General features: G+C 65.7%; 55 protein-coding genes and 2 pseudogenes (2 of these 57 only partly in view). 27 read left to right on the forward strand and 30 right to left on the reverse strand.

From position 1 onward, the window contains the following. The 4 genes in view from AC1VVK_RS08810 to AC1VVK_RS08825 are tightly spaced (at most 31 nt apart) and all read right to left on the reverse strand, a layout consistent with a single transcriptional unit that may run on beyond the window. A protein-coding gene (locus AC1VVK_RS08810) for a nucleoside deaminase (RefSeq protein ID WP_482902707.1) crosses the window boundary here: on the reverse strand, positions 1-266 show its 5' portion. The gene continues 247 nt to the left of window position 1, outside the view; 266 of the gene's 513 nt are visible here — the first part of the coding sequence; the start codon lies at positions 264-266; the stop codon falls past the left edge of the window. A 31-nt stretch (positions 267-297) separates the two neighbouring features. Further along, positions 298-774, reverse strand: coding sequence for a crossover junction endodeoxyribonuclease RuvC (gene ruvC / locus AC1VVK_RS08815; protein WP_132389875.1), 477 nt, complete (start codon positions 772-774; stop codon positions 298-300). A gap of 4 nt (positions 775-778) precedes the next feature. Beyond that, complete coding sequence (locus AC1VVK_RS08820) at positions 779-1,129, reverse strand: DUF3147 family protein (protein WP_482902708.1); 351 nt, start codon at positions 1,127-1,129, stop codon at positions 779-781. Between the two features lie 14 nt (positions 1,130-1,143). Next, positions 1,144-1,908 (reverse strand): YebC/PmpR family DNA-binding transcriptional regulator, encoded by a 765-nt coding sequence (locus tag AC1VVK_RS08825; RefSeq protein ID WP_132389871.1) that lies wholly within the window; start codon positions 1,906-1,908, stop codon positions 1,144-1,146. 218 nt (positions 1,909-2,126) lie between these two features. Here AC1VVK_RS08825 and AC1VVK_RS08830 point away from each other — a divergent pair, with 218 nt between their 5' ends. Further along, positions 2,127-2,849 carry a CPBP family glutamic-type intramembrane protease gene (locus AC1VVK_RS08830; RefSeq protein ID WP_482902709.1) on the forward strand — a complete coding sequence of 241 codons (723 nt, stop codon included), beginning with the start codon at positions 2,127-2,129 and terminating at the stop codon, positions 2,847-2,849. A 112-nt stretch (positions 2,850-2,961) separates the two neighbouring features. On the opposite strand, the gene AC1VVK_RS08835 is transcribed toward AC1VVK_RS08830, so the two are convergent. Then, positions 2,962-3,198, reverse strand: coding sequence for a DUF2312 domain-containing protein (locus AC1VVK_RS08835; RefSeq protein ID WP_132389867.1), 237 nt, complete (start codon positions 3,196-3,198; stop codon positions 2,962-2,964). A gap of 328 nt (positions 3,199-3,526) precedes the next feature. On the opposite strand from AC1VVK_RS08835, the gene sugE reads away from it, so the two are divergent. Beyond that, on the forward strand, positions 3,527-3,844 hold the full coding sequence (sugE, locus tag AC1VVK_RS08840) for a quaternary ammonium compound efflux SMR transporter SugE (RefSeq protein WP_132390554.1): 318 nt from the start codon (positions 3,527-3,529) through the stop codon (positions 3,842-3,844). A gap of 43 nt (positions 3,845-3,887) precedes the next feature. Here the strand turns inward: sugE and AC1VVK_RS08845 are convergent, their stop codons facing one another. Further along, positions 3,888-4,199 (reverse strand): DUF1244 domain-containing protein, encoded by a 312-nt coding sequence (locus AC1VVK_RS08845; protein WP_482902710.1) that lies wholly within the window; start codon positions 4,197-4,199, stop codon positions 3,888-3,890. Positions 4,200-4,276: 77 nt separating this feature from the next. On the opposite strand from AC1VVK_RS08845, the gene pyk reads away from it, so the two are divergent. Together pyk and AC1VVK_RS08855 are read left to right on the forward strand one after the other, a co-directional pair. Beyond that, entirely contained in the window at positions 4,277-5,761 is a 1,485-nt protein-coding gene (pyk, locus tag AC1VVK_RS08850; RefSeq protein ID WP_132389863.1) for a pyruvate kinase, read from the forward strand. Positions 5,762-5,770: 9 nt separating this feature from the next. Continuing rightward, the gene (locus AC1VVK_RS08855) at positions 5,771-6,400 is read left to right on the forward strand and encodes a LysE family translocator (protein ID WP_482902711.1); all 630 of its coding nucleotides are present in this window, start codon (positions 5,771-5,773) and stop codon (positions 6,398-6,400) included. A 153-nt stretch (positions 6,401-6,553) separates the two neighbouring features. Here AC1VVK_RS08855 and AC1VVK_RS08860 read toward each other — a convergent pair whose 3' ends face one another. Further along, on the reverse strand, positions 6,554-7,216 hold the full coding sequence (locus AC1VVK_RS08860; protein WP_482902712.1) for a YggS family pyridoxal phosphate-dependent enzyme: 663 nt from the start codon (positions 7,214-7,216) through the stop codon (positions 6,554-6,556). Here AC1VVK_RS08860 and AC1VVK_RS08865 point away from each other — a divergent pair. After that, the gene (locus AC1VVK_RS08865; RefSeq protein WP_482902713.1) at positions 7,215-7,787 is read left to right on the forward strand and encodes a thiamine phosphate synthase; all 573 of its coding nucleotides are present in this window, start codon (positions 7,215-7,217) and stop codon (positions 7,785-7,787) included. The genes AC1VVK_RS08860 and AC1VVK_RS08865 overlap by 2 nt on opposite strands. Before the next feature lie 121 nt (positions 7,788-7,908). Next, the gene (locus AC1VVK_RS08870) at positions 7,909-10,365 is read left to right on the forward strand and encodes a DNA translocase FtsK (protein ID WP_482902714.1); all 2,457 of its coding nucleotides are present in this window, start codon (positions 7,909-7,911) and stop codon (positions 10,363-10,365) included. A 370-nt stretch (positions 10,366-10,735) separates the two neighbouring features. Here AC1VVK_RS08870 and AC1VVK_RS08875 read toward each other — a convergent pair whose 3' ends face one another. Continuing rightward, complete coding sequence (locus AC1VVK_RS08875) at positions 10,736-12,358, reverse strand: M20/M25/M40 family metallo-hydrolase (RefSeq protein ID WP_482902715.1); 1,623 nt, start codon at positions 12,356-12,358, stop codon at positions 10,736-10,738. Between the two features lie 243 nt (positions 12,359-12,601). On the opposite strand from AC1VVK_RS08875, the gene AC1VVK_RS08880 reads away from it, so the two are divergent. Next, positions 12,602-14,356, forward strand: coding sequence for a cation:proton antiporter domain-containing protein (locus AC1VVK_RS08880; RefSeq protein WP_482902716.1), 1,755 nt, complete (start codon positions 12,602-12,604; stop codon positions 14,354-14,356). Between the two features lie 48 nt (positions 14,357-14,404). Here the strand turns inward: AC1VVK_RS08880 and AC1VVK_RS08885 are convergent, their stop codons facing one another. Next, complete coding sequence (locus tag AC1VVK_RS08885; RefSeq protein WP_482902717.1) at positions 14,405-14,860, reverse strand: Lrp/AsnC family transcriptional regulator; 456 nt, start codon at positions 14,858-14,860, stop codon at positions 14,405-14,407. Between the two features lie 135 nt (positions 14,861-14,995). Here AC1VVK_RS08885 and ald point away from each other — a divergent pair, with 135 nt between their 5' ends. Beyond that, positions 14,996-16,111 (forward strand): alanine dehydrogenase, encoded by a 1,116-nt coding sequence (gene ald, locus AC1VVK_RS08890; protein ID WP_132389847.1) that lies wholly within the window; start codon positions 14,996-14,998, stop codon positions 16,109-16,111. Between the two features lie 52 nt (positions 16,112-16,163). Next, positions 16,164-17,915 (forward strand): sensor domain-containing diguanylate cyclase, encoded by a 1,752-nt coding sequence (locus AC1VVK_RS08895; RefSeq protein WP_482902718.1) that lies wholly within the window; start codon positions 16,164-16,166, stop codon positions 17,913-17,915. Here the strand turns inward: AC1VVK_RS08895 and AC1VVK_RS08900 are convergent. Together AC1VVK_RS08900 and AC1VVK_RS08905 are read right to left on the reverse strand one after the other, a co-directional pair. Then, positions 17,902-18,300 carry an acyl-CoA thioesterase gene (locus AC1VVK_RS08900; protein ID WP_482902719.1) on the reverse strand — a complete coding sequence of 133 codons (399 nt, stop codon included), beginning with the start codon at positions 18,298-18,300 and terminating at the stop codon, positions 17,902-17,904. The two genes, AC1VVK_RS08895 and AC1VVK_RS08900, sit on opposite strands and share 14 nt — an antisense overlap. Positions 18,301-18,307: 7 nt before the next feature. Then, entirely contained in the window at positions 18,308-20,404 is a 2,097-nt protein-coding gene (locus tag AC1VVK_RS08905; protein ID WP_482902720.1) for a S9 family peptidase, read from the reverse strand. Between the two features lie 341 nt (positions 20,405-20,745). Here AC1VVK_RS08905 and AC1VVK_RS08910 point away from each other — a divergent pair, with 341 nt between their 5' ends. From AC1VVK_RS08910 to AC1VVK_RS08935, 6 genes are all read left to right on the forward strand, one after another. Continuing rightward, entirely contained in the window at positions 20,746-22,578 is a 1,833-nt protein-coding gene (locus AC1VVK_RS08910) for an aminopeptidase P family protein (RefSeq protein ID WP_482902721.1), read from the forward strand. Positions 22,579-22,646: 68 nt separating this feature from the next. Then, on the forward strand, positions 22,647-23,063 hold the full coding sequence (locus AC1VVK_RS08915; RefSeq protein ID WP_482902722.1) for a cupin domain-containing protein: 417 nt from the start codon (positions 22,647-22,649) through the stop codon (positions 23,061-23,063). Positions 23,064-23,369: 306 nt separating this feature from the next. Beyond that, positions 23,370-24,044 (forward strand): EF-hand domain-containing protein, encoded by a 675-nt coding sequence (locus AC1VVK_RS08920; protein ID WP_482902723.1) that lies wholly within the window; start codon positions 23,370-23,372, stop codon positions 24,042-24,044. Positions 24,045-24,070: 26 nt separating this feature from the next. Continuing rightward, a complete protein-coding gene (locus AC1VVK_RS08925; RefSeq protein ID WP_132389833.1) occupies positions 24,071-24,805 on the forward strand; it encodes a response regulator in 735 nt (244 codons plus the stop codon). Positions 24,806-24,895: 90 nt separating this feature from the next. Continuing rightward, positions 24,896-26,305, forward strand: a complete 1,410-nt coding sequence (locus AC1VVK_RS08930; RefSeq protein ID WP_482905143.1) for a sensor histidine kinase — start codon at positions 24,896-24,898, stop codon at positions 26,303-26,305. A 97-nt stretch (positions 26,306-26,402) separates the two neighbouring features. Beyond that, positions 26,403-27,578 carry an ATP-binding protein gene (locus AC1VVK_RS08935; protein WP_482902724.1) on the forward strand — a complete coding sequence of 392 codons (1,176 nt, stop codon included), beginning with the start codon at positions 26,403-26,405 and terminating at the stop codon, positions 27,576-27,578. A gap of 15 nt (positions 27,579-27,593) precedes the next feature. Here AC1VVK_RS08935 and AC1VVK_RS08940 read toward each other — a convergent pair whose 3' ends face one another. Both AC1VVK_RS08940 and AC1VVK_RS08945 read right to left on the reverse strand, forming a co-directional pair. Continuing rightward, on the reverse strand, positions 27,594-30,266 hold the full coding sequence (locus tag AC1VVK_RS08940; protein ID WP_482902725.1) for a M1 family metallopeptidase: 2,673 nt from the start codon (positions 30,264-30,266) through the stop codon (positions 27,594-27,596). Between the two features lie 4 nt (positions 30,267-30,270). Beyond that, the gene (locus AC1VVK_RS08945) at positions 30,271-31,869 is read right to left on the reverse strand and encodes a helicase HerA-like domain-containing protein (protein ID WP_482902726.1); all 1,599 of its coding nucleotides are present in this window, start codon (positions 31,867-31,869) and stop codon (positions 30,271-30,273) included. A gap of 182 nt (positions 31,870-32,051) precedes the next feature. On the opposite strand from AC1VVK_RS08945, the gene pabB reads away from it, so the two are divergent. From pabB to arfB, 4 genes are read left to right on the forward strand one after another with little or no spacing between them, the layout of a single operon-like run. Beyond that, complete coding sequence (pabB, locus tag AC1VVK_RS08950; RefSeq protein ID WP_482902727.1) at positions 32,052-33,872, forward strand: aminodeoxychorismate synthase component I; 1,821 nt, start codon at positions 32,052-32,054, stop codon at positions 33,870-33,872. 13 nt (positions 33,873-33,885) lie between these two features. Continuing rightward, positions 33,886-35,055, forward strand: coding sequence for a pyridoxal phosphate-dependent aminotransferase (locus tag AC1VVK_RS08955; protein ID WP_482902728.1), 1,170 nt, complete (start codon positions 33,886-33,888; stop codon positions 35,053-35,055). A gap of 1 nt (position 35,056) precedes the next feature. Then, on the forward strand, positions 35,057-35,710 hold the full coding sequence (locus AC1VVK_RS08960; RefSeq protein WP_482902729.1) for an RluA family pseudouridine synthase: 654 nt from the start codon (positions 35,057-35,059) through the stop codon (positions 35,708-35,710). Then, the gene (gene arfB, locus AC1VVK_RS08965; protein WP_482902730.1) at positions 35,707-36,123 is read left to right on the forward strand and encodes an alternative ribosome rescue aminoacyl-tRNA hydrolase ArfB; all 417 of its coding nucleotides are present in this window, start codon (positions 35,707-35,709) and stop codon (positions 36,121-36,123) included. The genes AC1VVK_RS08960 and arfB overlap by 4 nt, the downstream gene beginning before the upstream one ends. Positions 36,124-36,468: 345 nt before the next feature. Here arfB and AC1VVK_RS08970 read toward each other — a convergent pair whose 3' ends face one another. The 4 genes from AC1VVK_RS08970 to dksA form a co-directional block, all read right to left on the reverse strand. Then, positions 36,469-36,858, reverse strand: coding sequence for a DUF4112 domain-containing protein (locus AC1VVK_RS08970; protein ID WP_482902731.1), 390 nt, complete (start codon positions 36,856-36,858; stop codon positions 36,469-36,471). A gap of 69 nt (positions 36,859-36,927) precedes the next feature. Further along, positions 36,928-38,511, reverse strand: coding sequence for an ABC transporter substrate-binding protein (locus AC1VVK_RS08975; protein WP_482902732.1), 1,584 nt, complete (start codon positions 38,509-38,511; stop codon positions 36,928-36,930). A gap of 121 nt (positions 38,512-38,632) precedes the next feature. Beyond that, positions 38,633-39,001 (reverse strand): PilZ domain-containing protein, encoded by a 369-nt coding sequence (locus AC1VVK_RS08980; protein WP_132389813.1) that lies wholly within the window; start codon positions 38,999-39,001, stop codon positions 38,633-38,635. A 272-nt stretch (positions 39,002-39,273) separates the two neighbouring features. Continuing rightward, the gene (gene dksA / locus AC1VVK_RS08985) at positions 39,274-39,732 is read right to left on the reverse strand and encodes an RNA polymerase-binding protein DksA (RefSeq protein ID WP_132389811.1); all 459 of its coding nucleotides are present in this window, start codon (positions 39,730-39,732) and stop codon (positions 39,274-39,276) included. Positions 39,733-40,061: 329 nt separating this feature from the next. Here dksA and AC1VVK_RS08990 point away from each other — a divergent pair, with 329 nt between their 5' ends. After that, positions 40,062-40,397, forward strand: coding sequence for an SEL1-like repeat protein (locus AC1VVK_RS08990; protein WP_132389809.1), 336 nt, complete (start codon positions 40,062-40,064; stop codon positions 40,395-40,397). A 36-nt stretch (positions 40,398-40,433) separates the two neighbouring features. On the opposite strand, the gene AC1VVK_RS08995 is transcribed toward AC1VVK_RS08990, so the two are convergent. From AC1VVK_RS08995 to AC1VVK_RS09015, 5 genes are read right to left on the reverse strand one after another with little or no spacing between them, the layout of a single operon-like run. Continuing rightward, a complete protein-coding gene (locus AC1VVK_RS08995; RefSeq protein ID WP_482902733.1) occupies positions 40,434-41,570 on the reverse strand; it encodes a GNAT family N-acetyltransferase in 1,137 nt (378 codons plus the stop codon). Beyond that, positions 41,567-42,337, reverse strand: coding sequence for a glycerophosphodiester phosphodiesterase family protein (locus tag AC1VVK_RS09000; protein WP_482902734.1), 771 nt, complete (start codon positions 42,335-42,337; stop codon positions 41,567-41,569). Before AC1VVK_RS09000 ends, AC1VVK_RS08995 begins: the two co-directional genes overlap by 4 nt. Then, complete coding sequence (locus AC1VVK_RS09005; protein WP_132389803.1) at positions 42,318-42,791, reverse strand: RidA family protein; 474 nt, start codon at positions 42,789-42,791, stop codon at positions 42,318-42,320. The genes AC1VVK_RS09000 and AC1VVK_RS09005 overlap by 20 nt, the downstream gene beginning before the upstream one ends. After that, entirely contained in the window at positions 42,788-43,468 is a 681-nt protein-coding gene (locus tag AC1VVK_RS09010) for an HAD family hydrolase (RefSeq protein WP_482902735.1), read from the reverse strand. The genes AC1VVK_RS09005 and AC1VVK_RS09010 overlap by 4 nt, the downstream gene beginning before the upstream one ends. Then, complete coding sequence (locus AC1VVK_RS09015; protein ID WP_132389799.1) at positions 43,465-43,698, reverse strand: DUF3572 family protein; 234 nt, start codon at positions 43,696-43,698, stop codon at positions 43,465-43,467. The genes AC1VVK_RS09010 and AC1VVK_RS09015 overlap by 4 nt, the downstream gene beginning before the upstream one ends. A 121-nt stretch (positions 43,699-43,819) precedes the next feature. On the opposite strand from AC1VVK_RS09015, the gene AC1VVK_RS09020 reads away from it, so the two are divergent. The 3 genes from AC1VVK_RS09020 to spt all read left to right on the forward strand — a co-directional run bounded on the left by AC1VVK_RS09020 (position 43,820) and on the right by spt (position 45,786). Then, complete coding sequence (locus AC1VVK_RS09020; protein WP_132389797.1) at positions 43,820-44,182, forward strand: response regulator; 363 nt, start codon at positions 43,820-43,822, stop codon at positions 44,180-44,182. A 114-nt stretch (positions 44,183-44,296) separates the two neighbouring features. Continuing rightward, a complete protein-coding gene (locus tag AC1VVK_RS09025) occupies positions 44,297-44,536 on the forward strand; it encodes an acyl carrier protein (protein WP_132390550.1) in 240 nt (79 codons plus the stop codon). Positions 44,537-44,547: 11 nt separating this feature from the next. Further along, on the forward strand, positions 44,548-45,786 hold the full coding sequence (gene spt, locus AC1VVK_RS09030) for a serine palmitoyltransferase (RefSeq protein ID WP_482902736.1): 1,239 nt from the start codon (positions 44,548-44,550) through the stop codon (positions 45,784-45,786). A gap of 92 nt (positions 45,787-45,878) precedes the next feature. Here spt and AC1VVK_RS09035 read toward each other — a convergent pair whose 3' ends face one another. From AC1VVK_RS09035 to AC1VVK_RS09045, 3 genes are all read right to left on the reverse strand, one after another. Further along, complete coding sequence (locus AC1VVK_RS09035) at positions 45,879-46,427, reverse strand: NADPH-dependent FMN reductase (RefSeq protein WP_482902737.1); 549 nt, start codon at positions 46,425-46,427, stop codon at positions 45,879-45,881. A 294-nt stretch (positions 46,428-46,721) separates the two neighbouring features. Next, the gene (locus tag AC1VVK_RS09040; RefSeq protein WP_482902738.1) at positions 46,722-47,261 is read right to left on the reverse strand and encodes a nuclear transport factor 2 family protein; all 540 of its coding nucleotides are present in this window, start codon (positions 47,259-47,261) and stop codon (positions 46,722-46,724) included. Between the two features lie 71 nt (positions 47,262-47,332). Further along, complete coding sequence (locus AC1VVK_RS09045) at positions 47,333-47,971, reverse strand: YqaA family protein (RefSeq protein WP_132389787.1); 639 nt, start codon at positions 47,969-47,971, stop codon at positions 47,333-47,335. Between the two features lie 189 nt (positions 47,972-48,160). Here AC1VVK_RS09045 and AC1VVK_RS09050 point away from each other — a divergent pair, with 189 nt between their 5' ends. From AC1VVK_RS09050 to AC1VVK_RS09065, 4 genes and pseudogenes are all read left to right on the forward strand, one after another. Further along, on the forward strand, positions 48,161-48,667 hold the full coding sequence (locus AC1VVK_RS09050) for a hypothetical protein (RefSeq protein WP_482902739.1): 507 nt from the start codon (positions 48,161-48,163) through the stop codon (positions 48,665-48,667). After that, positions 48,660-49,099, forward strand: a pseudogene (locus AC1VVK_RS09055) (terminase large subunit domain-containing protein); the annotation flags it as partial. The gene AC1VVK_RS09050 and the pseudogene AC1VVK_RS09055, both read left to right, overlap by 8 nt. Positions 49,100-49,178: 79 nt before the next feature. Beyond that, positions 49,179-49,490, forward strand: a pseudogene (locus AC1VVK_RS09060) (DUF2793 domain-containing protein); the annotation flags it as partial. Between the two features lie 191 nt (positions 49,491-49,681). After that, the gene (locus AC1VVK_RS09065; RefSeq protein ID WP_132389749.1) at positions 49,682-50,725 is read left to right on the forward strand and encodes an OmpA family protein; all 1,044 of its coding nucleotides are present in this window, start codon (positions 49,682-49,684) and stop codon (positions 50,723-50,725) included. Between the two features lie 163 nt (positions 50,726-50,888). On the opposite strand, the gene queC is transcribed toward AC1VVK_RS09065, so the two are convergent. The 5 genes in view from queC to AC1VVK_RS09090 are tightly spaced (at most 55 nt apart) and all read right to left on the reverse strand, a layout consistent with a single transcriptional unit that may run on beyond the window. Next, a complete protein-coding gene (gene queC / locus AC1VVK_RS09070) occupies positions 50,889-51,587 on the reverse strand; it encodes a 7-cyano-7-deazaguanine synthase QueC (protein WP_482902740.1) in 699 nt (232 codons plus the stop codon). A 39-nt stretch (positions 51,588-51,626) separates the two neighbouring features. Beyond that, positions 51,627-52,082 carry a DUF3617 domain-containing protein gene (locus AC1VVK_RS09075; RefSeq protein WP_482902741.1) on the reverse strand — a complete coding sequence of 152 codons (456 nt, stop codon included), beginning with the start codon at positions 52,080-52,082 and terminating at the stop codon, positions 51,627-51,629. 55 nt (positions 52,083-52,137) lie between these two features. Continuing rightward, complete coding sequence (gene hslO / locus AC1VVK_RS09080; protein WP_482902742.1) at positions 52,138-53,046, reverse strand: Hsp33 family molecular chaperone HslO; 909 nt, start codon at positions 53,044-53,046, stop codon at positions 52,138-52,140. Then, a complete protein-coding gene (gene argF, locus AC1VVK_RS09085) occupies positions 53,043-53,969 on the reverse strand; it encodes an ornithine carbamoyltransferase (protein ID WP_482902743.1) in 927 nt (308 codons plus the stop codon). The genes hslO and argF overlap by 4 nt, the downstream gene beginning before the upstream one ends. Beyond that, on the reverse strand, positions 53,969-55,045 hold the 3' portion of the coding sequence (locus tag AC1VVK_RS09090; RefSeq protein ID WP_482902744.1) for an acetylornithine transaminase. It continues 114 nt past the right edge of the window; 1,077 of the gene's 1,191 nt are visible here — the last part of the coding sequence; its start codon lies off the right edge, out of view; the stop codon is at positions 53,969-53,971. Before AC1VVK_RS09090 ends, argF begins: the two co-directional genes overlap by 1 nt.

The following is a 55,045-nucleotide window of genomic DNA, read 5'->3' on the forward strand; positions in this document are numbered from 1 at the left end:
AGCGTGGAGTAGAGCGTCGCGCCTTCCATCCGCATCCGGCCGAGCGCCTTGCCAGCCGCGCGGAAGGCCTCGATCTCGGCATGGGCGGTGGCGTCGCAGCATTCGGCGGTACGGTTCACACCCGAGGCGACCAGCTTGCCGTCCAGCACCACCAGCGCGGCGATCGGCGTATTGGCGGGGTCGGTGCCCTTGCGGTCCATGGCGAGGGTCAGCGCCTCGCGCATCCAGTTGGCGTCGGTCCGGGTCTTGTCAATCTTGTCCATCATGGGGCAACGGCGCTGCCCGGAGCCGGTTCCGTTACCGGTGGCTGCCGAGCATGTTGGCGTGGGTGATGGCGACGGCCAGCGCGTCCGAGGCGTCCTCGCCCGCCAGCTTCACGCCGGGCAGCAGCACTTTGAGCATATGCTGGATCTGCTTCTTGTCGGCGCCGCCGGTGCCGACCAGCGCCTTCTTGATGACCTTGGTGGAATATTCCGCCACCGGCATCCCCGCCCGCGCGAGGCTGAGCATGGCAACGCCGCGCGCCTGCCCCAGCTTCAGCGTCGACTGCGGGTTCACGTTGACGAAGACTTCCTCCACCGCGCCCGAATCGGGGCGGTGATGGAGGATCACGTCGGTCAGCGCAGCGTCGAGTTCGACCAGCCGTTCGGCCATCGACAGCTTGGTGTCGGTACGGATCTGCCCATTGCCCACGTGGCTGAGGCGGCTGCCGCTCTTGGCCACAATGCCCCAGCCGGTGCAGGTGAGGCCCGGATCGAGGCCGATGATAATCATGATGTCAGACCTTGAGGCCGAGGCGCGGGCCGAAATGCACCATCAGCAGATAGAGCGCGACCGTCAGCGCGCAGCCGGCCAGCAGCGCCAGCCAGAACCCTACGCCATGCCGCAGAAGAGCCGGGATCAGCAGGAACATCGGCAGCGAGGGCAGAACGTACCAGAAGGTCGCCCCGGCATGGACCGCCATGTTCTCGGCATCGGGCCGGGCATGCCACAGCAGGATCATGCCCAGCACCGAAACCAGAGGAAGCGAGGCGACAAGCGCGCCCATCGCGGGCAAGCGCTTGCCGATCTCGGCGATCGCCACGATCATCGCGCCGGATATCAGCGCACGGGCGATCAGGGCCAGCACTTCAGGCCAGGCCCTTAGGCCAACTTGGCCATGACCTCGTCGGAGATCTCGTAGTTGCCCCAGACGGTCTGGACGTCGTCGTCGTCTTCCAGCGTATCGACCAGCTTCATCAGCGTGCCGGCCGAATCGGCATCGACATCGACGCTGAGGTTGGGCTTCCACGCCAGCTTCACGCCCTCGGCTTCGCCAAGGACCTTTTCCAGCTCGCGGGCAACTTCGTGCAGCGAATCGATCGAGACCCAGATCTGGTGGCTGCCCGGATTCTCGTCGCCATCGCCCATGTCGCTCTCGACATCGTCGGCGCCGGCTTCGATGGCGGCTTCGAGAACCTTGTCCTCGTCACCCACGCTGGCGGGGTACTCGATCAGGCCGAGACGCTCGAACCCGTGCGAAACCGCGCCCGAGGCGCCAAGGTTGCCGCCGTTCTTGGCAAACGCGGTGCGCACGTTGGTGGCGGTACGGTTGCGGTTGTCGGTCAGAGCCTCGACGATGATGGCGACGCCGCCGGGGCCGTAGCCCTCGTAGCGCACTTCCTCGTAGTTCTCGCTGTCACCCTTGCTCGCCTTGTCGATGGCGCGCTGGATGTTGTCCTTGGGCATCGACTGCGCCTTGGCCGCGTTGACGGCGGCGCGCAGGCGCGGGTTCATGTCCGGATCGGGCATGCCCATCTTCGCGGCGACAGTGATTTCGCGGCTGAGCTTGCTGAACTGCGCCGAGCGCTTCTTGTCCTGCGCACCCTTGCGATGCATGATGTTCTTGAATTTGGAATGGCCTGCCATGGGTCCGCTCTTGCTTCGCTCGTTTGCCTGCCCACGGATCGTTCCGCGAGGCCCGGTGAATGAGGTCCGGTGAATGATGTGTCGGGCGCCTTACAACAGCCCGGCACCCAAGGGCAACCGCCCGTTCCGGCAAGTCAGCCCGCACGGGAGCCTGCACGATAGGATGTGCGGCATCGCACAACGAATTGGCAAGGAAGCCCGGAGTAACAGTCCATCACATGGCCACCCGGATCGACATCCCCGCCCCGTCCCGCATGCCCGGCGTGCTGCGCGAACTTCCGACATTCCTGAAGCGACCGGCGCTGCTGACGCCGATCGGCCTGCGCTCTCGCGAGGGGTGGACGGCGCTCGGCACGATGGAGATTCTCCACATCGCCGGGCTCTTTCTGGTGGTGCTGCCGCTGTTGAGCCTGTGGCAGCAGGCGATGCACCTGCCCTCGCCCGATGCTTTCGACAAACTGCCTTCGGGCTGGCTGCTGCCCTTTGCCGTCGCCGTCGCGCCAATGGTGGAAGAATCAATCTTCCGGGGCTGGCAGACCGGACGGCCCCGCGCGCTGTGGCTGCTGGCCTGCGCGGTGCTCTTCGCGATTCTGGCGGTCTATGCGAAAGCCGTGGGCCCGGTGGCGCTGATAGCCCTGCTGCTGGTGCTGGCGGTGGCCGCGCTGGGAGGGTGGATTCGCCTGCGCAAGCGGCGCGAACCTCCGGCGGGCTATATTGCCGCCTATCCGGCGATATTCTGGATCGTGGCGCTGCTGTTCGCGGGCGTCCACCTGATGAACTACCCCAGCGTCTCTATGCTGTCGCTGCCGATGGTGCTGCCGCAACTCTGGGCGGCGCTGATGCTGGGCTTCACGCGCCAGCGTATCGGCCTGCCCGCCGCGATGCTCCAGCACGCCGGCGCCAATGCGGCGACCTTGGTGCTGGTGCATTTCGGTGTTTGATTTTGCGGCACCGGCCCTCTCCCCCTCCCGATCTCCCCTACCGGGGTAGAATTTTGGGAGGTCGGGTGGGGGAGAGGGCCGGTGCCGCTTCCGGGCCTAGGCCCGGACAAGATCAGTCGATGCCGAGAGCGGCCTTGTAGGTATCGAGGATCATGTCCATTTCACGGCGATCGTCGGGCTTCATCTTACGGATGCGGACGATCTGGCGCATGATCTTGACGTCATAGCCCACGGCCTTGGCTTCGTTGTAGACGTCGCGAATGTCGTCGCCGATGCCCTTCTTTTCTTCTTCGAGGCGCTCGATACGCTCGATGAGGAGGCGCAGGCGATCGTCGGTGGTTTCGGCCATCGGGTAAAACTCCGGAAAATATCGTGATGAATCTGGGTAGGCGGGCGCTGATAGCGGCTGCGTGAGATTTGGGCAAAGCGGGAGGCTGTGGAAATCCTGTGCGTAGTGCGGGATAAGTCCTCGGCCCATCTCCCGCCGCTCCTCGCCGTTGCCTTCCCGGCCCGGCTCGCCTATCTGGCCGGGACGGCGACCACGTTCCCGTTTCGCGCGTCCTTGCGGTTGCGCGAACTCTCAAGACCGGGACGGCCCGGCAACCTGTTCATTTGAATGGCCCTCCGTCCGGATGGCCGTCCGCTGGAATTGAAGGTTGCCCCGAATGCCCGGAACCCTGCCCTGGATCGTCCTCGTCATCGCCGGTCTGTTCGAAGTCGTCTGGGCTTCGGCGATGAAGCAGTCCGAGGGATTCAGCCGCCTCTGGCCCAGCGTGATCACGATCACCGCGATGTTCGCCAGCTTCGGCCTGCTGGCATGGGCAATGCGCACGCTGCCGCTCGGCACGGCCTACATGGTCTGGACCGGGATCGGCGCGCTGGGGGCCTTCGTGGTGGGAATCGCGGTGCTCGGAGAGGCGGCCAGCCCGCTGCGGCTTGCCGCCGCCGGGCTGATCCTGATCGGGCTGGTGCTGATGAAGCTCGCCAGTTCCTGACGCCGCCTGCTCCGATGTTGTCGGACTAGTCTCTACACCGATTTCAATGCGATCCGCCGTTCTTCTTCAGGCTCTCTTCCATCCGCGCGAGCTGCTCGGGCGTCGCTTCGGACTGATAGGCGGCTTTCCATTCGCCGAATGGCATGCCGTGGATCACTTCGCGCGCCTCCGCCTTGTCGCCCGGGAAGCCGGCGTCGCGGATCCAGTCGGCCAGGCAATTGCGGCAGAATCCAGCCAATCCCATCAGATCGATGTTCTCGGCATCGTGGCGCGTCTGCAAGTGCCTGACCAGGCGGCGGAAGGCCGCTGCCGCCACTGCGTCATCAAGATCGTCTATAGAGTTGTTTTCGTGCATGGCGCGTCGCTTGGTCCTTGGTTTGTCAGACAGGCTTTGCCATAGGTCGCACCAATACAGGAAGAGGCACACTGACCTTGGCAACCACTCCCCCGTTTCGCCGTTCGCCCCATCATCGCGGCATCAAGCGCCAGCGCAAGGTCAAGATCCTTGCCACGCTGGGCCCCGCCAGCCGCGACAAGGAGACCATCGCCAAGCTGCTCAAGGCCGGTGCCGACGCGTTCCGCGTCAACATGAGCCATGGCGACCATGACACCCACCGCGAGACGATCGCCAATATCCGCTGGGTCGAGAAGGACCTGATGCGGCCGGTGGCGATCCTGTGCGACCTGCAAGGCCCCAAGCTGCGCGTCGGCACGTTCGCGGAAGGCAAAGTGTTCCTGCGCCACGGCGCGCACTTCACGCTGGACCGCGATCCCACGCCGGGTGACGAAAACCGCGTCTGCCTGCCGCATCCCGAACTCTTCGGCATTCTCGAAAAGGGCCAGCGCCTGCTGATCGACGATGGCAAGCTGCGCCTTGTCGTCATCAAGCCCGAAGCCGATTCGATCCTCTGCACCGCCGAAGTCGGCGGCATGATTTCGGACCGCAAGGGCGTGAACGTGCCCGATACCATCGTGCCGGTGCCCGCGCTGACCGACAAGGATCGCCGCGACCTTTCCTTCGCGGTGGAACAGGGCGCCGACTGGATCGGCCTCTCCTTCGTCCAGCGTCCCGAGGACGTGGCCGAAGCGCGCCGCCTGATCGGCGGCCACTGCGCGCTGATGTCGAAGATCGAAAAGCCCGCCGCGGTCCAGTCCATCGACGGCATCATCGAACTGTCGGACGGCATCATGGTCGCCCGCGGCGATCTCGGCGTGGAACTGCTGCCTGAGGAAGTGCCGCCGATCCAGAAGCACATCATCGCCAAGACCCGCGCGGTCGGCAAGCCGGTGGTGGTGGCCACGCAGATGCTGGAATCGATGATTACCAGCCCCTCGCCCACGCGCGCCGAAGTGTCCGACGTGGCCAATGCGGTCTACGACGGCGCCGATACGGTCATGCTCTCTGCCGAAACGGCAGCGGGCCAGTGGCCGGTCGAGGCCGTGACGATCATGGACCGCATCGCGGTGACCGTGGAAGCCGATTCCACCTATCGCGAACGCATCCACCTCGCCCAGACTCCGCCCGACGCGACCACGGCGGACGCGCTTTCGGCCTCCTGCGCAACGATTGCCGATACCCTGCCGATCGAGGGCATCATCGTCTTCACCGGTTCGGGCGGTTCCGCCCGCCGCGTGGCGCGCGAGCGTCCGGCCGCGCCGATGCTGGTGCTGACGCCTTCGCCGAAGACCGCGCGCCGGCTTGCCCTGCTGTGGGGCGCGCATGCCGTCACCACCAAGGACATCGGCAGCTTCGAGGAGATGATCGCCAAGGGCAAGCGCATGGCGCTGCGCCACGGCTTCGGCGCCGCCGGCACCCGCCTTGTCGCGCTGGCCGGCGTGCCGTTTGGCGTGCCCGGCTCCACCAACCTGCTCCATGTCGTCACCCTGACCGGCAACGAGCTGGACACGCCCAACTAAGGAACCCCGATGGCGCTTCACACCCTCTGGATCTACGCGGTCGCGGTCTTCCTGCTGAGCGCGACGCCGGGCCCGAACATGCTCCACGTGCTTTCGCGCAGCGTGGAACTGGGCGTGAAGCGCACCATCGCAACAATGGCGGGCTGCCTGCTGGGTCTCGTTACCCTGCTGACAGCCTCCGCCGTCGGCCTTGGCGCGCTGCTTCATGCGCTGCCGGGGACATTCACGGCTTTGCGCCTTGTCGGCGCTGGTTATCTGCTGTTCCTTGCCGTCAAGGCATGGCGCGCGCCGGTTTCCGAGGATGACGGTGTTGCCCAGACCGTCCGGCCGGAGGTTTCATGGCTGGCTCTGCTGCGGGGTGGCTATGCGATCTCGATCAGCAATCCCAAGGCGATCGTCTTCGCGGCGGCCTTCCTGCCGCAGTTCATCGACCCGGCCCGCCCGCAGGCGCCGCAGTTCGCCATTCTGGTGGCCGTCTTCGCGGTGATCGAGGCGTTCTGGTACTCTGTTTACGCGTTCAGCGGCCGTGCGCTGTCCCACCACCTCGGCCGCGCTGGCGTGAAGCGTGCTTTCAACCGGCTGACCGGAGGCCTGTTCGCAGGCTTCGGGCTGTCGCTGCTGGCGTTTCGAATGGCTTGATTGGCCCACAGTCCTCCCCTGCAAGGGGAGGGGGACCGCCCGAAGGGTGGTGGAGGGGGGTCAACCTCTCGGTCGAGCATAACCTAACCGGCTACACCCCTCCGTCAGCACTTCGTGCTGCCACCTCCCCTTGCAGGGGAGGATAGTAGAAGTTCAGCCCCGCGCCCCAAACAGCGCACTGCCCACACGCACATGCGTCGCGCCGAGCATGATCGCGGTCTCGAAGTCCTCGCTCATCCCCATCGACAGGCCGGAAACACCATTATCCCGACCGATCTTGGCGAGCAGCGCGAAGAACGGCGCCGCCTCGATCCCGGCCGGCGGCACGCACATCAGACCGGCAAGCGGGATCTGCGCCTCGCGCGCCAAAGCCAACAGGGCAGGCACTTCGGCAATCGGGCAGCCGCCCTTCTGCTCTTCCGCGCCGATATTCACCTGCACGAAGCAGGGAACCTGCCGCTCGGCCTTGTCCATCGCCTTGCCCAGCGCCGAGACCAGCGAAGGCCGGTCGAGCGAGTGAATGCAATCGAACAGCGCCACCGCGTCATCCGCCTTGTTCGACTGAAGCTGGCCGACAAGGTGAAGCGCAATATCGGGATGCGCCGCGCGCAGTTCCGGCCACTTGGCCTCGGCTTCCTGCACGCGGTTCTCGCCGAACACACGCTGGCCCTCGGCGATGAGCGGCAGAATGGCTTCGGCCGGATGGGTCTTGGAAATGGCGACGAGTTCGATGGCCTCAGGCTTGCGGCCGGCGATGCCGGCGGCATGAGCGATCTGGGCGCGAACGGCCTGAAGAGGAGAAGCTGGCTGATCCATGGCGCGCTGCTATAGCGTCCCCGTGCCGAACCGCCAGCCACCACATCCAGACTTTTGGCCCGACATCTGGCTCATCAGCGACGTACGGAACGACGCGGCGCTGGAAAAAGCGCTCGCGCGGCTGCCGCGCGGATCGGGGCTGGTGTTCCGGCACTATCACCTGCCGCCCGCCGAACGCCGCGCCCGGTTTGAGGCGCTCCGGCGCGCGGCGCGCCGCTTCGGCCATTGGATCGTGCTGTCAGGCACGCCCCGCGAGGCCCAGCGGTGGGGCGCGGACGGCGCTTACGGCGCCCCGGAGCGGCTGGCGAGCGGCCCCGCGACGCTGCGGCTCGTCACCGTCCATTCGCTGCACGAACTCGCCAAAGCCCACCGTGCGCGGGCAGACATCGTGCTGATTTCGCCGGTTTTCGCCACCCGTTCGCACCCCGGCGCGGCGACCCTCGGGCCCACGCGGTTCCACTTGCTCGCCGCCCATGCGCGGGTACCGGTCGTCGCGCTTGGCGGCATGACGTCACGCCGTGCCCGCACCCTGCCCAGCCGCAAGTGGGCCGCCATCGCCGCGTTCGGCTAAGCGCCGTCACACCCCGCCCGGGCGCGCAAAAGCAAACACCCACAGGCTTGTTCACGGTCCATTCTTGACGGCGAGTCCCCCGCCGACGCAATATTGCGGGCCGAAATCAAGGGAAATTCCAATGGCGACACGGCCCATCGCACCCGGACGGCGAATCGCCAAACCGGACTGGCGCGCAGTGCTCAAGCGGTCTCTGCGCCGTGCGACCGAACTGGGCGGCGCACTGCTGCTCTTCGCGGCGATGGTGTTCCTTGCCGTGGCGCTGCTGAGCTACCACCAGACCGACCCCTCCGCCTCCACCGCCGCCGGCGGCCCGGCGGAGAACTGGGCGGGCCCGGCGGGCGCCTGGGTGGCGGAACGCGTGCTGCTGCTGTTCGGCCCGGTTTCGGCGCTGTTCGTGCCGCTGCTCTACGTCTTCGCGCGCAAGCTCTGGCTGCTGGTGGAAGAGGAAGACAGCGAGGTCGAGCATTCGAATCAGCGCTGGTGGCGCCCGGTCTTCGTGCTGGCGCTGGCCATGATGCTGATCGCCACGGTGCTGAGCCTTGCCTTCCCGCAAGCCGGGGCGACCTCTTCGGTGCTGGGCCTGACCTTCGTCCAGCCGGGCGGCACCCTGCCCGCCTCGATGGGCGGGATTTCCGGCCTGCTCGGGGCCTGGGCGATCACCTCGCTCGCCGCGCTGCTGCCGGGCATGTTCGCCGGTTGGCTGACTTTCGCGATCGCCGTGGTCTGCCTTGGCGCGGGGCTGATGCTGGCAGGCAGTGTCTTCGCATGGGACTGGGGCCGCCTGCTCACCCTGCCCGGCCGCATCGGCCGCCTGCCCGCGCGGGACGAGGCATCGCCGCGCACGGCCGAGACCGAAAAGGTCCGCGAGAAGTCGCGCGAAAAGGCCCCGAAAGCCCAGTCCGCCCCGTTCATGGACGATGATTTCGACGATGAGCCGGCCGCGGCAGGCGCCCGCGAACCGGCCGCCAAGCCGCGCAAGGCGCCCGAGATCAGCGATCCCAAGGCCCCCGCCTCGCCCGCGCAGCTCAATATCGGCAATCGCCAGAAGGACATGTTCGACAAGTTCGCGCTGCCCGGCCTTGAACTGCTCAACGATCCACTGCCGAACTCGCAGCCCAAGATCGACAAGCTCAGCCTCGAACGCAACGCGCGCCTGCTGGAAACCGTGCTCGACGACTTCAATGTGAAGGGCGAGATTACGGCGGTGCGCACCGGCCCGGTCGTCACCATGTACGAACTGGAACCCGCGCCCGGCATCAAGGCCAGCCGCGTGATCGGCCTGGCCGACGATATCGCCCGCAACATGTCCGCGATCTCGGCCCGCGTCTCCTCGATCCCCGGCCGCACGGTCATGGGCATCGAATTGCCGAACGCGGACCGCCAGATGGTCTCGTTCAAGGAAATGGTCGCCTCCGAGGCCTTCGCCAACCACAAGGGCATGCTGCCGATCATCCTCGGCAAGGACATCGCCGGCGAGCCGGTGGTGGCGGACCTTGCGACGATGCCGCACTTGCTGGTCGCCGGTACCACCGGCTCCGGTAAGTCGGTCGGCCTCAACACCATCCTGCTCTCGCTGCTCTACCGCCTGACGCCGGCGCAGTGCCGCCTGATTCTGGTCGATCCCAAGGTGCTGGAACTCAAGAGCTACGACGATATTCCGCACTTGCTCTCGCCAGTGGTGACCGAGCCGCCCAAGGCCGTGCGCGCGCTCAAGTGGGCGGTGGAGGAAATGGAGCGCCGCTATCGCCAGATGAGCGAGATCAGCGTCCGCAACCTCGCCAGCTTCAACGAGAAGGTCCGCGCCGCCGCCGCCAAGGGCAAGCCGCTCGGACGCCGCATCCAGATCGGTTTCGACCCCGAAACGGGCGAGGAACTCTACGAGGATCGCCAGCTCGATTACGAGACGCTGCCGCAGATCGTCCTCATCGTCGACGAATTGGCCGACCTTATGGTCACCGTCGGCAAGGAAATCGAAGTGCTGATCCAGCGCCTCTCGCAAAAGAGCCGCGCGGCGGGCATCCACCTGATCATGGCGACGCAGCGCCCCTCGGTCGACGTCATCACCGGCGTCATCAAGGCTAACCTGCCGACGCGCGTGTCCTTCGCCGTCACCAGCCGCATCGACAGCCGCACCATCCTGGGCGAACAGGGCGCCGAGCAGCTGCTGGGCAAGGGCGACATGCTCTACAAGCCCAGCTCCGACCCGGTGAAGCGCGTCCACGGCCCGTTCGTGTCGGACGAGGAAGTCGAACACGTCGCCGATCACTGGCGTGCGCAGGGCAAGCCCGACTACGTCGATGCCGTCACCAACGAGCCGGAGGAAGGCTCGTTCGGCTTCGATGACCTCGACGCCACTGCCTCCGACGCGCCGGAAGAGCGCAAGTACCGTCAGGTGTGCCAATTGGTGTTCGAGAACCAGAAAGTCTCAGTCTCGTGGCTCCAGCGCCAAATGGGCGTGGGCTACAACACCGCCGCCAAGTGGGTGGAGCGCATGGAGCAGGACGGCTACGTCGGCCCGGCGAACCATGTCGGGCGGCGCGATATCTATCGGGATGAGAACGGCAGCCCGCTTTAACGCAGGCGGTGGCGGGAGCGTTCAGGCGTTCACGCGCTCGGGCTTTCGGCCCTGCATCGCCGCTTCCACCAAAGCACCCCGTCGCCCCCGCGAAGGCGGGGGCCCCGCTTCTTCTTTTTTTCAGCACGCGGAGGCGCAGAGGGAACGGCGGATCACCGCACGGTCTCTCTGCGCCTCCGCGTCTCTGCGTGAACTCAAGAAAGCGGGGGCCCCGCCTTCGCGGGGGCGACGGGATTCTTAATCCGTTGGGAGTGCCCGTCGGACCGAAGTTTGAATGGGCGACGAAGGAGTATCCACGCTAGCCGGGACACCCCTCCGTCAGTCCTGCGGACTGCCACCTCCCCTTGCAGGAGAGGAAGCCCCAGCCCCCTTACTGCGCGTTGGGATCCTTCACTACGAACGGATCGGCCTTGCTGGGCTTCGTCGGCAGCGGCGGACGGGGCAGTTCGGTGTCCGAATTCGCCGCCTGCCAGAGCATGCCCGCCATGATCGTCGCCGCCTGACGGATATCGTCCGCCTTCATATGGTCGACCGTGTCGATGCTCGAATGGTGGACGCGGCTGCCGTAGTCGAGCGGATCCTGAAGGAACTGGTACGCGGGCAGCCCGATCGCCTGCATGTACTGGTGATCGGTGCCCCCGGTCCGCCCGGCGACGACGCTGTCTGCGCCCATCGAGGCGAAGGGCTTCAGCCACTTCTGGAGCGTCGGGATCGCGGCGATATTGCCCTCGCCATAGATGCCGCGGATCTTGCCCGAGCCGTTGTCGAGGTTGAAATAGGCCTTCATTTCCGAATAACCGGGCTTGGTCGCGATCGGCCAGGCGGTGGTCCAGCGCTGCATGCGCTCCAGACCCAAGAGGTTGGGATCGAGCCCGCGCGTCGCCATGTGCTGTTCGATATAGGCGATCGAGCCGAGCAGGCCCTGCTCCTCGCCCGTCCACAGCGCGAAGCGGATCGTGCGGCGGGGCTTGGGCATCTTGGCGAGAATGCGCGCCGCCTCCATCACCACGACAGTACCCGCGCCGTTGTCGCTGGCGCCGTCGCCGGCGATCCAGCTATCGAAGTGGCCGCCCGCCATGACGTAGCCCGCCTTGGGATCGCGGCCGGGAATGTCGGCGATCACGTTGGCATCGTCGAGGTTGCTGCGGTCGAACCGCGCGGCGATCGCCATTTCCATCGTGGGTGCCTTGCCAGTGACTTCGAGTCGGGCAAGACGGCGGTAATCCTCGGCAGCAAGCTCCATGAAGGGCAGCGCCAGCCCGTGATCGGGCGCGAGGTTATAGCCTTCGCCGTGGACCAGCCCGCCGTCGCGCACGCTCATGCGCACCATGCCCACCGCGCCTTCGGACTTGAGGAACTCGGACAGTTCGCCCGCGAACATCACCCGCTTGATGAAGCGAGCGTCATCCTCGTCCTCGCCCGTCGGCAGGTCGAAGTGGTCGTTCTTGGCGATATCGCCGGCCTCAAGGCGGCGGAACGCGGGCTTGTCGGGCTCGCTGCCGGTTCCGGGCAGGCTGACCATGACGATCTTGCCCGCCAGCTTGCCGCGCCATGCGTCGAAGTTCTCCTTGCGCGTCATCGGCGCAAGGATCACCGGCGCGCGCAGCGTGCCCGTGGTCGCGGGAGACCACGCCACGGGGATCGCGCGCATCACCAGAGGACGCGGCGAAACCATCGCTGCCGACCACGAATCGAGGTTCCAGCCCATGCCGAAGCGGTAAGGCTCCTTGTGGACGTTGGAGAGGCCATAGGCGGCGAACTTGGCCACGGCCCAGTCCCGCGCGCGCTCGATGTTCTCCGAATGGGTGAGGCGCGGGCCGATGCCGTCCATCAGTTCGGAGGCACTCGCGATCGCCTGACTGTGGCTCAGCCCCTCGTCGATGACCTTGTCGATCTGTGCCGAGGCCTGAGCCTCGCCGGACTGCGCGTCCGCCATGGACAGCGGTGCCGTCACCAGAGCCATGGCGGCCCCGGCCAGTAGAAGTGCTCGCATCGGATATGCCCCTTTGAATGCGCCCGACCGCTCGATGGCCCTTCGTTCGGCCCGGCAGTCTTGATTCCCGACGAAAAGCGGGATTGCCGCGCAAGGTCAAGCAAGGACATACGAGCGGCGACGGCCGCGAAGCCAGCCTTGGTATTTGCGGCGGAAACCCCTAACCTGCGGCGGGGCCGGATCACGCCGTGCCCCCCATTGCCGATATTGCCGATAGAGCGTGCCTGCCCCCGAAAGGACCCGATGCAAGATCATTCCCAGGCATTCCTGCTGCGCGACGGCTTTCTGCTGCTCGGCACTGCGCTTGCCTTCGTCCTGCTGTTCCGCCGCCTCGGCCTGGGTGCCACGCTGGGTTACCTGCTGGCGGGCGCTGTCCTTGGGCCTTTCATCCTCAATCTGGTCGGCGATCCCGAGAACAAGCTGGGCATCGCCGAACTGGGCATCACGTTCCTGCTGTTCATCGTCGGCCTCGAACTCGCGCCCCGGCGGCTCTGGCGGCTGCGGAACGAGATCTTCGGGCTCGGCCTGCTGCAAGTGGCGCTCTGCGGGCTGGCGATCTCGGCGGTGATCTATTTCTCCACCGGCTTCAGTGTCGCGGCCTCGCTGGCGCTGGGCCTGCCGCTGGGTCTGTCCTCCACCGCGCAGGTGCTGCCGCTGCTGCAAAGCCAGGGCCGCCTGCATACGCCCTTCGGTGAGCGGTCCTTCGCGATCCTGCTGTTCCAGGACCTCTCGATCATCCCGCTGATCACGATCACGGCGGCCATGAACCGCAACCCGAACCTGCCCGCGGGCACGCCGGGCTGGGAACTGGCACTCATCACGCTGGCGGCCATCGCCGGACTGATCGCCGCCGGACGCTTCGTGATCCGCCCGCTGTTCCGCCTGATCGGCAATCTGGGCGAGCGCGAGATGTTCGTCTTCGCGGCGCTGTTCACGGTTATCGCCTCGGCCGCGCTGATGCAGGCGCTGGGCCTCTCGACCGCGCTGGGCGCCTTCGTTGCCGGCGTCATGCTGGCCGATACGCCCTACCGCCACGAGCTAGAGGCCGATGTCGAGCCGTTCCGCACGCTGCTGCTCGGCCTGTTCTTCATGTCCGTGGGCATGATGCTGGACCTTTCCGCGATTGCCGAAAGGCCGCTGTTCGTCGCCACCATGGCCTTGGCGCTGATCGCGGTGAAGAGCGGGGTGATCTTCCTGATCGCTCTGGCCTTCCGGATGAACTGGCGCAGCGCGCTGGCACTCGGCCTCCTGCTCAGCCAGGGCGGCGAATTCGGCTTCGTGCTTTTCGCGCAGGCCAAGGATGCGTGGCTGATCGACCCCAGCGCCGCCAGCCTGTTCAGCGCGATCATCACGCTTTCGATGGTCACCACCCCGTTCCTGATGATGGCCACGGCGCGCATCCGCGAAATGCCCACCAGCAAGGAAACCCGCGAAGGCCCGCGCCTGGACGGCGCCAGCGCGCTCGTCGTCGGCTATGGCCGGTTCGGGCAGACCGTGGCGCAAGTGCTGATCGCCGCCGAGATCGCCGTCACTCTGATCGATACCGATATCGAGATGATCGACGTGGCCAGCGGCTTCGGTGCCAAAGTCTGGTTCGGTGACGGCACGCGTATCGACCTGCTGCGGCAGGCGGGCGCGGGCGAGGCGCAGATGCTGGTGTTCTGCATCGATGGCGACCAGCTTTCCGAAAGCTTCCTGCTGGGCGTGCACGAGGCCTTCCCCAATGCCCGCATCATGGCCCGCGTCTTCGACCGGCGCACGATGATCCGGCTGATGGATGCCCCGGTCACCTTCATGGTGCGCGAAGTGATGGAATCGGCCGTCTTGATGGCGCGCGAGGCTCTGGAAGACCTCGGCCTGTCGGGCGAGCAGATCGACAATGCGGAAAGCATGTACCGCGCCAGCGACAAGGAACGGCTGTCGATCCAGTACGAAACGGGCGATATCCGCGCGGCACGGGATCGGATCATCACGCAGGATCTGCGGGATGCGCATTGAGGCGATGCGCTAGGCAATTCCTCCCCTGCGTAAGGGGAGGAACCAGCCTCAAGGCACTGCATAGCCCTCAAACCGCTTGATCCGCCGCAGCGAAAAGCTCGTCCGCATCGACGAAACCCCCGGCAACCGCGCCAGACAATCGCGGTGGATCCGGTCGTAATGATCGAGATCCACCGCCGCCACGCGTAGTTGGTAATCCGCCGCGCCCGACATCAGGTGGCATTCGAGGATGTCGTCGAAATCGCCCACCGCGCGTTCGAAGCGTTCCATGGCTTCCCGGCTCTGGCTGGTCAGCGTGATCTCCACGAAGACTTCCACCGAGAGCCCCAGCCGCCGGGCATCGACCCGTGCCGCATAGCCAAGGATCATCCCCTGCTCCTCCAGCACCCGGATCCGGCGGTGGCAGGCGGAGGACGAGAGATTCACCAGCACGGCCAGATCCGCGATCGAGCGGGAGGAGTCCGCCTGTAACGCTTCAAGGAGTGCGCGGTCTGCCCGGTCCATGGGAAAATCTCTTATCGTTTGTTTCAAGAGAGGGAAATATTCCTGTTCTCGCTTGAAGCAAAGCCCAATTCGGTGAAACTTTGCGCGGAGGCGGGTGTATTTCGGTCGGCAGGAAAGTTTTGCGGAGTCGAAATCATGCGTGTCGGTACCGTCCGGGAAATCAAGAATCACGAATATCGCGTCGGCCTCACGCCGGAGAGCGTGTGCGAACTGGTCGCCCATGGCCACGAGGTCTGGGTCGAACAGGGCGCCGGCCTCGGCATCGGCGCCAGCGACGAGGCCTATGCCCGTCAGGGCGCGAAGCTCGTGGCCACGGCCCGCGAAGTCTTCGAGGGCTGCGAGATGATCGTAAAGGTCAAGGAGCCGCAGGCGGCCGAGCGCGCCATGCTGCGCGAAGGCCAGATCCTCTACACGTACCTGCACCTCGCGCCCGATCCGGAGCAGACGGCGGACCTCGTGAAGTCCGGCGTCACCGCCATTGCCTATGAGACCGTGACCGGCCCCGGCGGCCAGTTGCCGCTGCTCAAGCCGATGAGCCAGGTGGCGGGCCGCATGTCGATCCAGGCGGGTGCGACCGCGCTGGAGAAGGCCCACGGCGGGCGCGGCGTGCTGCTGGGCGGCGTGCCGGGCGTGATGCCGGGCAAAGTCGCGGTGATCGGCGGCGGCGTGGTCGGCTTCAATGCCGCGCAGATGGCGGTCGGCCTCGGCGCCGACGTGACCATTCTGGACCGCAGCCCCGACGTGCTCGAACGTCTGGGCATCTACTTCGAGGCGCGCGCCAAGACCCGCTTCTCCAGCACCGCCAACTTGGCCGAGAGCGTGGCCGATGCGGATCTGGTGATCGGCGCGGTGCTGATCCCGGGCGCCGCCGCGCCCAAGCTGGTGTCGCGCGCGATGCTCTCCACCATGAAGCCCGGCGCGGTGCTGGTGGACGTGGCCATCGACCAGGGCGGCTGCTTCGAGACCAGCCACCCCACCACCCATGCCGAGCCTACGTTCGTGGTGGACGGGATCGTTCACTACTGCGTCGCCAACATGCCCGGCGCGGTGGCCCGCACCAGCACTTACGCGCTGAACAACGTGACGCTGCCGCATGCGCTGGCGATCGCCAACCTTGGCTGGAAGGCCGCACTCAAGGCCGATCCGCACCTTGCCGAGGGCCTGAACGTCCATGCGGGCAAAGTCACCTTCGAAGCCGTGGCCAGCGAACTCGGCTACGAATATGTGCCCACTGCAAGTCTGCTCGGGTAATTTTTGCCTACCTGTTAACCACATTTTGAGCGCCGTGCTCTACAGGGCGAATATGTTCTGGCGGGCACGGCACTTTCTCATCGGCTTGGCGGCGGCGATCTTCGCGCTGCTTGCGGTCGCTGCTCCAGCCGACGCGTCTCCTGCCGCCACTTTCGCCCCCGGCTCGGTCTGCACTACACTGGCCCCGGAATCCGCGTCCGGAGCCGCGCTGGCCCGCGATCCCGCGCGGTGGGACTGCCGGCGCAGCACCTGGCCGATAGACGGCAGCCAGGCCAGTTTCGTGCGGCTCGATATGGCGGGCAGCACCCCGGTCCCCGGCGAAGTGCTGATCACCCGCCTCACCCGATTCGCCGCCATGCGGCTGACCGTGATCGGCATCGACGGCAGCAGCGTCACGCGGGAGATCCGGCCCGAGGACCTCAGCTTCTCCTCCACCTCGTGGACGATGCGCATGCCGCTTCCCCGCCTTTCCGGCGCGAGCCACAAGCCGGTGGCCGCCTATGTCCTTGAAGTGACCGGCCCGCGCCACAAGGGCCTGCTCTCCGACGCGCGGATCATGCCGCCCCCCAGCGAGGCGGCGGTGAGCCGGGACGAACTGGTGCTGGCCGCGCTCTGCGGCCTGATGTTCATGCCGCTGGCGCTCAATTTCGCGATCTACCGCGTGCTGCGTCAGCCTTTCGCGCTGTGGCACGCGCTCGGCGTCTTCGCGATGCTGCTTCAGACGGCGGTCGCCAGCGGCATCGTCAACCGCTTCGCGTCGCTGTCGCTCAACCAGCTCTGCCTGCTGTCCTCGCTGAGCTGGAGCCTGATCATCATCGCCGGCGCCCGCTTCTTCGACAACCTGCTCGAACCCGGCATGCTGGGCAAGCGGCAGAAATTGCTGCTGACGGCGACGATCCCCTGGGTGCTGTTCTGGGCGGTCTACTACAATGTCGCCAGCGGCGTGCTGCTGTCCAGCGTCGCCACGGTCTACTACGCCTCGTTCCTGCCCTTCATCTTCCTGCTCGGCTGGACGATGGCGACGGCGGCCCTGCGCGGCAGCCGCACGGTCTGGTTCCAGATCGTCGGCTGGGCACCGCTGATGACGATGGGCGTGGTGCGCATCACCTCGATGCTGGGAGCGACCGATACGCCAATGGGGCTGATGGGCATCCAGCACTTCTCCATCGCGTTCGAAGTGCTCGTCACCACGCTGGGCGCGGCGGACCGCTTCATGGCGATCAAGGACCAGCGCGACCGCGCCATCACCCAGGCCCGCATCCTCGAAAGCCTGGCCGAGCGCGATCCGCTGACCGGGCTCTACAACCGTCGCGGGTTCGAGGAGCGCTATACCCGCCTCGTGCTCGACGGGTTCGATACCATGGCGGTGCTGGACCTCGACCATTTCAAGCAGATCAACGACACGCGCGGCCATGCCACCGGCGATACCGTGCTGCGCGCGGTGGCGGTGGCGCTGATGCCCGACGAGGATACCGTGGCGGTCCGTCTCGGCGGCGAGGAATTCCTGCTGCTGCTGCGCGGCCGCAACGGGGCCGAGCGGGCGGAGCGGCGGCGGCAGGCGATCCCGACCCGGATCGCTGCCGAAGTGCCGATGCTGGACCGGCCGGTCACCGCCAGCATGGGCATGGTCACCGCCGCGCCGCCGATGCGCTTCACCGACCTCTATCGCACTTGCGACCGCCTGCTTTACGAAGCCAAGGCGTCCGGACGGAACCGCACCGAGAGCACCACGTTCGCGGCGCCCCCTCCCCTCGCATCAGATCCCGAGGCGGCGCCCGACCCCACGGTCGTCAACCTGCACTGAAGCGCACGGCGACTTCCGGCGGAACGCGCATGATCCGCCCGGTTTGCCTGTCGATCATCGCCCAGGTCGTTTTCGCGGCGACGATCACCTTGCCGGCGGCGTTGCGGAACTCGACACGCCGGTCGAACCGCGCGCCGGTGGGGCCTTCGGGAATGAAAGTCTCCGCCGTCACGCTCTCGCCCTCGGCGATATTGCCGCGATAGTCGATCTCGTGCCGGGTCACGACCCAGACATAGCGCTCGACCTGCTCGGGCGTGGCATCGGCCTCCCAGTGGGCGACGGCGATGGCCTCCATCCACTGCACCCAGACCGCATTGTTGACGTGGCCCATGACGTCGATGTCATGGGCCCGCGCCGTAAAGGTGGTCGAGAACCGGTCGCTCAAGGCGCCCTCAGCCTTCGATGCCAAGCTGCCAGAGGATAAAGGCGAATTCCTCCGCCGTTTCCTTCAGGCTTTCGAAGCGGCCGGACTTGCCGCCGTGGCCCGCACCCATGTTGGTCTTGAGGATCAGCTCGTTGCGGTCGGTCTTCAGCTCGCGCAGCTTCGCGACCCACTTGGCCGGTTCCCAATAGGTCACGCGCGGGTCGTTGAGGCCCGCCGTCACCATCAGCGGCGGATAGGCCTGCGCCTTGACCTGATCGTAAGGCGAATAGCTGAGGATCAGTTCGAAAGCGGCCTTGTCCTCGATCGGATTGCCCCACTCCGGCCACTCGCCCGGAGTCAGCGGCAGGGTATCGTCGAGCATCGTGTTGAGCACGTCCACGAAGGGCACATGCGCCACCACCGCGCCGAACAGCTCGGGATCGGAATTGATCACCGCGCCCATCAGCTCGCCGCCCGCCGATCCGCCGGAGATCGAGATCTTGCCCGCCGCGGTAAAGCCGCGTTCGACAAGGCCCTTGGCCACGTCCACGAAGTCATTGAACGTATTGGTGCGCTTTTCGAGCTTGCCCGCCTTGTACCAGGCGCGGCCCATGTCGTCGCCGCCCCGGATATGCGCGATGGCATAAGCGAAGCCGCGGTCGACAAGGCTGAGCCGCGTGGTCGAGAAGCCCGGATCGATGGAGATGCCGTAAGCACCATAACCATAGAGATGCAGCGGCCCGGCCCCGACGCGATCACGGCGATAGACCACCGAAACCGGCACCGGCGTACCATCGCGCGCGACGATCTCCAGCCGTTCGGTGGCATAGAGCGCGGCGTCGTAGCCCGAGGGGATTTCCTGCACCTTGAGCACGTCCAGCGTGCGCGCGGCCACGTCATAATCATAGACCGTTGAGGGGCTGACCATCGATTCGTAGGTCAGGCGCAGCGTCGTCACGTGCCATTCGGGATTGTTGGCGAGACCGGCCGAATAGCTCGCCTCGGGGAACGAGATCGGCTCCACGCGGGCGGGATCGTCGTAGTAACGCACCTCGATCCGGTCGAGCCCGGCCCCGGCCCCCACCGTCTTGCGGCCCTCGACCACGTAGAAGTCGCGGAACAGGTCGGTGCCGGTCAGGTAGAACGCGTCCGTGCCTTCGATCAGCGTGGTCCATTCGCCGGGATTGGCGAGCGGCGCGGTGGCAAGGCGGAAGTTCTCGTGCGTGTCGTTGGTGTGGATGTAGAGCACGCCCTCGCGCTCATCGACATCGTACTCCACGCCCTTCCGGCGCGGCTTGACGAGGATCTGTTCGCCCAGCGGATCGGCCGCCGAAACCATGCGGGTTTCACTGGTTTCGTGATCGCTGCTGCCGATCAGCAGCCACTTCTCGTTGGCCGAGAGCGAGGAGCCGACGCGGAAACCCTCGTCATCCTCGTGGTACAGCTCGACATCGCTTTCCAGCGGCTGGCCCAGCCAGTGCAGGCGGGCATTGTCGGTGCGCCACTGCTCGTTGGCGAGCGAGTAGACGAGGCCCTTGTCGTCCGCGACCCAGACGAGCGCGGACAGCGTGCCCGGAATCTCGTCCGCCAGCAGTTCGCCGTTGACAAGGTCCTTGATATGGACGGTGAAGCGCTCGGAGCCGTTGTCGTCCACAGAATAGGCCAGCAGCTTGCCATTGGCGCTGGTGGAGATGGCGCCCAGGTTGAAGTAGTCCTTGCCCTCGGCCAGCGCCACTTCGTCAAGGATCAGCTCGTCGGCGGAACCGTCATCCTTGGCGCCGACCGGGCGGCGCCACCACTTCTTGTACTCGGCGGCTTCCTCGAACTCGATCCAGTAGAGGTAATCGCCGTCCTTCTGCGGCACCGACTTGTCGGCCTCCTTGATCCGCGCGCGCATTTCCTTGAACAGCGCGTCGATCTTGGCCTGCTGGCCGGCCATGCGGCCTTCGAACCACTGGTTCTCGGCCTCAAGATGCGTGAGCACTTCCTTATCGGTGACTTCCGGATAGCCGGCATCGCGCAGCCATGCGTAATCGTCCTCGACGGTCACGCCGTGGCGGGTGAAGCTCTGCGGCTTCTTCGCCGCCTGTGGAGGACCCGCAAGGGTCTGGGTGGAATCTGCCATGGGCACGATCTAGGGCCTGCCTCGCGAAAGGGAAAGTGTCGCGCTTGTCGATAACGGAGCCTTGGCCGCCATCAACCACCCAGCCTCCCAAACCAAACCCGTCGCCCCCGCGAAGGCAGGGGCCCCGCTTTTCTTGCCTGATTCACCCGGCTACCGGAAAAAGAACAAGCGGGGTCCCCGCCTTCGCGGGGACGACGAGGTGTTGAGCGGGCCGTTTCGCCATGTTTCGGGCCTGCCTTCCGCCCACCTTCTGCGCAGCAATTGCCAGCCCCGATGCTTTCCCTTCCGCAGCACGGGCCCTATGTTGCCCCCATGACCCCCGCAAGCCGGATACCGAATCCATGTTGATGAATACCCATGAGGCGCGGCTCGATGCCCTGCGCCAGGAACTCAAGTCGCGCGGCCTCGATGGCTTCGTGATTCCGATCAGCGACGAGCACATGAGCGAATATGTCGGCGCCTATGCGCAGCGGCTCGCCTGGCTCACCGGCTTCGGCGGCTCCGCCGGGACCGCCGTGGTGCTGACCGATTCGCGGCTCTCTCCGGGAGCCGCGATGTTCGTGGACGGCCGCTACACGCTGCAAGTGCGCGAACAGGTCGACGGCAAGTTCTATGCCTATGAAAGCGTGCCGCAAACCAGCCCCGCGCGCTGGCTGGGCGAGCATGCGCCCAAGGGTGCGAAGATCGGCTACGACGCCTGGCTCCACGGCTCGAAGTGGGCCGAAGCCGCGCAGGCCGCGCTCGCCGCGAAGGGCGCCACGCTCGTTCCCGTGAACGGCAATCCGATCGACGCGGTGTGGCAGGACCAGCCGCTGCCCTCGCCCGCGCCCGCACTTGTCCATGACGACGGCCTTGCCGGCCGGTCGAGCAAGGCCAAGCGCGCCGAAGTGTCCGAATGGCTCACCGCGCGCGGGCTCGACGCCACGGTCGTCTCGGCGCTCGATTCGGTGGCATGGCTGCTCAACATTCGCGGCACCGACGTGGATCACACGCCGGTCGCGCTGTCCTACGTCGTCGCGCACGCAAACGGCACCGCCGATCTCTACATCGCCGACGAGAAGGTCACGCCCGAACTGCGCCGCCATCTCGGCAATGCGGTGGCGGTGCTGCCGCGCGATGCCTTCATCGCCGGGCTGGAGAAGCTTTCCGGCAAGCGCGTCGCGGTCGATCCCGACAATGCCGTGGCCGCGATCTTCGAGACGCTGCGCAAGGCGGGCGCCACCGTGATCGAGGAACGCGATCCGACGATCCTGCCCAAGGCCGTGAAGAACGCGGTCGAGCAGCAGGGCCAGCGCGAGGCGCAGGCGATCGACGGCGTTGCCGTGACCCGCTTCCTCCACTGGCTCGCGGTCGAAGGGCCGAAGGGCGAGATCACCGAGATGAGCGCGGCTGCCAAGCTGCTCGAATTCCGTCAGCGCTGCGGCGACTTGCGCGATCTCTCGTTCGACACGATCTCCGCTGCGGGGCCGAACGGCGCCAGCCCGCACTACCGCGTCACCGACGAATCGAGCCTGACGCTGGAGCCGGAGAGCGTTTATCTCGTCGATTCGGGCGGCCAATATCCCTGCGGCACCACCGACATCACGCGCACCGTATGGATCGGCACCGGCGAACCTCTCGCCGAAGTGAAGGACCGCTTCACCCGCGTGCTCAAGGGCAATATCGCCATCGACCGCGCGGTCTTCCCCAAGGGCACCAACGGCAGCCAGCTCGACGTGCTGGCGCGCCAGTTCCTGTGGTCGGTCGGGCTCGACTATGCCCATGGCACCGGCCACGGCGTCGGCAGCTTCCTCTCGGTCCACGAAGGCCCGCAGCGCATCGCCAAGGCGGCGGGCGGACAGGCCGGCACCGCGCAGGAACTGATCCCCGGCATGATCCTCAGCGACGAGCCGGGCTATTACAAGGCGGGCGAATACGGCATCCGCATCGAGAACCTGGTGCTGGTCGAAACGCGCGCATTCGCGGGCGCGGACGGCGAGTACTACGGCTTCGAGACGCTGACGCTCGCGCCGATCGAGCGCCGCCTTGTCGACACCGCGCTGCTTTCGCACGAGGAAACCGCGTGGTGGAACGCCTACCACGCCCGCGTGCGCGACGTGATCGCCCCGCAGCTTTCGGGCGCGGACGATGCCGATACCCTGGCATGGCTCGAAGAGCAGTGCGCCCCGCTCTGAGCTTGTAGCGGAGCTTTCGCGGCAGTAGCCTCCTTCCGGCAAGCGCATTGCCGGAAGGAGCGCGCCACATGACCGACGAGTCGCCACAAACCGGGGCCCTCAGCCTCGAAACTTATCCCGTCCACCTTGGCCTCGGTGCCCGTGCCGAGGCGCAACCTGCCTTCACCGGCATGGAATGGTACGCCGACTATGCGGCCCGCACCGAGGCCGACGGCGCTGAGGGACGGCTCGTCTCGATGTACGAATTCACCGAAAGCTGGACCTCGTGGGAAATGCATCCTGCGGGCGACGAGCTGGTGGTCTGCCTGACCGGGACGATCACGCTCCATCAGGAATTGGCGGACGGCGACAAGCGGACCGTCACGCTCGCCGCCGGGCAATATGCGATCAATCCGCCCGGAGCGTGGCACACCGCTGACATCTCCGCCCCTGCCAGCGCGCTGTTCGTGACGGCCGGGATGGGCACCGAGAACCGGCCGCGCTGAGAGTCTGTTTGAATCCGGCCGTGACCGGGTTTAGGGGAGTGGGCCGGTGCCGCGAAATTCGCCTGCAGCGAATTTCCAAACAAGCTCTGATACCTTGCGTCTGCATGAACCCGGTGCCAGACTTGTGACAATTAACGACAATAATCGGGCGGACCGGCACAACTGCGCGACAAGCGAGGCTTAAAAAACAAGGCTGAAAGCTGCGGGGCAGTTCTTCCCCTCCCTTCCCCCGCCCCGCGGCTTTCGCTGTATTTTCGCGCCGTATTCCTGACGCCATATTTTTGGCTGGAGCAGACGAGAACCGATATGACGAATCGCCTGACCAAGCTTGCCATCGGCCTCTCCGCCGCCGCGCTGACGATCAGCGGCGTGGCCGTTGCCCAGACGCCCCAGAGTGCCGGTCGCCCCGGACACGATTTCAAGGCCGACGCCAATGGCGACGGCACTGTCACCCGCGCCGAAGCGCAGGCCGCTGCCGAAGCGGCGTTCGCCCGGCTCGACGTCAACAAGGACGGCAAGATCGATCAGGCCGACCGCGACGCCCGCCGCGCGCAAATGCGCGAAGAGCAGTTCAAGCGCCTTGATACCAATGGTGACGGTTCGATCTCCAAGGCCGAATTCATGGCCGATCGGGGGCCCGGAAACGGTGGCCCCGGTAACTGGGGCCCGGGCAAGCGTGGCCCCGGCGATCACGGCGGGCGCGGACCCGGCGGCGATCGCGGCCCCGGCGGTTTCGGCGGCCGTGGTGACATGGCCGGCATGGCCGACGCCAACAAGGACGGCTCCGTGACCAAGGCCGAATTCGTGGCCGCCGCGATGAGCCGCTTCGACAAGATGGACACCAACAAGGACGGTCAGGTCACCCGCGAGGAACGGCAGGCCGCGCGCCAGCAGATGCGGGCCCAGCACCCAGACTGGCATCGTGGAGGCAACCGCCCCGCTCCTTCGGCCCCGGCTCCGGCCACCACGCCGGGCAATTGACCGGCTAAATCCGTGACTGGATGCAGATGAACGATACCGCGCCCGCCCGCCTGCTGCTCGTTGATGACGAGGCGGCGCTTCGTGAGCCCCTGGCCGAGTACCTCTCGCGCCAGGGGTTTGCCGTCAGTCAGGCCCGCAGCGCGGCGGAGGCCCGCAGCCTGCTCCGCGACGAAAAGCCCGATCTCGTCCTGCTCGACATCATGATGCCCGGCGAGGACGGCCTGTCACTCTGCCGCCACCTCGTGGAAGCGCAGGACGTGCCGGTGATCTTCCTCACCGCGCGCGGCGAGGCGACCGACCGCATCGTCGGCCTCGAAATCGGCGCCGACGACTACGTGGTGAAACCCTTCGAGCCGCGCGAACTGGTCGCCCGCATCCGCAGCGTGCTGCGCCGCGCCGCCCGCACCGCCGCGCCCGCGCCGGAGAACGAGGTCTTCGCCTTCGAAGGCTGGCAGCTCGATCCGCTCAAGCGCCGCCTGACCGATACCGAAGGCGCCGTGGTGGTGATCTCCTCGGTCGAATTCCGCCTGCTCATGGCCTTCCTCGAACACCCGCGCCAAGTGCTCAACCGCGACCGCCTGCTCGACATGGTGCAGGGCCGCGAGGCGCATCTGTTCGACCGCGCGGTGGACAATCAGGTCAGCCGCCTGCGCCGCAAGATCGAGGTAGATTCGCGCAATCCGCAGCTGATCCAGACGGTCTGGGGTGGCGGCTACATGCTGGCCGCCGATGTCCGCCGCATGGCCGTGCCGGCGGATTGAGCCTGAACCGATGACCGCTTTTTCCCTTTTCGTCCGGAAATGACCTTGAACCGCTTGCGCCTGCCGCGCCCCCACAGCCTGATGGGCCAAATGCTGCTCGCCGTGGCAGCGGCGCTGCTGCTGGTGCAGGGACTGGGCGCGTTCCTCGTCTACCGCGCCCAGCGCGAGGGCTACGAGGCAGGCATGCTCAATGCCGCCGTGTTCCGCCTGATCATGGAAACGCGCGGCCCGCGCGGGCTCGTCCGGCACCAGAACGGCCGCCCGAACGACACGCCGGGCCCCCTCTCCGGCCCGCCGCCCAAGGGTTACCACCTCGAATACAGCACCAGCTCGCCCGCCATGCCCGGCGAGGCCCGCGATGCCGAGGCGGAAGCCGATCTCGCGAAAATCCTGGCCGAGCAGGACTTCGCCGTCCGCGAAGTCGTCGTCGTCCACCGGGCGGCCGGGAGCGACCGCTATGCCCGGCGCGGCCTGCTGCGCCGCGCCGCCAGCTACGGCCTCTCGCACGACGAGACATCGGGCCTGATGCGCTCCAACCTCATGGTCGTGGGCGTGCGCACCAGCGACGAGGGCAGCTGGATCGTCGCCCGCGTGCGCGCGCCGCGCCCCGAAAACGTGCTGCTGGGGCCGATCCTGATCCAGACGATCAGCATCTACATCGTGCTGATGGCGGCGGTGGCGCTGATCCTGCGGCGCATCACCCGCCCGCTCGCCGCGCTGACCCGCCGCCTCGAACGCTTCGCGGAAACGCAGGACCTCGATGGCCAGCTTCCCCCCTCGGGCCCCGAGGACATGCAGCGGCTGATCGTGGCGCACAACGCCATGGAATCGCGCATCGCCGCCCTGCTCGACGAGAAGGACGTGATGCTCGGCGCCATCGGCCACGATCTCAAGACCCCGCTGGCGGCGCTGCGCGTGCGCATCGAATCGGTGACCGACGACGTCGAACGCGGCCGCATGGCCGCGACCATCGAGGACATCGTCCGCACGCTCGACGACATCCTCTCGCTCGCCCGCGTCGGCCGCCCGAGCGACCCGCGCGAACGCACCGAACTCTCCGCGCTGATCTTCTCGGTGATCGAGGAGTACGAGGACATGGGCGAGCCGGTCGAAGTGGGCGAGACCGAGCGCGTGGCGCTGGAACTGCGCCCGACGTGGATCCGCCGCGCGCTGCGCAACCTGATCGGCAATGCCCTGCGTTACGGCGAGCGCGCCCGCGTTTCGCTGACCCGCGAGGATTCGCGCGAAGGCCGCCACGCCGTGATCGTGATCGACGACGACGGCCCGGGCATCGCCGAGGATTCGATCGAGGCGATGATGAACCCCTTCACGCGCGGCGACCCTTCGCGCAACAGCGCCACCGGCGGCGCCGGCCTCGGCCTCGCCCTCGCCCGCGCCATCGCCGAACAGCACGGCGGCGCGCTGACCCTGTCGAACCGGCTCGCGGCGGACGGCACCGTGCAGGGCCTGCGGGCAAAGCTGGAACTGCCGGTGGGGTGAGGCCGAAGGCCGGCGTACCTCCAGACGGTGTTGACCTTTAGGGATATATAACTGAGTATAGCCGAAGTAGGCTATACTATGCCCTAAAGGGATAAATATGGACCCCGTTCGAAATCCCTTTGCTCCCGGAGCAGGCTCGCAGCCGCCGGAACTGGCCGGCCGGGAAGAAATCATTACGGCTGCCGATACGGCGCTTCAGCGCGTCCTGCTTGGCCGTCCGGCCCAGTCGCAGATGCTCCTCGGTTTACGCGGCGTCGGAAAAACCGTTCTCCTCAATAAGATCGAGAAAATTGCCGAAGATCACGGGTATCTGACGTCGTTCATCGAAGCGCCGGAAGATCGTAAACTCGTCGATCTGCTCTATCCCAAAATCCATCAGGCCCTTCGCAAACTGTCATTCGTCGATTCCGCGAAGACGGCCACGCACACAGCACTGCGCGCGCTCCGCAGCTTTGCCAGTGCATTCAAGATCAGCGTGGGCGATTTCGATGTGTCCGTCGATCCGGAACCCGGCGTCGCGGATAGCGGCAATCTCGAATACGACGTCACCGAACTGTTTCTGAAAGTTGGCGAAGCGGCAAAGGCGGCTGGTCGCGGATGGGCGCTCCTTATCGACGAACTGCAGTACCTCTCGCCCGAAGAACTGGGCGCACTGATCGTCGCAATTCACCGCATCAACCAGAAAGCCCTGCCCGTCCTCCTTTTTGGCGCCGGCCTCCCTGCCATTGCGGCGCTGTCCGGAGATGCAAAGTCATATGCGGAAAGGCTTTTCATCTTCCCGAAGGTGGACGCCCTTCCCGAAGACGATGCCGCGAACGCAATCCGTCAGCCCATCGAGGAGGAAGGAGAAGCGATAGACCGCGACCTGCTTGATGCGATTGTCGCACTGACGAAGGGATATCCGTACTTCCTGCAGGAATGGGGATATCAAATCTGGAATGCCTCGCCCCAATCCCCCATTGCATTGAACTGCGTTGAACTCGCCGAGAAAGAAGCGCTGCGAAGGCTGGATGAAGGGTTTTTCAAGGTGCGCATCGACCGCCTGACGCCCAAGGAAAAAGAATACGTGATAGCCATGGCGCGATTGGGCGCCGGTCCATACCGATCATCGGATGTGGCCGAAATGCTGGGTGAAAAACTCACCACATTAGGGCCCCGACGCGCGCAGATCATTGCAAAAGGAATGATTTACAGCCCCGCGCACGGAGACATCGCCTTCACCGTTCCGATGTTCGACGAATATCTGAAGCGTCACTGGATTCCGGCCGATTGAAACGGCCGTCAGCGCCTACTTCATAGTCACGAAATCCCCGTCGATCTGCGCGCCCACAAGGTCGTCCAGCAACCCACAGTTGCGCACCCGCTCGCTCGCCCGTGCGAGTTCCAGCGCGCCCGGGGTGCCCGCCAGACTCGGCCCGAAATCGCGCGTGATCTGCGCCGCCTTGTCGACCGAGCAGTAGCGCCCCAGCATCTGCGGCAGGCGCGTCGCGAAGAACTGGCCGCTGCTGGCGGTGACAAGATCGTCCAGATGCGTCACCGCCCACTGGTAACCGATGTCGCGCGTGGCGCTGCGGGCCATCACGCCGTCCAGGAAGCTCAGCCGCTCGCCCTCGCGCAGGCGCGGGTCCTGAAGATCGAGCAGCCATGCCGCCAGCTTGGTATCGCCCGTCCGCGCCGCCGCCGCCAGCGCGGCGGGGCGGAACACCGGGTCTTCGGATGTCAGCGCCTTCTCCACCAGCGTCCGCGCGGCCGGGGCGCCTTGCTGGAACAGGTAGACATCGAGCGCGTGATCCATCCACGCCGGGTCGAGCGCGGCGCTATCGCCGCCGAGATAGGCCTCCATCGCCTGCGCCAACTGGTCGCGAAGCTTGCCGCCGCGGCTGGTCGCGAGCAATGCCTCGACCACCTGCACGCGCCGCTGGCTGTGCGCCGGCGCTTCTCCGGCATAGACGCCCGCGCGCGGATCGAAGCCGAATTCCTTGAGCAGCGGCACATAGAGCCGCTCACGCACGACGTTGAAGCCCTGCCGCCCGCGCGCACTGACAAGGCCCTGCATCACATAGCCCGAGAGCGCCTCGAACGGCGCATCGGCGGCGTGCGGATCGGGATGGCGGATCAGCGCATGCGCAAGCTGGGCCATCTCGCCCACATTGCCGCGCCCCGCCCGGATCGAGGCATCGAGCGAATCGACCAGCGCCAGCGCCTCTCCAGCGGGCAGGCTGCCGGCCCCGGCGATCAGCGATTGCCAGTGCTGGCCGGTCAGTTCGAAGCGGTAATATCCGGCCCCGCCGGCATTCGGGAAGACCGGGCCGGTGCCCGGCACCACGAACGTCTGGGTCGGCCGGTCCATGATCGTGCACATGCGTTCCGCCCCGGCCCGGCGCAGGCAGATCGGGATGATCCAGCGGCCCTCGGGCGGAGCGATCCCGGCGGTGGTGTAGCGCAGCTGGGTGATCGCCACGCGGTCCCCCTGCTGCTTCATCGCCAGGAGCGGGACGCCCTGCTGCTCCACGAAGCTGCGCATGGCCGGGACCAGCCGGGGGTCGCCCGCCACTTCGGCCAGCGCCGCGAAGAAGTCAGCACTGGTGGCAGTGCCCTGCCGATGCGCGGCGATGTAGCGGCGCACGCCTTCGCGGAAACGGTCCTCGCCCAGCCAGTCGGCGATCATGCCGACGACGCGGCCGCCCTTGCCATACGTGATCGAATCGAAGGCCGAATCGATCTGGTCACTGGTCTCGATCGGCTGGCGGATCGGGCGGCCGGCCAGCAGCCCGTCGATGTCCATGGCCTGATAGCCCACGCCGAGCGCGTCCCCGGCGATACCGAGATCCGGCCGCCACTCCTGCCCGGAACGGTAGCCGATCCAGTTGGCAAAGCTCTCGTTGAGCCAAAGATCGTCCCACCAGTCAGGCGTGACCAGGTCTCCGAACCACTGGTGGCCCAGCTCATGGCCGACGATCATGCCGAACTGGCGCTGCTGCTGAACCGGCGCATTGGCATCCATCACCAGAATGTCGTCGCGGTAGAGGTCGGCCCCGGCATTTTCCATGGCGCCGGGCAGGATCGGGCTGGTGATCTGGTCCAGCTTGGGGAACGGGAAGCGCTCGCCGAAGTAGCTTTCCAACTGGGTGACGATGCGCTTGCTGCCCTCCAGCGCGAAGGCAAGCCGGTCGGCATTCTGGCGGGTGGAGACGATGCGCAGCGGCAGCGGCTCGGCGCGCTGCGCGGTGGGCGGAACTTCGCCCGAAAGCACCGCGAAAGGCCCGACCATGACGGCGACGAGATAAGTCGGCAGCGGCGGCACCGGCGCGAAGCGGTGGACGGCGAGCCCACCCTCGACAGCAGGCGTGCCGATCTCGGGCCCGTTGCTGATCGCCATGAGCCCCGGCGGGGTGCGCAAGGTGACGGCGAAAGGAGTCTTGAAGCCGGGCTGATCGAAACCGGGAAAGGCCGCGCGCGCATCGATCGACTGGAACTGGCTCCAGGCATACCAGGCGCCCTCCACTTCGACGCGGAACAGGCCGGAAGGGCCCTGTCCGAAGGCCGCCGTGTAATCGAAAGCGAGGGTGACGGGTCCGGCGGGCAGGTCCCGGTCGAACAGGACTTGGGCAAGGCCGTTGGAATCGAGCTGCCGCCATTGGCCGACAAGCGTCTGACCGCCGACATGGGCCTCGACTTTCGCCACATCGAGGTCGCGCCCGTGCAAGAACACTTTAGGTGCACTTCGGGTCATGTTCACGTCGATCTCGACATGGCCCGAAAAGCGCGGTTTCGCGGGGTCTACGGTCAGGTCCAGCCGGTAGGCCAGCGGTCGGACCGAATCGCCCAGACGGCCGAAGGGAAGGTCCGGCTTTTCCTGTGCGACGACCGGAGCGGCCTCCTTTGCTGCCACTTGTGCCAAAGCCACGCCCGGCGCCGAAAGCAGCGCCAGAAACAGGACCAGACAACCGATAATCCGCATCAAGTCAGCGCATCAAGCCGCCGATAAGGTTGCGCGCGAAGCGGCCAAGGCCCGGAAAACCGATCGCTTTTCCAAAGGCATCGCCCACTGTCCCGGCGGCCGCACTAGCAGCCGAAGCCTGTGGATTCGCGCGGCTTTTCCGGCCCTGCATCGACTGCGCGAGGATCGAACCGGCGCTCGCCACCGCCGCGCCCGCCGCCGCCTTGGCAACCTTGCCGCCCAGCCCGTCCCACAGGCTGGGGCTCTTGCGTTCCTGCTTGCCGACCTCGGCCGCACCCTTATCCGCCACTTCCTGCGCGGTGGCGGCGGCGTCCGCAGCCTTGGCGGCCAGCACTTCCTCCGCACTTTCGCGGTTTACCGGGGTGTCGTACTTGCCCGCATAGGGGCTGATCGACTGGATGATCGCCCGCTCCTTCGGCTCGACCGGCCCCAGCCGTGAACGCGGCGGCGCGATCAGCGTGCGTTGGACGATCGTCGGCGCGCCCTCGCCATCGAGCGTGGAGACGAGCGCCTCGCCGACCTTCAGTTCGGTGATCACTTCAGCGACATTCAGCGCCGGATTGATGCGGAACGTGTCCGCCGCCGCCTTGATCGCCTTCTGGTCGCGCGGGGTGAAAGCCCGCAGCGCATGCTGCACGCGGTTGCCGAGCTGGCCCGCGATCTGCTCGGGAATATCGATGGGATTCTGCGAGATGAAGTAGACGCCCACACCCTTCGAACGAACCAGGCGGACGACCTGCTCGACTTTGTCTTGAAGCGCCTTGGGGGCATCGTCGAACAGCAGGTGGGCCTCGTCAAAGAAGAACACGAGCTTGGGCGTCTCCGGATCGCCGACCTCGGGCAGCACCTCGAACAGTTCGGACAGCAGCCACAGCAGGAACGTGGCGTAAAGCTTGGGGCTGCGCATCAGCTTGTTGGCCGCGAGCACGTTGATGTAGCCGCGCCCCTTGTCGTCACAGCGGATGAAATCGGCGATTTCCAGCGCCGGTTCGCCGAAGAACTGCGCCGCGCCCTGACTGTCGAGCGTGAGAAGCTGGCGCTGGATGGTGCCGACGCTGGCCTTGGTGATATTGCCGTACTTGGCCGAAAGCGCGGCCGCATTCTCGGCCGCATAGGCCAGCATGGCTTGCAAATCGGCAAGGTCCAGCAGCAGCAGGCCCTGCTCGTCTGCATAGCGGAAGACGACGTTGAGCACGCCTTCCTGCGTATCGTTGAGGTCCATCAGCCGCGACAGCAGCAGCGGCCCCATTTCCGAGATCGTGGTGCGGACGGGATGGCCCTGCTCACCGTAGATGTCCCAGAAAATTGCCGGATTGTCGGAATAGGCATAGTCGGTCATGCCGATTTCCTTGGCCCGCGCTTCCAGCACGGCGGCATTCTTGAACTGCGGGCTTCCGGCCATGGAAATACCCGAGAGATCGCCCTTCACATCGGCAAGGAAAACCGGAACCCCGGCGGCGGAGAACTGTTCGGCGATGGTCTGGAGCGTGACGGTCTTGCCGGTGCCGGTCGCCCCGGCGACAAGGCCGTGGCGGTTGGCGCGGCTCAGCGGGAGGACCTGCCGTTCACCGTTGGAGCCGAGTCCCAGGAAAATCTCGTCCATTCATGCCTCCTTGCGCCCTTCGAAGGTGATAGTGCGCAGCTTGGGCAAGGGCGAGAGGGATTCTGCCCGGGCACGGACTTGATCGCCCGGAGGCAATGTTTCAGCCAATGTTTCGAGTAGGCCGGGCCTGCGCAGCGGACTGGTGCCGCCGGGCATCGGGCGCTAAAGGCAGCAACGCGAACATGCCCAAACCATTCATACTCCTTGATGACGCGCGCCACGAAGACGCCGCCGACGCGCGGATCTACCGCGATCCGGTGGAGATCGTCGTGGCCCGCACGGAGAACGACGTGCAGCCCGCACTCGCCCGGATCGAGGCACTGGTGGCCGAGGGCTTCCACCTTGCCGGCTACCTCGCCTACGAAGCGGGACTGGCCCTGGAACCCCGGCTTTCCGGCCTGCGGAAGGTGGAAGGGCCGCTGGTCTGGTTCGCCGCGTTCACGGATTTCGAAGCGATTCCCGCCGCCGAGGTTCCGCAGTGGCTTGCCCGGCAGGCCACACCGGGGCCCGTCGGCATCGGCCCGCTTGAACCGGACATCTCGACCGGGGACTACACGCGCGCTTTCGACGCGGTCCATGCGGCCATCGAGGCAGGCGACATCTATCAGGTCAACCTGACCTACCCACTCGCCGGGCCCTGGCACGGCGATCCGCTGGCGCTCTACGCCGCGATCCGCCCGGCAGCCGCTGCCGGCTATGGCGCGGTAATCTGCGACGGCAGCGAATGGCTGCTGAGTTTCTCGCCCGAACTGTTCTTCGCGCTCGACAGCGGCACGGTCACCGTCCGCCCGATGAAAGGCACCCGCCCGCGCGGCCGCGACGCGGAGGAGGACGCCCGCCTGCGCGACGAACTGGCCGCCAGCCCCAAGGATCGGGCCGAAAACCTCATGATCCTCGACCTCATGCGCAACGACCTGTCCCGCGTGGCCGAGCCGGGCAGCGTGGACGTGAAAGCGCCTTTCGCGATCGAGAGCTATCCCACGGTACACCAGATGGTCTCGACCGTCCGCGCGCGCCTCATGCCGGACAAGGGCGCGGTGGACTTGCTGCGGGCGCTGTTCCCCTGCGGTTCGATCACCGGCGCCCCGAAAATCCGGGCGATGGAACTGATCGCCGAAGTCGAGCGCGACGCGCGCGGGCCCTATTGCGGTTCAATCGGTTTCATCGAACCCTCTGGCGATGCCGCGTTCAATGTGGCAATCCGCACTTTACGGCTGACGGGGCGCCCGACAGGCGGCGATGGGGCGGCTGGCAACGTGACGACAGGACGCGCGGTTCTGGGTGTCGGTTCGGCGGTGGTCGCGGATTCACAAGCGCTTCCCGAATGGCGGGAATGCCTGGTCAAAGGGGGTTTCGTGCGAGATTCGGCAGGGGTAACCTCGCCCGCCAGTTTCGACCTGATCGAAACGATGCGTTTTACGCCCGAACAGGGCATCCCACTGCTCGAACTGCATCTTGAGCGGGTCAGGACCAGCGCCGAGACGCTGGGCTTCAGCTTCGATCGCCACGCCGTGCGCAACGCCATACAGGCGCTCTGCTTCGATGCCGACGCGCCCGCGAAGCTGCGCCTCGTTGCCTCGCGCACGGGGGCCTACGCGCTCGAACTGGCGGAAGTTCCGGCCTCGCAGGCCGAGCCCATGGTGGTCGGCGTGCTGCCGCTGCCGGTCGACAGCGGCGATTGGCGGCTGCGCCACAAGACCAGCGACCGCGGCTTCTACGAGACGGGCCTTGCCGTGGCGAAGGCCGCCGGCGCGCAGGAAGTGTTGTTCCTGCGCGATGACGGGCTCATCACCGAAGGCAGCTTCACCAGCGTTTTCGTGGAGCGCGAAGGCATGCTGCTGACGCCGCCCATCGCGCTGGGCCTGCTGCCCGGCGTGCTACGCCGCTCACTGATCGAGCAGGACCGTGCTGTCGAAGCGGAGCTTACGCTGGACGATCTCGCCGATGGCTTCCTGATCGGCAATTCTCTGCGCGGCCTTATGCCTGCCCAACTCCTCAAGTGATGCTGCCCGCCTGATGCATACATCCGCTGCCCTTTCCCGCATCGCCCCGTCCGGGACGACCGCGATGACCGACCGCGCCATCGAACTGCGCGAATCCGGGATCGACGTGATCTCGCTCTCGGTCGGCGAGCCCGATTTCCCGACGCCGCCGCACGTGATCGAGGCCGCCAAGGCCGCGCTCGACGCCGGGGAGACCAGATACACGGCAGTGGGCGGCACATCGCAGCTCAAGCAGGCCGCCGCGCTGCACTTCGCGCGCGACCTCGGAATCGAAGTGCCTGCCTCGCAAGTAACGGTGAGCGCGGGTGGCAAGCAGGCGATCTTCCATGCCATGCTGGCGACGGTGAGCGAAGGCGACGAAGTGATCGTGCCCTCGCCGTGGTGGGTCAGCTACCCAGAGATCATTCGTTTCGCGGGCGGCAAGGTCGTGCCGCTGCTGACCGCCGCCAAGGACAATTTCCGCTTCACGCCCGCCGATCTGGAAGCGCAGATCAGCCCGCGCACGCTCTGGGTGCTGCTCAACAGCCCCGGCAACCCGACCGGCGCCTACTATCCCGAGGACATGCTGCGCGGCATCGGCGAGGTGCTGCGCCGCCACCCGCGCGTGATGGTGCTATCCGACGATATCTACGCGCCGATCAACTATACCGGCCGCCCACACGCCACGCTCGCCAACCTCTGCCCGGACCTTGCCGACCGCATCCTGACGGTCTCCGGCGTGTCCAAGAGCCACGCGATGACCGGCTTCCGCATCGGCGTCGCCGCCGGGCCGCAGTGGCTGATCAAGGCGATGGAAAAGCTCCAGTCGCATTCCTCGGGCAATCCCTGCTCGATCAGCCAGGCCGCCGCCGTTGCCGCTTTCGCGGGACCGCAGGATTTTCTGGCCGACTGGCGCGAGCGTTTCCGTGTTCGGCGTGATAAGGTCGTCGCCGCGATCAACGCGATTCCCGGCCTGTCGACGCCCACGCCCGACGGCGCCTTCTACTGCATGATCGACGCCGCGCCGCTGATGGACCGCTTCGGCGGCGACGACATGAAGCTGGCGCTGCACTTGCTGGAACACGGCGTGGCGCTGGTCCCGGCTTCGGCCTTCGGCGGCCGCGACGGCTTCCGCATCAGTTTCGCCGCGGACGACGCGCGGCTCGAAGAAGCGCTACGGCGCATAGAGAAAGCATTGACGTAACATGGAACTGGAAATCCTCTTCGAGGACGGCGAGGCGCTGGTCATCGACAAGCCCGGCGGCCTTCCGCTCGACCGCCCGCGCGCCGGCGGTCCCAGCCTCGAAGACCGGCTCGATGAGCTGACGCTCGGCTTCCAGCGCCTGCCGATGCCGGTGCACCGACTCGACCGCGATACTTCGGGCTGCCTCCTGCTGGCCCGCAATCCTAAGGCGCTGAAGCGCTTCTCCGCCGCTTTCGAGGAGAAGACGGTCAAGAAGCGCTACCTCGGCATCGTTGCCGGCACGCTGGCGGAGGACGAAGGCACGATCGCGCTCAACCTCTCCAAGGTGAGCACGGCCAAGGACGGCTGGCGCATGATCCCGGCCAAAAAGGGCAAGCCTGCCGTCACCCACTGGCGCAAGCTGGACGAGCGGAACGGCCTCACGCTCGTCGAATTCCGCCCCGAGACCGGCCGCACGCACCAGATCCGCGTCCATGCCGCTTCGGGCCTTGGCCATCCGCTGCTGGGCGATCCGGTCTATGGCTCCAGCAAGGGCGCGCCGCGCACCATGCTCCACGCGGCAGGCCTCACCGTGCCGCGCGGCGACAAGGAACCGGTCGTGGCCGTGGCGCCGCTGCCGGCGGACTTCGCCGCGCTCGGCTTCAGCGATGAATGAGCGAGGTTGAAGAGACCGTCGGTCGCGCGCAGGCCTTGGCGAGCGAGAGCTTCATCGCCGCCTCCGGGCCGGGCGGCCAGAACGTCAACAAAGTGGCGACGGCGGTTCAGTTGCGGCTCAACGTCTACGCGCTGCGTCTGGCCCCGCCGGTGTTCGCGCGGCTGAAGGAACTGGCGGGCAGCCGGATGACTTCGGGCGGCGAACTGATGTTCACCGCCCGCCGCTTCCGCACGCAGGAGGCCAACCGCGCCGACGCGCGCGAGCGGCTCGCCGAGATGCTGCGCGAGGCTTACAACCTGCCCGAAAAGCGTGCCAAGAGCCGCCTCAACCGCGTGGGCAAGGAGCAGCGCCTGAAGGGCAAGAAGCTGCGCGGATCGGTCAAGGCTGGACGCGGCAAAGTCAGCTTCGACTAAAGTATTTCGCCCGGTCAGATGCCTCGCCGCCTGATTCCCCAACTCCGCTCACCCTGAGCTTGTCGAAGGGTGGCAAGCTCGCGCCACGCCTCGGGGGCTTCGACAAGCTCAGCCTGAGCGGGAGAAGGTCGGCCGGGTGAAAGCCAAACCGGCGCAGAGCGCTCGATCATGGCCCCGCCGTCGCAGCCGCTTCCGAAGGCGCTTCGGACGGCCGCGAATCCAGCATTTCCGCCGCCTGATCCAGAGCGCGCGCCTCATCCGAAGTGACCGGCGCGGGAACGGGGGCCGAGGACCCACACGCCGCCAGCGGCAACACCAGTGCCGGCAACCAGAGCGGGACTCTCGTCACCCCTCGATCACTTGCGCATGCGGATGATTCTTCGCGATATGCTTGCGGATGAGCTTCAGGTTGCGGCTGTTCGAGCGGAACACGAAGTCGAACAGGTCGCCCGCCACGGGGATCGCCCCGAGCAGTGCGTCGATGCCGACGTTGGCGCTCATGCGCGCAAGCTGCCATTTCGACATGCCGAGATTGCGCCCTTCCCAGACGATATACATGCCCAGCAGCGCGGAAACCAAGTCGCCGGCCACGGGCACAAGTCCCATGACCGCATCGAGACCGACCTTGCGGCGAATGCCGGGAAGCGTGAACGCGCCTTCGAGGACGCGCTCCATCATCTCCACGCGGCGGCTGATCGAAACCGGATCGGACCCCAGCGGAAGGTCCATATCCATGCGGCGGGCAGAAGCCTGTCCAGTCGCCAAAGTCGTCAATCTCCTCGAACGGCACGATTGCCGTCCTGCTTATTTGGGCAGCCAGGAGAGCGGCATCAAGGGGTGCCAACCCCAGGTGTTGGGCGCGAAGCCATCGACGCTGCCGCGCACCAGCGACCAGCGGATCGGCGTGCCGAAGGGAATGAACACATTCGCGGCGGTCAGTTCGGCCTCCGCTTCGGCCAGCAGCGCCGCGCGGTCCTGCGGGCTTTGGGCAACCGCCGCCTCGGCCGCGCGCGCGTCCGCATCGGCCGAGCAGAGGCCCCGCCGGGCATGGCACGACAGACGATTGAGGAACCACGCGGCGCGCGGATAACGCGCGACATCGTCAACCAGCGCGAGGTCGGCCGAAGCCTGATCGCCCACGCGCACCAGACGGATGCCGATCGTGGCCATGTCTCCGGCCAGCTTGTCGAACAGCGTGTCCGCGCCCTGTCCGACCGGCAGCCAGATCGCAAGACGCGGTGCCTGTGCTGCCAGATCGGCCGGCGTCGGAGCCTTGGGCGCATGCTGGAAGATCTTGCGCGCCGACCGCGACGGTTCCGCCGGGGCCGGTGCAATTGCCGGCGAGCTGCCTTCCCCCGAGCTGGATTCCCAATGCCGGACCCTGCCCGCCGCCACGGCGCGGCGTTCGTCGATCGACTGATTGCCCCAACGCTCGCCAATGGTGCCAAGGTCGCCGTCGAGGCTGGGCGTGACCATGCGGGTCGTCGCGGTCCAGCCACCAAGCCCGAACGGCGCGATCAGGGCGTCGCGGTCGATCGCCATGGCAATCGCCTCACGATTGGACGGATCGGCCAGAAAACCGCGATCGTTCATCACCTGAAGCCCGAACAGGCCGACGACGGGATCGAGCTGGATCGTCCCGCGCAGGATCCCGACCGAGCGGGTGAGCGGGAAATCCTGAACTTCCCCGCCCATGACGATGTCGACATCGCCGTCGTTGAAGGCGGTGACCGCCCCCGGTCCATCCAGCGCCCGCAAGTTGACGTGGCGCGTGCGCCGCGCCCAGTTCTCGATGGCCGGCAGGCCAAGATGCGAAGGATCGATGGGGACCATCCGCGCCAGGAACTGCTCGCGCTCCAGCCGCATCGGGCCCGCCCCACGCTCCTTGTGCACAAGGCCGAGTTCGGGCTGGGCGAGAAGCTGCAACAGGTACGGCATCGGCCGGGCCAGCCGGATTTCGATGACTCGCCCCGCCATCGCCCGCGTTTCGTCGATGGCCGACAGATCGAGCGCGAGCGGCGTGTCCTTGAGCGCCTCCAGCGCCGAATCGAGCGCGTGCTTGGCCGATGCGGCGGAGAGCGGGTCGCCGGTCAGCCAATTGCCGTCACGCAGGCGGAAAATGTAGCTCAGGCCGTCATCGGTCACGATCCAGCGGTCGGCCAGTGCCGGGATGACGCGGCCTTTCTCGTCGAACGAGACCAGACCTTCGGTGGTCGATGCACGGGTGAGCTGGCCGGCGAGGGGAAGCTGCAAGCCGGTCTCGAAGGGATCGCCCGGTTTGCCGACGACCGCCACGTTCAGCGCCGAATTGCTCGACGATCCGCAACCGGCAAGCGCCAGCGCGGCCAGAAGGCCGAACGCGGGGAAGCCTTTGCGCGAAACGCTCATGGGGTTCGGACTAGTCGATTTCGGCAGGGTCGCAAATGGCTGCTGCGCCCTTGCCCGGGAAAAAGCATGCCCCGAGGGGCATCCGCCCTGCTTCCCGCAGCAACGATGCGGGCCGAACGGCTCAGATCTTGCGCATGGCGGCGGTATCGGGGGAGTAGAGTGCCTCATGCGTGCGCACGAAGCGCGGCGTGGCATCCTCGGCCGCGCCGACCGTTACGCGCGCCAGCTTGGGATCGATCTCGGTGCCGAAAGCAACGCCGAAACGGTTGTCCTGAACCCAGGCGATCGCGCCGGGAACCCAGCCGATATTGCGGATATTGACCTTGACTGCCGAACCGCGAACGACGCGGACCGCGCCTTCGCCCATCATGCCCCCGGCAGAGAGATTGCGAACCTTGATCCGGCATTCGCCGTCCAGTCCGTCGACGCGCAGGTCAGCCATCAGGAAAAGGCTGTCGCGTGCGATCTGTCGATTCTCACCTTCGCTCATGTACTCTCGTCCGGAATTCGAGGCGTCCGTCGGGCCGTGCACGGCAGGACGGGCGCAAATGCCCGACAAACCTAACACGATTGCCCCTGGGTTCTAGGGGGCAGTCACCAAGAAAGCCTTAATGCCCCCATCCATATGGCCGCTGCCGCGCCGGAGCACGGTTAAAATGTGGACATGGGCCGATGGGGACAGCGACGAGAAACGGCACGACCAAGCCGGCAAGCAGGTGGCCCGCTGCGCCGGACGCGCATCGGGCCGCCCGATTTGGCGCATCAATCGTCGCGCGAAACTTTCTCGCGGCGCTCGTGCGCCTCTTGCGCTTCAACCGTCATCGTGGCGATCGGGCGGGCTTCAAGGCGTCCGAGGCCAATCGGTTCGCCCGTCACTTCGCAATAACCGTATTCACCTTCCTCGATCCGGCGCAGTGCCGAATCGATCTTGGCGATCAGCTTGCGCTGGCGATCGCGGGTGCGCAGCTCGATTCCCCAATCGGTCTCGCTCGAAGCGCGATCGTTGAGGTCGGGCTCCCGGATCGGACCGTCCTGAAGCTGGGCCAGCGTACCGGCAGAAGCATCAAGGATCGATTTTTTCCAGGCCAGCAGCAATCGCCGGAAGTAATCCTGCTGAGCCTCGCACATGTAAGGCTCGTTCTCAGCGGGAACATAAGAACCGCCAAGCAAGCGCTTGGCCTTGGCGAGGACATCAATTTCGTCAGCTAGGGCCGTTGCCATCCAGAGAATCTCCGCACGAATCCCCCCGGCTCGCCTACGCCCTGCGGCCCCGGATTTTTCCAGTGACCTCCCGGCAAACCGTGGTGCGGGGCCTATAGGGCCGCCCATCGGCCTACACAAGGTCATAACCAAGACCGTCCACAAAAAGTACGGAACGCCCGTTCGACATCCCTGCGAATTGGGCGACGAATTGGCGGCGCGCCGCGCCAGTCAAGATTTTCGATTTATCGTTAACGCTTTGTTGACCACGAATACGTCAGCTTGCGTCTATCGAAAGGCCACTGAAACGAACGGACGTCAGGGGCCTGACAATTGGGGGGAAGCAGACGATGGAAACGGTCTGGATCAATGTTCAGGGCATCACCGCGTGTGAGGCCGACATCAATGCCGAAGGCCTGCTGATGGCCGATCGCCTTGCCGCTGCGGCGCAGGGGGACTTTTCCGCTTACTTCGATCTCGGCGTTGCCTACTCGACCGGCAGCCAGGGCATTCCCTGCGATCTGATCGAGGCGCACAAGTGGTTCAACCTCGCCGCCGTTGCCGGCCACGAGGACGCCTCCGGATGCCGCGCCGAAATCGCCGATGAGATGACCGCACGCGAAATCGCCGAAGCCCAGCGCCGCGCCCGGCAGTGGCTGGCCGCCAGCACGCGCAAGGCAGCCTGAACGGCAAATTATTGTGACTGAGAGGGAATTTTCCTCTCAGGTTTTGCGGAACGGGGTACGGTCGCCCAGCCAGATCTGGTCCTGCGCGATTCCCGCCCGCTCCTGTTCGAGATAATCGGCAATCGCCTCGCGCAGCCCGGCATGCACGATGTAGTGTGCCGACACCGTGCGCACCGGCTCATAGCCGCGCGCGAGCTTGTGGCCGCCCTGCGCCCCGGCTTCGACGCGGGACAGGCCTAGCGCGATAGCCGCGTCGATGGCCTGATAGTAACACAGCTCGAAGTGCAGGAAGGGCTTGTCGACCAGCGCGCCCCAATAACGCCCATAGAGCGCCTCGCTGCCGATGAAATTGAGCGCGCCGGCAATCGGCCGCCCGTCGGCATAGGCCAGGACCAGCAGGATCCGGTCCGCCATGGTCTGGCCCAGCAGCGAGAACGCCTCACGAGTGAGATAGGGGTGCCCCCATTTGCGGGCGCCGGTGTCCTGATAGAAGCCCCAGAAGGCGTCCCAGTGCTCCTCGCCCAGATCGGCGCCGGTAAGCGCGCGGATCTCTACACCCTCCTGCGCCTTCTCGCGCTCCTTGCGGATATCCTTGCGCTTGCGCGAGGACAGCGCGCCGAGGAATTCGTCGAAGCTTGTGTAGTCGCGGTTTTCCCAGTGAAACTGGATATCCTCGCGCAGCAGCCATCCGGCCGCCTCGAACACGGGGACTTGCGCGGGTTCGATGAACGTCGCGTGGGCGGAGGACAGGCCGTTTTCGCGGCACAGCGTCTCGGCGGCGCGCAGCAGCGGCAGCATCAGTTCGGGATGCGGCGTCAGCAGGCGCGGGCCAGTCGCGGGCGTGAACGGGACCGAAATCTGGAGCTTGGGATAATAGGCGCCGCCCGCGCGGTGCCAGGCATCGGCCCAGGCATGGTCGAACACATATTCGCCCTGGCTATGCTCCTTGAGATAGGCCGGGAGCGCCGCCGCCAGCCGCCCGTCGGGGCCTTCGATGGTGATCGGCACCGGCGTCCAGCCGCTATGCCCGCCGACACTGCCCGAAGCCTCCATCGCGGCCAGAAACGCATGGCTGACGAAGGGATTGCCATGGTGACCCAGCGCATCCCATTCGGCGGCGGGCAGCGTGTCCACGCCGCCGTTGATCCGGGCCGTGAATTCGCCTTCGCTCATGCCGCCGGCTCACCATCCTGTTCGAAGATCGCGGCATCGGCGTGGAGCCGCACGCGTTCCTGCTGCTGGTCGGTGCGGATCGTCCAGCTCGCCACGGGCAGCCCGCGCTCGCGCTGGCCGCGTGCGAAGCGACTGGGCAAGTCGCGCACGTCGTAGGCGAGAAAGTCCGGCCGCCCCTTCCACAGCGAGAGGTGACGGCGAATCGTGCCGGGCAAGGCGCGATCCTCGCCCTCGCTGACGACCAGCCCGCGCACGGTGTGCGGCGAATGGACGCGGAACCAGTGCAGGACGCGCGGATCGAAGCTCATCACCGCATGATCGCCGGCATAGCCTTCTAGCACGCGGCGCACCGCCAGGCACAGCGCAGTCACCCGCGTCCCAAGCCCCGACTTCACCTCGATCAGCACCGGCACGCGCCCGGCCACAAGGTCGAGCACGCGGCGCAGGCTGGGAATCGTCTGCTCGCTGCCGGTGAGGCGAATCGTCGCCAGTTGCGCGGCGCTGCGCCGGGAAACCGGTCCGCTCTCTTCGGTCAGGCGATCGAGAACGTCGTCATGGAATACGACCGCGGTTCCGTCGCTCGCGCGCTGCACATCGAGTTCGATGCCGAAACCGCCGCGCAGGGCAGCCTCGAAAGCGGCAAGCGAATTTTCCGGGACACCCGCGTCATGCAGGCCCCGGTGCGCAAAGTCATGCGCGCCGACCCACCCGACCCGCTTAGGGTCGGGGGGCGGCGCCAGCCATCGATCAATCGAGGCGAGCAGCACGAAGAGACACGATCGCGTCGACTTCGACGGCGGCGCCCAGCGGCAGAACCGGCACGCCGACCGCGCTGCGGGCATGCCTACCGGCCTCGCCGAAGACCGCGACCATCAGTTCCGAAGCGCCATTGGCAACCTTGGGCTGATCGGTGAAGTCGCCGGTCGAATTGATGAAGGCGCCCAGCTTGACCACGCGCTCGATCCGGTCGAGCGAGCCGAGCGCGGCCTTGAGTTGGGCCAGGATCATCACCGCACAGGCCTGCGCCGCCTCGATACCGTCTTCAAGGGTGACGTCCTCTCCCAGACGGCCGGTGACGAGCTTGCCCTCGACGAAAGGAAGCTGGCCCGAAACATGGGCAAGGCCGCCTGCGATCACCACCGGCACATAGGCCGCAACGGGGGCGGCAGGCTCGGGCAGGATCAGGCCCAGGTCGGCAAGACGGGTTTCGATCTCGGTCATCGTGAAGCAGTTCCCTGTCGGTTTGATGGGGCGTGGTCATGGTTGTGGTCGGTGTCGGGCCGGGTCAGCCAGTCGAGCAGCCAGGGCGCGGCACGCTGCCAGTCGTCGATACGGGCGTGTGCGTGCCCGGCCGCATGGGCGCAGGCGATGTGCGGCGCCAGCAGCGGCTCGGCGCAAAGGTGGAGCCGACCGATTCCCGGCGTCACTTCGGCGGCCGAGCCATGGTGCTGGGCCAGATCGTCCACGAAGACCGCGCGGCTGGGCGCATATTCCTCAAGGATCGCCTTGAGCGCAGGCCCCTTCGGCCCCTGATTGGTAAAGACCCTGACGTCGATGCCATGATCGGCCAACTGGCGCTGACGCGCCTCCTGCCGGAAATCCATGAGATTGGTGAGCACAACGACATCAGCCTGTTCGGCAATCGCCCGAATCGCCTCGACCGCGCCCTCCACCGCCGTCTGGCGATGCATCTGGCCATCGAAGAACTTGTTGAGCAGCGACCACATCTCAGCCTGCGCCAGCACTTCGCCATCAGCGGTGCGGCGCATCGCGCTGGAAAAATCGCCGCGCGACATGTCGAAGGCCACGCCTTCGTCCTCGGCCAGCCAGTCGCGGAAGTGCGAGACCATGTAGAGCAGCACTTCGTCGCAATCGGTGATGAGCAGCGGGCGGGTCATCGGCCGATCCTTTCGCGCGCGGCTGCCAGTTCCTCGGGCCTTACATCCAGCGCTTCGGCCGCCGCGACAAGATCCCGCTCATGCGCGCACAGAAAATCGAGCACCGCCGTCAGCGTGCCGATCTCCCCCAGCGAGGCGCGCAGATGATCGGGCGTCAGCCCCGTCAACGCAAGGAAACGCGAGGCGCGGTCGCCATCGGTCAGGACCCAGCCGAGCGCGGTCAGCGCCAGCGCCTGTGGGTCCTGCGGTGAGGAAGGTGAACTTCCGAGAATTGTCAGCCTCGCTTGCCTGTCCTAGAGCGGTACGCATCTTGGAGCGGTACTCTGCCGCAAGATGGGGTTCAGGCGCGGAATGGCAAAGCGAATCCTTGTTGTCGAGGACAACGACCTCAACCGGAAGCTCTTTTGCGACGTGCTCCGGAGTCAGGGCTATTCCGTGGAACCCGTGGCAGACGGGCTGGACGCGCTCGAACGGGCGCGGGAATTCGTGCCGAACCTCGTCATCATGGATATTCAGCTGCCCAATGTCTCGGGGCTCGACCTGATCGAGGCGGCCAAGAAGGATACCGTGCTGCGGACAATCCCGGTGCTTGCCGTCACTGCCTATGCCGGCAAGGGCGACGAGGAACGCATCCGCGAGGCCGGGGCCGAAGGATATCTCGCCAAGCCGGTGTCGATCGGCCCGTTCATGCAGGCCGTGCGGGCGCTGGTGTGATGCAAGTGCGCCACACTGCCAGTGCCGCCAAGCTTGACTTTACCCCCCGGCGCCGCTTTTGCGCCGCAATTGTCGGCCAGAGCGCCGCCCGAAATTACCGGAGTTGAAATGACCATGGACCGCGCAGAGACCTCGGCCCGCATCGCCGCGCTGATCGAACCCTTCAACAAGAAGGGCGTCGAGATCGCCGACGCGACCCGCTTCACCGACGACCTCGAGTTCGACAGCCTGACCGTCATGGACTTCGTCGCCGCGATCGAGGACGAATTCGACATCATCATCTCGATGAACCAGCAGGCCGAGATCGAAAACTACGGCCAGCTTGTCGACGCCGTGGTCAAGCTTAACGGCTGAAGGATTCCGCGATGACCGACATGCTCAGTGAAAACGAAACGCAGGCGCACACCGACCTGTTCAGCAAGTTCGATCCCCTGATCGAGATGCGCCAGGGCCTGCTCTCCACCGGCGTCACCGATCCCTTCGGCCTCGTCATGGAAAAGGTGATCTCGCCCACCGTCGCCTTGTGCAACGGGCGCGAGACGATCCTGCTCGGCACCTACAACTACATGGGCATGACCTTCGATCCGGACGTGATCGCGGCCGGCAAGCAGGCGCTGGACGACTTCGGCGCCGGCACCACCGGCAGCCGAGTCCTCAACGGGACTTACGCCGGGCACAAGGCGGTCGAGGAAGCGCTTTGCGACTTCTACGACATGAAGCACGCCATGGTGTTCTCGACCGGGTATCAGGCCAACCTCGGCATCATCTCGACCATCGCCGGCAAGGGCGATTACATCGTCCTCGACATCGACAGCCACGCCTCGATCTGGGACGGCTGCAAGATGGGCGATGCCGAAGTCGTGCCGTTCAAGCACAACGATATCGAGGCCATGGAAAAGCGCCTGCGCCGCATCCCTGAAGGCGCGGGCAAGCTGGTCGTGCTGGAAGGCGTCTACTCGATGCTGGGCGATATCGCCCCGCTCAAGGAGATGATCGCCGTCGCCAAGAAGTACGGCGCCATGGTCTTGGTAGACGAAGCGCACTCGATGGGCTTCATCGGGCCCAACGGGCGCGGCGTGGCCGAGGATCAGGGCTGCCTTGACGATGTGGACTTCGTGATCGGCACGTTCTCCAAGTCGGTCGGCACTGTCGGCGGCTTCTGCGTTTCGAACCACCCGAAGTTCGAGATCATGCGTCTGGTCTGCCGTCCCTACGTCTTCACCGCCAGCCTGCCGCCCAGCGTCGTCGCCACCGCCGCGACTTCGGTGCGCAAGCTTATGCACGCGGCCGACAAGCGCGCGCACCTCTGGGAAAACTCCAAGGTCCTGCACAAGGGCTTGACCGATGCCGGCTTCCAGCTCGGCACCACGGAGCCGCAGAGCGCGATCATCGCGGTCATCATGCCCGACCTCGAACGCGGCGCGATGATGTGGGAAGCGCTGCTGCACGAGGGCCTCTACGTGAACCTCGCGCGTCCGCCGGCAACCCCTGCCAACATGACGCTGCTGCGCTGCTCGCTCTGCGCCGAACACTCGGCAGAGCAGGTCCAGCAGATCATCGGCATGTTCACCCGCGCGGGCAAGACGGCCGGCATTCTGGGCTGACACGCCCCTGAGCGAAACAGGCAAAAGCCCGGGCATGGTCATTCTCATGCCCGGGCTTTTCCTTGTCCGGAGGAAAAGCCTTTCAGGGATCGTCAGCCCTTGTGGCGATCCACCAGCTTCAGGAAGGCCTCCAGCCAGCCGCCCACGAAGCCTGCGGACTGTTCGCCAATCGTGCCGTCCGCCGTCACCAGGCCGTCCTTCCACTGGATGAAGGCCTCGGGCGCGCCGAGGGTGGGCATGTCGAGGTAGGCGAGCACATTGCGCAAGTGCTGCTGCGCCAGCGCCGAGCCGATCGCGCCGATCGAAACGCCGATGACGCCCGCCGGCTTTCCGGCCCAGGCGTTCTGGCCATAAGGGCGCGAGGCGTTGTCGATGGCGTTCTTGAGCACGCCGGGGATCGAGCGGTTATATTCCGGCGTCACGAAGATCACGCCGTCCGAGCCCTTGATCAGCGCTTTCAGCGCCTTGACCGATTCGGCCTGATCGCCGTCGTGGTCCTGATCGTAGAGCGGCAGCGAGCCGATATCCGCAAACGTAAATTCATGGCCGGCGCCTGCCGGCAGGCGGACGAGCGCCTTGGCAAACTGCCGGTTAAAGGATTCGGCGCGCAGGCTTCCGACGACAACGGCGATCTTCGACATGACGACTCCTTACGGCTGTTAGCTGCCGGCGGTGAGTATCGATGCAAAAGGAGTCACTTTGAAGTCCCTGCAAACACAGGGCTTGAGAGTTTCGCGCGGAGGCGCGGAGAAGAACAAGATAGGATTCGCGCAAAGATGTCGTGGTAGCGGCAAAGCCGCTTTTTCCGTCGATCCTTCCCGCCAGAGATGGAGCGGTGAAGGTCCCCTGCGGCGCGCATCGACACCTTTGCGCCTTTGCGCCTTTGCGCGAATCCTTTCACTCTCCTGCGCCGCGCCTCCGCGCGAAATCTTCCATCACCCGGCAGGACGGCGCGGAACCGGCGGCCGGTGATAGCTCACATCGCCCCGGTCCCGACGGGCCTGACACGGCGCCTCGGCGGTATAGGCGCTCTCCGGGTCGGGCGCGAAAGCCGCGCGGGGCACGTCGTAGACGCCTTCGACGATGGTCACCCGATTGGCGATCCGCCATTCGCCGTCCCGCTTCCGGAAATGATCGACATAGCGCCCGGTCGACATGAAATGCGGCCCCTCTGCCGCAACGCCGGAGAAGTGGTAGTAAGTCTCGCAAAAGGCCTCGTCGCCCTGCAAGTCGCAAAAATGGTTGAGGATCGCGTGCTGCGTCGCCGCGAAGCGCAGGGTGGTGCAGTCGGCCCAGGGAATGAAATTGCCCGGCGTGCCGACGAAATGGCCATGATCCTCGATCGCGTCGTCCCAGTAACACGAGCGGACCAGTTCGTTGTCGAGCCGATCCAGCCCGCGCGCATAGCGCAGCATGACCTGATGGATGTCATGACGATCGACCAGTTCGGTCAACCGTGAAGCAGGGTCGGTCACGGCGTTTCTCCCTCGCGCAGGCCTTAGTTCCGCGCGAGGTTAGCCGAGAATCCCGAACCCGATAAAGCCGATCAGGCCTTGTTCGCAGCCGCGATCATGTCGCACTTCTGGCTGGTCTGCTTGCTGCCGCCGCCGAGGAACGAGACCGCGAGGAAACCGGCGACCACCGCCACTACGAAAGCCGCCGTCACTTTGCCGAGATGCTTGTCGATCACCGCCTTGATCGGCGCGCCGAACAGGCGGAACAGCACGCCCACGATCAGGAAGCTGATCGAGCGCGAGATCACCGAGGCGCCGAGGAAGACTAGCAGGTTCATGCCGATGAAGCCCGCCGTGATCGTCAGCAGCTTGAACGGGATCGGCGTGGCGCCCTTAACGATGATGATCTCTGCGCCATATTCGCGCAGATAGCAGGCCGCCTTGGGGAAACTGGCTGCAAGGCCCAACGCCCGCAGCAGCGTTTCGCCGAAGGCTGCATAGGCGAAGTGGCCGATGGCATAGCCGAGCAACCCGCCCGCGACCGAGCCCACTGTGGCGATCAGCGCGAAGCGAATCGCCTTCTTCGGTTCGGCCAGGCACATCAGGCCCAGCAGCGGATGCGGCGGCACCGGGAAGAAGCTGGCTTCCATGAAGGCGAACAGCGCCAGCCACCATTCGGCGTGGCGGTGCGCGGCCTTGGCCATGGTCCAGTCGTAAAGGCGGCGCAGCATCGAATTCTCCGGCAAATCGTGCCGCGTGCTTAGTGGCGGTGCCGTCATGCGGCAAGCGATAACCTATTTGGTTATTTCTTATTGACAGCGTCACGCCAGATTGGTACATATCAGGAACATCGCAAAGTTTCGAGTCGCCAGGGCGACAACGGAACGCGCGATTTTCCGTCAACAGCAGGGATGTCCCAGATGGTCGAGCCGACAAGGGCTGCGTCCGGTGCTGCCTTGGGCAAGCGCCGGACGAAGATCAGTGCCGCCCTCGCCAAGGGTGAGGACAAGTCCAACCGCCACTGGCGCGCCGAATTTCTCGCCGCGCTGGCCGAAACTTCGAATGTCAGTGCCGCGGCCGCCACGGCCGGTGTCCACCCCTGCCGCCCTTACAAGGTGCGCAGGCTGGAACCCGATTTCGCCCGCGAATGGCGCGGTGCGCTGCTCGAAGGCTATGAAAACCTTGAGCTTGAGCTGCTCCACCGCCTGCGCTTCGGCGAGCCGAAGGACGACGAGGTGAAGTTCGACAATGCCAATGCCCTGCGCCTGCTCGGCCTCCATCGCGAGACCGTGGCGCGTGAAAGGGCCATGCGCGAGGATGAGGATCTGGGCGCAGTGCGGGCCTCGATCCAGGCCAAGCTGACGCAACTGCGCGAGCAAGTCACCGCGCGCCGCAGCACCGAACAGGAGGGCACGGACAATGGCTGAGGCCGATCCGCTGCAATGGCTGGCCGAAGCCGGGGACGACGAGATCGAGGGCTTCATGGCCTTGCTCGACCGGTCCGAGCGCCGCGAATGGCGCTGGGACTGGGCGGTCTGGGCGCGTCTCTCGCAGCTTGCCCCGGCAGGCGACTGGCGCGTCTGGCTGGTCATGGCCGGGCGCGGCTTCGGCAAGACCCGCTGCGGCGCAGAATGGGTCCGCAGCATTGCGGAGGCGGATCCCGGCGCGCAGATCGCGCTCGTCGCCGCCAATCTGGGCGAGGCGCGCGCGGTCATGGTCGAGGGCGAGAGCGGGTTGCTCTCGGTGGGCGCGCCATGGCGGCGGCCCCGGTTCGAGCCTTCGCTCCGGCGGCTGACATGGCCGAACTGGCGCAGGCCACGCTCTATTCGGCGGCCGAGCCTGAATCACTGCGCGGCCCAGACCCGCAAGGAGACTTTCGTCAACGAGGCCTTTGTTCGCACCGATGTGCTTCTGCACTGCGCCATTGGCGGCGAAAGCGTCTCGCCGCCGAAAAATCCGACCGACGGCGATACCTGGATCGTTGCCAGCAGGGCCTCGGGCGACTGGGCCGGTAACGACGGCATGCTGGCCAGTTATCAGAGCGGCGGATGGACCTTCATAACGCCGCGTGACGGAATGCGTGTATTCGACCGCTCTAGCGGGCAGGATCGGCTGTTTTCGGGCTCCTGGAGAAAAGCTTCTCCGCCCACGGAACCAGTTGGTGGCTCAACAGTTGATGGGGAGGCTCGGGCTGCCATCGCCAATCTGGTGGCGTCCCTGCAAGCCGTGGGTATCCTGCCTTCGGTGTGACCAGCGCCAATGCAATAAGGGTCAATTCGATGCCGTCGATTTCGAAGAACGGAGTCACAAGACGGCACCAAGGCCCCGAAAACGCGACATTCTTGCAACACATGTCGTCATTGTGCGCTTGCACGCTGTTTGTTGAGGGGGTAGACACTTACGGCACTCGGTGGCTCCAAATCTCTTAGTAGGGGAAACGTATGAGGAAACTCGTCATCGGACTGGCGCTGGCTTCGACAGCTATCGCCACGCCCGCGTTCGCGCGCGACGACGCTTGGTATCTGGAACTCGACTTCGGCGGCATGATCGTCGAAGACGCTAACGCGACGATCAATGGCGTCAGCCACGCTGGCGATTACGACTTCAAGACCGGCTTCGACGGTGGTGGCGTGATCGGCTATGACTTCGGTGCTTTCCGTCTGGAAACCGAAGCCAGCTATCGCCAGGCCAAGATCGGCACCTACACGGACGCAGCTGGTCCGCTCAAGGGTACCGGTAACGCCAGCAACCTGTCGTTCATGGTCAACGGCCTGCTCGACTTCGGCAAGGATGATGGCCTTCAGGGCTTCGTCGGCGGCGGTGCGGGCGTTGCTCGTGTCGATCTCGACAATGTCGACGATTCCGACACCGGTTTCGCCTGGCAGGCACTGGCAGGCATCCGCGCTCCGCTCAGCCGGAATGTGGACATCGGCCTGAAGTATCGCTTCATGAACGTCGACAAGGTCAAGGTTGTCACCACTGCTGGCGACGATCTCAAGACCCGTTGGCGCTCGCACTCGCTGATGGCGACGCTGGCTTACAACTTCGGCGAACCGGCTGCTCCGCCGCCGCCGCCGCCCCCGCCGCCGCCGCCCCCGCCGCCCCCGCCGCCGCCCCCGCCGCCGCCTGTGGTGTGCAACAAGGGCCCGTACATCGTGTTCTTCGACTGGGATAAGGCCGACATCACGCCTGAGGCCGGCACCATTCTGGACAGCGCGATCACGGCTTACGGCAACTGCAACAGCGTGCCGATCATGCTGGCCGGTCACACCGACCGTTCGGGTAGCGCCAAGTACAACATGGGCCTCTCGGCTCGTCGTAACGACTCGGTCCGCGCCTACCTCACCAGCCACGGCATCCCCGACGGCGCAATCTCGAGCCAGGCCTTCGGTGAAACGCAACCGCGCGTTCCCACCGCAGACGGCGTTCGCGAACTGCAGAACCGTCGCGTCGAAATCACTTACGGTCCGGGTTCGGGCATGTAAGCGATCCGGCAACGGACAAGATTGGGGGGTCGGAGCAATCCGGCCCCCTTTTCTTTTGCCCGCACTTCATCTGCGGACACTTTCCCGCTGGATGACAAGGCAAAAAGAAACGCCCCACTCAAGCGAGCGGGGCGTTTCTTTTTTCTAAAACCGAGGACGGAAATCAGGCCGCGTAAAGCGTCGTATCGATAAGCCCTGCATCCGCGAACCCTGCCTTGCGGAGACGGCAGCTGTCACATAGCCCGCAAGCCCTGCCATCGGGCTGCGGATCGTAGCACGACCAGCTCATCCCGGCCTCAAGGCCAAGACGGTCCGCCTCGCGGGCAATGTCCGCCTTGCCCAGGAACTGGAGCGGCGCGTGGATCTTGAACTTCGTGCCTTCATCGCCGTCCTTCGTCGCCAGAGAGGCGATGTTTTCGAAAGCCGAAATGAATTCCGGGCGACAGTCGGGATAGCCGGAATAGTCCAGCGCATTCACACCGATGAAGATGTCCGCTGCACCGATCGCCTCGGCCCAGGCCAAAGTTAGCGACAGGAACACCAGATTGCGAGCCGGGACGTAGGTGACCGGAATGCCGGGCTCCAGCCCTTCTTTGGGAACCGTTATATCGTCCGTCAGCGCCGAACCGCCGAACTGGCGCAGATCAAGCGGCAGGATGACATGACGCTCGGCTCCCAGCGTTTCCGCGATCTGCCGTGCAGCGTCGATTTCCCGGCGATGGCGCTGATTATAGTCAATCGTCAGGGCATTGAGCGCGAATCCAGCCTCACGGGCAAGAGCTGCGGAAACCATCGAATCGAGGCCTCCGGACAGAAGGACAACCGCCTTGCGCGCCGACGGATTTGGGGAAGAGTCTTGCATGGTCTCCGCGCTAAGCCTTCGCAGGCGCGATGACAACCGTCAGCCGCCGCAGTCGCCCACCCGGCGGGCTTCCGTCACGAAGGCAAATGGCTGACCGTTGGCGATGCCCTGACTGTCTATCTGGACCAAGGCATTGGTTTCGCGTCGAACATGCGTGCGCCCAAAGCCCCGACCTGTACATGTGTATTGGACGGTAACTTCGTTAGCCCTGTCGTCAACCACCACGGTATGGCAATCTTCACCGGGATGGCGCAGCTGGATAAGATCCCGCCCGTTGCGTACGCAAAGCTTTCTCGCACCGTCTCTGAGGCCGCGAAACTCCCAGCTTCCCCGTTCGAGCTGGTCGAGCATCGCCAATGGTTTCTTCTGCGCCGCGGCCGGCAACGACACGGCTGCCAGACCGATGCACGCCAATCCGATAAGACCTGCCTTGGCCACCCTTTTCAGGTTGGAAGCAGCATGTTTCTCCGACATCGGGCCGTCCGTTTTGTCCATGGGGTAAGCCTTAGAACATCCCGATCGGCTTTCACAACCGGCGAGTATGAGTCGATCAGGCCGGGATATGCAGGATTTTCGAACAAAAAGCGCAATCTACCGGGATCTGGCCGGTCTCGTCGCGCATATCGACACGCTCGCTCTCGGGGAAGCGCGAGAGGATTTCCCGGTAGTACTCCACGGTGCAGCGGCATCCGCGCTGGAGCAGGAGCAGCGGCTCGACCCGAACCTCGTCTTCCTCATGGAAAAGGCGCCAGACCAGCTGCTCCAGATTGAGCACCGGATCGACCAGTTCCTCGCTCCGCACGCTTCCCGCCATGACCGCGACATGCTCCCAATCGGGATGCTGGTCCTTGGCATGCAGGCGTTCCTTGCCCTCTTCCCCATCCGGAAGATGTTGGACAAGAAGCCCGCCCGCCACGCAGCGCGGTCCGTTGGAACGCACTGAGATACGGATCAGGGTGGGCACCTGTTCGGATTGCGCGAAGTAGCTCTCACAGGCGTGGGCCAGCGAAGCGCCTTCAAGCGGGACGACGCCCTGATAGCGCGTGCCGGAAACTGCAAGGTCGAAGGTGATTGCCAGGAAGCCCTTTCCGAAGATGGCCTCCAGCGAACAGTCCTCCTCAAGGCGTTCGGCCAGATCCGGGTCGTGGCGCAGATAGCCACGCACCTCGCCATTGCGGTAATCGCAGACCAGCAAGTCCACGGCTCCGCCTTCGGCTTGCGCTTGAAACGTGAGCTGCGCATCCTCATCCTTGAGCAACGAACCCATCAGCGCCGTCAGGACAAGTGCTTCGGCCAGAACGTGCTTGACCACCTTGGGATAGGCGTGTGCCGAAAGCACCGTCTCCAGCACCGGGCCAAGCCTCAAGACCCGCCCGCGCGCATTGCGCGAGGGGACGGTGAAAGCCAGCGCCCGATCGAAGCCGGTATCGTCGGTTCGGATGAGGATGTCTTCGTTCACAGCTTACCCAGCGCCCAAAGCAGGACCGACTTCTGCGCGTGGATGCGGTTCTCCGCCTCGTCCCAGACGACCGAATTCGGCCCGTCGATCACTTCGTTCGTCACTTCCTCACCGCGATGCGCGGGAAGGCAGTGCAGGAACTTCGCTCCCGGCGCAGCCTTGGCCATGAGCGCGGCATTGACCTGATAGGGCTGCATGGCGGCAATGTGCTTTTCACCGCCGGCCTGCCCCATCGAGACCCAGGTATCGGTGACCACGACTTGCGCACCTGCGACGGCCTCTTCGGCATCGCTGGTCAGAATGACCTCGCCGCCGGCGGCACGTGCGCGGGCAACGAAGGCTTCGTCGGGCTCATAGCCTGCCGGGCCGCCGATGCGGATAGTGAACTTCATCAGGCCGGCCGCCTCGATCAGCGAGTTGGCGACATTGTTGCCATCGCCCAGCCAGGCCATCTGAAGGCCCGGCAACGAGGCCCCATGTTCGACGATGGTCAGGAGGTCCGCGACGATCTGACAGGGATGCGAAAGGTCGGTCAGGCCATTGATGACCGGAACATCGGCGTAATGGGCCAGTTCCTCGATCTTCGCGTGATCGTCGGTGCGGATCATGATCGCATCGACCATGCGGCTGAGCACGCGTGCGGTGTCGGCAATCGTCTCACCGCGGCCGATCTGGGTGCTTCCTGCCTCCATGATCAGCGCACTGCCACCGAGTTGCCGCATGGCCATGTCGAACGAAACGCGGGTACGCGTCGAATTCTTCTCGAAGATCATGGCCAGCACATGGCCTGCCAGAGGGGCATCGGCATCCGGGCGGCCCTTGGGCCAGCCCTTGCGCGCCGCCTTGCGGTCAATCGCATCGTTGATCATCGCGGCGACCACATCGCCGCCCGCATCGCCGAGGCCGAGGAAATCGCGTGCCATTACGCAACCTCTTCCGGCTGATAGCTGGCCGCAGCGGCGGAAAGCTTCTCCATGAACTCGTCCATGTGGCTATCGTCGATGACCAGCGGCGGCAGGATGCGCACCACGTTGTCTCCGGCAGAGACCGTCAGCAACTGGTGATTGTCGCGCATGTGGGCGACGAAAGCGCGCGGTTCGACCTTCAGCTTGAGGCCGATGAACAGCCCCCGGCCGCGCACCGAATCGAACAGCTCAGGATAGTTGCCGATGAACTGCTCAAGGCGCGCCATCAGCCGCTCGCCCTTGCCGCGAACATCGGCGAGGAAATCTTCGTTGGCGACAGCGTCCAACACCGCGCCGATTGCCGCCATGGCGAAGGGATTGCCGCCGTAAGTCGAGCCGTGGGCGCCGATAACCATGCCGCGCGCGGCCTTTTCCGTCGCGAGGCAGGCGCCAACCGGGAACCCGCCCCCGATGCCCTTGGCAGTAGACAGGACGTCGGGAACGATGCCGTACTGCTCATAGGCATAAAGCGTACCTGCGCGACCGACGCCGCTCTGCACTTCGTCCAGAATCAGGATCAGGTCATGTTCGTCGCAAAGTGCGCGCAAGCCCTGGAGGAATTCGGGCGACGCGATACGGATACCACCTTCACCCTGGATCGGTTCGACCAGGAAACCTGCGGTATTGGGGCCAATCGCGGCCTTGGCAGCCTCAAGATCATCGAATTCGACGTACTTGAAACCGGGCAGCAGGGGCAGGAAGCCCTTGTGCATCTTTTCCTGGTTGGAAGCGCTGATCGTCGCCATCGTCCGCCCGTGGAAGGCGTTGTTGAACGTGATCAGCTCGTACTTCTCATCGTTGCCGACATGCTGGTGGTAAGCCCGCGCCGTCTTGATCGCGCACTCGACGGCTTCCGCACCCGAATTGGTGAAGAACACAGTGTCGGCAAAGGTCAGATCGACCAGGCGCTTGGCGATCGCGTCACCCTGCGGGCTACCGTAGAGATTGGAAACATGCATCAGTGTCTCGGCCTGCTTCTGAATCGCACCGACGAGGCCGGGGTGCGAATGACCGAGCAGATTGACCGCAATGCC

This window comes from Novosphingobium sp. BL-S-32, from assembly GCF_056857055.1.

Bases quoted from the DNA above. Each gene is read 5' to 3' on its own strand.
- ruvC (WP_132389875.1), bottom strand. From the start codon at position 774: ATGATTATCATCGGCCTCGATCCGGGCCTCACCTGCACCGGCTGGGGC.
- AC1VVK_RS08825 (WP_132389871.1), bottom strand. From the start codon at position 1,908: ATGGCAGGCCATTCCAAATTCAAGAACATCATGCATCGCAAGGGTGCG.
- AC1VVK_RS08830 (WP_482902709.1), top strand. From the start codon at position 2,127: ATGGCCACCCGGATCGACATCCCCGCCCCGTCCCGCATGCCCGGCGTG.
- AC1VVK_RS08835 (WP_132389867.1), bottom strand. From the start codon at position 3,198: ATGGCCGAAACCACCGACGATCGCCTGCGCCTCCTCATCGAGCGTATC.
- AC1VVK_RS08845 (WP_482902710.1), bottom strand. From the start codon at position 4,199: ATGCACGAAAACAACTCTATAGACGATCTTGATGACGCAGTGGCGGCA.
- AC1VVK_RS08855 (WP_482902711.1), top strand. From the start codon at position 5,771: ATGGCGCTTCACACCCTCTGGATCTACGCGGTCGCGGTCTTCCTGCTG.
- AC1VVK_RS08865 (WP_482902713.1), top strand. From the start codon at position 7,215: ATGGCGCGCTGCTATAGCGTCCCCGTGCCGAACCGCCAGCCACCACAT.
- AC1VVK_RS08860 (WP_482902712.1), bottom strand. From the start codon at position 7,216: ATGGATCAGCCAGCTTCTCCTCTTCAGGCCGTTCGCGCCCAGATCGCT.
- AC1VVK_RS08870 (WP_482902714.1), top strand. From the start codon at position 7,909: ATGGCGACACGGCCCATCGCACCCGGACGGCGAATCGCCAAACCGGAC.
- AC1VVK_RS08875 (WP_482902715.1), bottom strand. From the start codon at position 12,358: ATGCGAGCACTTCTACTGGCCGGGGCCGCCATGGCTCTGGTGACGGCA.
- AC1VVK_RS08880 (WP_482902716.1), top strand. From the start codon at position 12,602: ATGCAAGATCATTCCCAGGCATTCCTGCTGCGCGACGGCTTTCTGCTG.
- AC1VVK_RS08885 (WP_482902717.1), bottom strand. From the start codon at position 14,860: ATGGACCGGGCAGACCGCGCACTCCTTGAAGCGTTACAGGCGGACTCC.
- ald (WP_132389847.1), top strand. From the start codon at position 14,996: ATGCGTGTCGGTACCGTCCGGGAAATCAAGAATCACGAATATCGCGTC.
- AC1VVK_RS08895 (WP_482902718.1), top strand. From the start codon at position 16,164: ATGTTCTGGCGGGCACGGCACTTTCTCATCGGCTTGGCGGCGGCGATC.
- AC1VVK_RS08905 (WP_482902720.1), bottom strand. From the start codon at position 20,404: ATGGCAGATTCCACCCAGACCCTTGCGGGTCCTCCACAGGCGGCGAAG.
- AC1VVK_RS08910 (WP_482902721.1), top strand. From the start codon at position 20,746: ATGTTGATGAATACCCATGAGGCGCGGCTCGATGCCCTGCGCCAGGAA.
- AC1VVK_RS08915 (WP_482902722.1), top strand. From the start codon at position 22,647: ATGACCGACGAGTCGCCACAAACCGGGGCCCTCAGCCTCGAAACTTAT.
- AC1VVK_RS08920 (WP_482902723.1), top strand. From the start codon at position 23,370: ATGACGAATCGCCTGACCAAGCTTGCCATCGGCCTCTCCGCCGCCGCG.
- AC1VVK_RS08925 (WP_132389833.1), top strand. From the start codon at position 24,071: ATGAACGATACCGCGCCCGCCCGCCTGCTGCTCGTTGATGACGAGGCG.
- AC1VVK_RS08930 (WP_482905143.1), top strand. From the start codon at position 24,896: ATGCTGCTCGCCGTGGCAGCGGCGCTGCTGCTGGTGCAGGGACTGGGC.
- AC1VVK_RS08935 (WP_482902724.1), top strand. From the start codon at position 26,403: ATGGACCCCGTTCGAAATCCCTTTGCTCCCGGAGCAGGCTCGCAGCCG.
- AC1VVK_RS08940 (WP_482902725.1), bottom strand. From the start codon at position 30,266: ATGCGGATTATCGGTTGTCTGGTCCTGTTTCTGGCGCTGCTTTCGGCG.
- AC1VVK_RS08945 (WP_482902726.1), bottom strand. From the start codon at position 31,869: ATGGACGAGATTTTCCTGGGACTCGGCTCCAACGGTGAACGGCAGGTC.
- pabB (WP_482902727.1), top strand. From the start codon at position 32,052: ATGCCCAAACCATTCATACTCCTTGATGACGCGCGCCACGAAGACGCC.
- AC1VVK_RS08955 (WP_482902728.1), top strand. From the start codon at position 33,886: ATGCATACATCCGCTGCCCTTTCCCGCATCGCCCCGTCCGGGACGACC.
- AC1VVK_RS08960 (WP_482902729.1), top strand. From the start codon at position 35,057: ATGGAACTGGAAATCCTCTTCGAGGACGGCGAGGCGCTGGTCATCGAC.
- arfB (WP_482902730.1), top strand. From the start codon at position 35,707: ATGAGCGAGGTTGAAGAGACCGTCGGTCGCGCGCAGGCCTTGGCGAGC.
- AC1VVK_RS08970 (WP_482902731.1), bottom strand. From the start codon at position 36,858: ATGGATATGGACCTTCCGCTGGGGTCCGATCCGGTTTCGATCAGCCGC.
- AC1VVK_RS08975 (WP_482902732.1), bottom strand. From the start codon at position 38,511: ATGAGCGTTTCGCGCAAAGGCTTCCCCGCGTTCGGCCTTCTGGCCGCG.
- AC1VVK_RS08980 (WP_132389813.1), bottom strand. From the start codon at position 39,001: ATGAGCGAAGGTGAGAATCGACAGATCGCACGCGACAGCCTTTTCCTG.
- dksA (WP_132389811.1), bottom strand. From the start codon at position 39,732: ATGGCAACGGCCCTAGCTGACGAAATTGATGTCCTCGCCAAGGCCAAG.
- AC1VVK_RS08990 (WP_132389809.1), top strand. From the start codon at position 40,062: ATGGAAACGGTCTGGATCAATGTTCAGGGCATCACCGCGTGTGAGGCC.
- AC1VVK_RS08995 (WP_482902733.1), bottom strand. From the start codon at position 41,570: ATGAGCGAAGGCGAATTCACGGCCCGGATCAACGGCGGCGTGGACACG.
- AC1VVK_RS09005 (WP_132389803.1), bottom strand. From the start codon at position 42,791: ATGACCGAGATCGAAACCCGTCTTGCCGACCTGGGCCTGATCCTGCCC.
- AC1VVK_RS09010 (WP_482902735.1), bottom strand. From the start codon at position 43,468: ATGACCCGCCCGCTGCTCATCACCGATTGCGACGAAGTGCTGCTCTAC.
- AC1VVK_RS09020 (WP_132389797.1), top strand. From the start codon at position 43,820: ATGGCAAAGCGAATCCTTGTTGTCGAGGACAACGACCTCAACCGGAAG.
- AC1VVK_RS09025 (WP_132390550.1), top strand. From the start codon at position 44,297: ATGGACCGCGCAGAGACCTCGGCCCGCATCGCCGCGCTGATCGAACCC.
- spt (WP_482902736.1), top strand. From the start codon at position 44,548: ATGACCGACATGCTCAGTGAAAACGAAACGCAGGCGCACACCGACCTG.
- AC1VVK_RS09035 (WP_482902737.1), bottom strand. From the start codon at position 46,427: ATGTCGAAGATCGCCGTTGTCGTCGGAAGCCTGCGCGCCGAATCCTTT.
- AC1VVK_RS09045 (WP_132389787.1), bottom strand. From the start codon at position 47,971: ATGCTGCGCCGCCTTTACGACTGGACCATGGCCAAGGCCGCGCACCGC.
- AC1VVK_RS09050 (WP_482902739.1), top strand. From the start codon at position 48,161: ATGGTCGAGCCGACAAGGGCTGCGTCCGGTGCTGCCTTGGGCAAGCGC.
- AC1VVK_RS09065 (WP_132389749.1), top strand. From the start codon at position 49,682: ATGAGGAAACTCGTCATCGGACTGGCGCTGGCTTCGACAGCTATCGCC.
- queC (WP_482902740.1), bottom strand. From the start codon at position 51,587: ATGCAAGACTCTTCCCCAAATCCGTCGGCGCGCAAGGCGGTTGTCCTT.
- AC1VVK_RS09075 (WP_482902741.1), bottom strand. From the start codon at position 52,082: ATGGACAAAACGGACGGCCCGATGTCGGAGAAACATGCTGCTTCCAAC.
- argF (WP_482902743.1), bottom strand. From the start codon at position 53,969: ATGGCACGCGATTTCCTCGGCCTCGGCGATGCGGGCGGCGATGTGGTC.